This is a genomic window from Facklamia sp. HMSC062C11, from assembly GCF_001810675.1.
Classification (GTDB): Bacteria; Bacillota; Bacilli; order Lactobacillales; family Aerococcaceae; genus Facklamia; species Facklamia hominis.
Map to the genome: position 1 here is coordinate 1 of NZ_KV802403.1, position 57,671 is coordinate 57,671.

59 protein-coding genes and 1 tRNA gene (1 of these 60 running past the window's edge) are annotated in these 57,671 nt (G+C 38.3%); 56 read left to right on the forward strand and 4 right to left on the reverse strand.

All coding sequences use genetic code 11. From position 1 onward, the window contains the following. Positions 1 to 55: 55 nt before the first annotated feature. Positions 56 to 128 (forward strand) — tRNA-Thr (locus HMPREF2758_RS05500). Positions 129 to 518: 390 nt separating this feature from the next. On the opposite strand, the gene HMPREF2758_RS05505 is transcribed toward HMPREF2758_RS05500, so the two are convergent. Next, complete coding sequence (locus tag HMPREF2758_RS05505) at positions 519 to 1,208, reverse strand: YoaK family protein (protein WP_070609551.1); 690 nt, start codon at positions 1,206 to 1,208, stop codon at positions 519 to 521. 171 nt (positions 1,209 to 1,379) lie between these two features. On the opposite strand from HMPREF2758_RS05505, the gene HMPREF2758_RS05510 reads away from it, so the two are divergent. From HMPREF2758_RS05510 to HMPREF2758_RS05710, 41 genes are all read left to right on the forward strand, one after another. Further along, on the forward strand, positions 1,380 to 1,700 hold the full coding sequence (locus HMPREF2758_RS05510) for a PTS sugar transporter subunit IIB (RefSeq protein WP_006908444.1): 321 nt from the start codon (positions 1,380 to 1,382) through the stop codon (positions 1,698 to 1,700). Beyond that, positions 1,693 to 2,028: a PTS lactose/cellobiose transporter subunit IIA gene (locus HMPREF2758_RS05515; RefSeq protein WP_016648670.1), complete on the forward strand. Its 336-nt coding sequence runs from the start codon at positions 1,693 to 1,695 to the stop codon at positions 2,026 to 2,028. The genes HMPREF2758_RS05510 and HMPREF2758_RS05515 overlap by 8 nt, the downstream gene beginning before the upstream one ends. 66 nt (positions 2,029 to 2,094) lie before the next feature. Next, positions 2,095 to 3,267, forward strand: a complete 1,173-nt coding sequence (locus HMPREF2758_RS05520; RefSeq protein WP_070609552.1) for a haloacid dehalogenase-like hydrolase — start codon at positions 2,095 to 2,097, stop codon at positions 3,265 to 3,267. A 68-nt stretch (positions 3,268 to 3,335) separates the two neighbouring features. Continuing rightward, positions 3,336 to 4,184 carry a hypothetical protein gene (locus tag HMPREF2758_RS05525; RefSeq protein ID WP_070609553.1) on the forward strand — a complete coding sequence of 283 codons (849 nt, stop codon included), beginning with the start codon at positions 3,336 to 3,338 and terminating at the stop codon, positions 4,182 to 4,184. A 121-nt stretch (positions 4,185 to 4,305) separates the two neighbouring features. Beyond that, the gene (uvrA, locus tag HMPREF2758_RS05530; RefSeq protein WP_070609554.1) at positions 4,306 to 7,137 is read left to right on the forward strand and encodes an excinuclease ABC subunit UvrA; all 2,832 of its coding nucleotides are present in this window, start codon (positions 4,306 to 4,308) and stop codon (positions 7,135 to 7,137) included. Positions 7,138 to 7,309: 172 nt separating this feature from the next. Then, positions 7,310 to 8,992 (forward strand): DUF4097 family beta strand repeat-containing protein, encoded by a 1,683-nt coding sequence (locus HMPREF2758_RS05535; protein ID WP_070609555.1) that lies wholly within the window; start codon positions 7,310 to 7,312, stop codon positions 8,990 to 8,992. 15 nt (positions 8,993 to 9,007) lie between these two features. Next, entirely contained in the window at positions 9,008 to 9,295 is a 288-nt protein-coding gene (locus tag HMPREF2758_RS05540; RefSeq protein WP_070609556.1) for a PspC domain-containing protein, read from the forward strand. 270 nt (positions 9,296 to 9,565) lie between these two features. Beyond that, on the forward strand, positions 9,566 to 10,498 hold the full coding sequence (hprK, locus tag HMPREF2758_RS05545) for an HPr(Ser) kinase/phosphatase (protein WP_070609557.1): 933 nt from the start codon (positions 9,566 to 9,568) through the stop codon (positions 10,496 to 10,498). A 13-nt stretch (positions 10,499 to 10,511) separates the two neighbouring features. Further along, positions 10,512 to 11,327 (forward strand): prolipoprotein diacylglyceryl transferase, encoded by an 816-nt coding sequence (lgt, locus tag HMPREF2758_RS05550; protein WP_070609558.1) that lies wholly within the window; start codon positions 10,512 to 10,514, stop codon positions 11,325 to 11,327. Between the two features lie 15 nt (positions 11,328 to 11,342). After that, on the forward strand, positions 11,343 to 12,401 hold the full coding sequence (locus HMPREF2758_RS05555) for an NAD(P)H-dependent glycerol-3-phosphate dehydrogenase (RefSeq protein WP_070609559.1): 1,059 nt from the start codon (positions 11,343 to 11,345) through the stop codon (positions 12,399 to 12,401). A gap of 5 nt (positions 12,402 to 12,406) precedes the next feature. Next, positions 12,407 to 13,354, forward strand: a complete 948-nt coding sequence (gene trxB / locus HMPREF2758_RS05560; RefSeq protein WP_070609720.1) for a thioredoxin-disulfide reductase — start codon at positions 12,407 to 12,409, stop codon at positions 13,352 to 13,354. Between the two features lie 30 nt (positions 13,355 to 13,384). Next, a complete protein-coding gene (locus HMPREF2758_RS05565; RefSeq protein ID WP_070609560.1) occupies positions 13,385 to 15,106 on the forward strand; it encodes a phospho-sugar mutase in 1,722 nt (573 codons plus the stop codon). Between the two features lie 50 nt (positions 15,107 to 15,156). Then, positions 15,157 to 16,071 carry an RNase adapter RapZ gene (rapZ, locus tag HMPREF2758_RS05570; protein WP_070609561.1) on the forward strand — a complete coding sequence of 305 codons (915 nt, stop codon included), beginning with the start codon at positions 15,157 to 15,159 and terminating at the stop codon, positions 16,069 to 16,071. After that, entirely contained in the window at positions 16,058 to 17,083 is a 1,026-nt protein-coding gene (gene yvcK, locus HMPREF2758_RS05575; protein ID WP_070609562.1) for a gluconeogenesis factor YvcK family protein, read from the forward strand. Before rapZ ends, yvcK begins: the two co-directional genes overlap by 14 nt. A gap of 30 nt (positions 17,084 to 17,113) precedes the next feature. Further along, positions 17,114 to 18,043, forward strand: coding sequence for a DNA-binding protein WhiA (gene whiA / locus HMPREF2758_RS05580; protein WP_006908458.1), 930 nt, complete (start codon positions 17,114 to 17,116; stop codon positions 18,041 to 18,043). Positions 18,044 to 18,100: 57 nt separating this feature from the next. Next, entirely contained in the window at positions 18,101 to 18,553 is a 453-nt protein-coding gene (locus tag HMPREF2758_RS05585; protein ID WP_006908459.1) for a single-stranded DNA-binding protein, read from the forward strand. Positions 18,554 to 18,698: 145 nt separating this feature from the next. After that, complete coding sequence (locus tag HMPREF2758_RS05590) at positions 18,699 to 19,412, forward strand: response regulator transcription factor (protein WP_070609563.1); 714 nt, start codon at positions 18,699 to 18,701, stop codon at positions 19,410 to 19,412. A gap of 3 nt (positions 19,413 to 19,415) precedes the next feature. Further along, entirely contained in the window at positions 19,416 to 20,861 is a 1,446-nt protein-coding gene (locus tag HMPREF2758_RS05595) for a sensor histidine kinase (RefSeq protein ID WP_070609564.1), read from the forward strand. After that, positions 20,851 to 21,537, forward strand: coding sequence for an NAD(P)H-dependent oxidoreductase (locus HMPREF2758_RS05600; protein ID WP_070609565.1), 687 nt, complete (start codon positions 20,851 to 20,853; stop codon positions 21,535 to 21,537). Before HMPREF2758_RS05595 ends, HMPREF2758_RS05600 begins: the two co-directional genes overlap by 11 nt. Before the next feature lie 6 nt (positions 21,538 to 21,543). Continuing rightward, the gene (locus HMPREF2758_RS05605) at positions 21,544 to 21,723 is read left to right on the forward strand and encodes a hypothetical protein (protein WP_070609566.1); all 180 of its coding nucleotides are present in this window, start codon (positions 21,544 to 21,546) and stop codon (positions 21,721 to 21,723) included. Positions 21,724 to 21,780: 57 nt separating this feature from the next. Next, positions 21,781 to 23,046 carry a tyrosine--tRNA ligase gene (gene tyrS / locus HMPREF2758_RS05610; protein WP_070609567.1) on the forward strand — a complete coding sequence of 422 codons (1,266 nt, stop codon included), beginning with the start codon at positions 21,781 to 21,783 and terminating at the stop codon, positions 23,044 to 23,046. Between the two features lie 225 nt (positions 23,047 to 23,271). Beyond that, positions 23,272 to 24,645, forward strand: a complete 1,374-nt coding sequence (locus HMPREF2758_RS05615) for a C40 family peptidase (RefSeq protein ID WP_070609568.1) — start codon at positions 23,272 to 23,274, stop codon at positions 24,643 to 24,645. A 120-nt stretch (positions 24,646 to 24,765) separates the two neighbouring features. After that, a complete protein-coding gene (gene metG, locus HMPREF2758_RS05620) occupies positions 24,766 to 26,787 on the forward strand; it encodes a methionine--tRNA ligase (protein WP_070609569.1) in 2,022 nt (673 codons plus the stop codon). 15 nt (positions 26,788 to 26,802) lie between these two features. After that, positions 26,803 to 27,594, forward strand: coding sequence for a TatD family hydrolase (locus tag HMPREF2758_RS05625; RefSeq protein ID WP_070609570.1), 792 nt, complete (start codon positions 26,803 to 26,805; stop codon positions 27,592 to 27,594). Continuing rightward, on the forward strand, positions 27,587 to 28,174 hold the full coding sequence (gene rnmV / locus HMPREF2758_RS05630) for a ribonuclease M5 (protein WP_070609571.1): 588 nt from the start codon (positions 27,587 to 27,589) through the stop codon (positions 28,172 to 28,174). Before HMPREF2758_RS05625 ends, rnmV begins: the two co-directional genes overlap by 8 nt. 40 nt (positions 28,175 to 28,214) lie before the next feature. Beyond that, positions 28,215 to 29,069 (forward strand): 16S rRNA (adenine(1518)-N(6)/adenine(1519)-N(6))-dimethyltransferase RsmA, encoded by an 855-nt coding sequence (gene rsmA, locus HMPREF2758_RS05635; protein WP_246823270.1) that lies wholly within the window; start codon positions 28,215 to 28,217, stop codon positions 29,067 to 29,069. Positions 29,070 to 29,259: 190 nt separating this feature from the next. Next, positions 29,260 to 29,487, forward strand: coding sequence for a Veg family protein (locus tag HMPREF2758_RS05640; protein ID WP_070609573.1), 228 nt, complete (start codon positions 29,260 to 29,262; stop codon positions 29,485 to 29,487). A 113-nt stretch (positions 29,488 to 29,600) separates the two neighbouring features. Continuing rightward, a complete protein-coding gene (pth, locus tag HMPREF2758_RS05645) occupies positions 29,601 to 30,167 on the forward strand; it encodes an aminoacyl-tRNA hydrolase (protein WP_070609574.1) in 567 nt (188 codons plus the stop codon). A 41-nt stretch (positions 30,168 to 30,208) separates the two neighbouring features. Continuing rightward, on the forward strand, positions 30,209 to 33,793 hold the full coding sequence (gene mfd, locus HMPREF2758_RS05650; protein ID WP_070609575.1) for a transcription-repair coupling factor: 3,585 nt from the start codon (positions 30,209 to 30,211) through the stop codon (positions 33,791 to 33,793). An 11-nt stretch (positions 33,794 to 33,804) separates the two neighbouring features. Then, positions 33,805 to 34,050: an RNA-binding S4 domain-containing protein gene (locus tag HMPREF2758_RS05655; RefSeq protein ID WP_006908473.1), complete on the forward strand. Its 246-nt coding sequence runs from the start codon at positions 33,805 to 33,807 to the stop codon at positions 34,048 to 34,050. Between the two features lie 76 nt (positions 34,051 to 34,126). After that, on the forward strand, positions 34,127 to 34,528 hold the full coding sequence (locus HMPREF2758_RS05660) for an FtsB family cell division protein (protein WP_246823263.1): 402 nt from the start codon (positions 34,127 to 34,129) through the stop codon (positions 34,526 to 34,528). 32 nt (positions 34,529 to 34,560) lie between these two features. Then, entirely contained in the window at positions 34,561 to 35,064 is a 504-nt protein-coding gene (locus HMPREF2758_RS05665) for a S1 domain-containing RNA-binding protein (protein ID WP_070609577.1), read from the forward strand. 72 nt (positions 35,065 to 35,136) lie between these two features. Then, positions 35,137 to 36,591, forward strand: coding sequence for a tRNA lysidine(34) synthetase TilS (gene tilS, locus HMPREF2758_RS05670; RefSeq protein ID WP_070609578.1), 1,455 nt, complete (start codon positions 35,137 to 35,139; stop codon positions 36,589 to 36,591). A 55-nt stretch (positions 36,592 to 36,646) separates the two neighbouring features. Next, positions 36,647 to 37,189 carry a hypoxanthine phosphoribosyltransferase gene (gene hpt / locus HMPREF2758_RS05675; protein WP_070609579.1) on the forward strand — a complete coding sequence of 181 codons (543 nt, stop codon included), beginning with the start codon at positions 36,647 to 36,649 and terminating at the stop codon, positions 37,187 to 37,189. A 73-nt stretch (positions 37,190 to 37,262) separates the two neighbouring features. Next, on the forward strand, positions 37,263 to 39,320 hold the full coding sequence (gene ftsH / locus HMPREF2758_RS05680; protein WP_070609580.1) for an ATP-dependent zinc metalloprotease FtsH: 2,058 nt from the start codon (positions 37,263 to 37,265) through the stop codon (positions 39,318 to 39,320). A 144-nt stretch (positions 39,321 to 39,464) separates the two neighbouring features. Then, entirely contained in the window at positions 39,465 to 40,970 is a 1,506-nt protein-coding gene (gene lysS, locus HMPREF2758_RS05685; RefSeq protein WP_070609581.1) for a lysine--tRNA ligase, read from the forward strand. Positions 40,971 to 41,180: 210 nt separating this feature from the next. After that, the gene (gene rpsL, locus HMPREF2758_RS05690; RefSeq protein ID WP_070609582.1) at positions 41,181 to 41,594 is read left to right on the forward strand and encodes a 30S ribosomal protein S12; all 414 of its coding nucleotides are present in this window, start codon (positions 41,181 to 41,183) and stop codon (positions 41,592 to 41,594) included. A gap of 34 nt (positions 41,595 to 41,628) precedes the next feature. Then, complete coding sequence (gene rpsG, locus HMPREF2758_RS05695) at positions 41,629 to 42,099, forward strand: 30S ribosomal protein S7 (protein WP_006908481.1); 471 nt, start codon at positions 41,629 to 41,631, stop codon at positions 42,097 to 42,099. Positions 42,100 to 42,172: 73 nt separating this feature from the next. Next, entirely contained in the window at positions 42,173 to 44,260 is a 2,088-nt protein-coding gene (fusA, locus tag HMPREF2758_RS05700; protein WP_070609583.1) for an elongation factor G, read from the forward strand. 139 nt (positions 44,261 to 44,399) lie between these two features. Beyond that, positions 44,400 to 45,593, forward strand: coding sequence for an elongation factor Tu (gene tuf / locus HMPREF2758_RS05705; protein WP_070609584.1), 1,194 nt, complete (start codon positions 44,400 to 44,402; stop codon positions 45,591 to 45,593). A 98-nt stretch (positions 45,594 to 45,691) separates the two neighbouring features. Next, complete coding sequence (locus HMPREF2758_RS05710; RefSeq protein ID WP_070609585.1) at positions 45,692 to 46,918, forward strand: mechanosensitive ion channel; 1,227 nt, start codon at positions 45,692 to 45,694, stop codon at positions 46,916 to 46,918. Positions 46,919 to 46,965: 47 nt separating this feature from the next. Here HMPREF2758_RS05710 and HMPREF2758_RS05715 read toward each other — a convergent pair whose 3' ends face one another. From HMPREF2758_RS05715 to ppdK, 3 genes are read right to left on the reverse strand one after another with little or no spacing between them, the layout of a single operon-like run. Further along, positions 46,966 to 47,790, reverse strand: a complete 825-nt coding sequence (locus HMPREF2758_RS05715) for a pyruvate, water dikinase regulatory protein (protein WP_083304854.1) — start codon at positions 47,788 to 47,790, stop codon at positions 46,966 to 46,968. A 1-nt stretch (position 47,791) separates the two neighbouring features. Next, complete coding sequence (locus HMPREF2758_RS05720) at positions 47,792 to 48,406, reverse strand: helix-turn-helix transcriptional regulator (RefSeq protein WP_016648650.1); 615 nt, start codon at positions 48,404 to 48,406, stop codon at positions 47,792 to 47,794. A 20-nt stretch (positions 48,407 to 48,426) separates the two neighbouring features. Beyond that, a complete protein-coding gene (gene ppdK / locus HMPREF2758_RS05725) occupies positions 48,427 to 51,051 on the reverse strand; it encodes a pyruvate, phosphate dikinase (RefSeq protein WP_070609587.1) in 2,625 nt (874 codons plus the stop codon). Positions 51,052 to 51,649: 598 nt separating this feature from the next. Between ppdK and rpsJ the strand changes: the two genes are divergently transcribed. The 14 genes in view from rpsJ to rplE are tightly spaced (at most 30 nt apart) and all read left to right on the forward strand, a layout consistent with a single transcriptional unit that may run on beyond the window. Beyond that, a complete protein-coding gene (rpsJ, locus tag HMPREF2758_RS05730) occupies positions 51,650 to 51,958 on the forward strand; it encodes a 30S ribosomal protein S10 (protein WP_006908488.1) in 309 nt (102 codons plus the stop codon). A gap of 24 nt (positions 51,959 to 51,982) precedes the next feature. Next, positions 51,983 to 52,618 carry a 50S ribosomal protein L3 gene (rplC, locus tag HMPREF2758_RS05735; RefSeq protein WP_070609588.1) on the forward strand — a complete coding sequence of 212 codons (636 nt, stop codon included), beginning with the start codon at positions 51,983 to 51,985 and terminating at the stop codon, positions 52,616 to 52,618. Between the two features lie 25 nt (positions 52,619 to 52,643). Further along, entirely contained in the window at positions 52,644 to 53,267 is a 624-nt protein-coding gene (gene rplD / locus HMPREF2758_RS05740) for a 50S ribosomal protein L4 (RefSeq protein WP_070609589.1), read from the forward strand. Beyond that, a complete protein-coding gene (locus HMPREF2758_RS05745) occupies positions 53,267 to 53,566 on the forward strand; it encodes a 50S ribosomal protein L23 (protein WP_070609590.1) in 300 nt (99 codons plus the stop codon). Before rplD ends, HMPREF2758_RS05745 begins: the two co-directional genes overlap by 1 nt. Before the next feature lie 23 nt (positions 53,567 to 53,589). Then, positions 53,590 to 54,420, forward strand: coding sequence for a 50S ribosomal protein L2 (gene rplB / locus HMPREF2758_RS05750; protein WP_006908492.1), 831 nt, complete (start codon positions 53,590 to 53,592; stop codon positions 54,418 to 54,420). A gap of 30 nt (positions 54,421 to 54,450) precedes the next feature. Continuing rightward, on the forward strand, positions 54,451 to 54,732 hold the full coding sequence (gene rpsS / locus HMPREF2758_RS05755; protein ID WP_006908493.1) for a 30S ribosomal protein S19: 282 nt from the start codon (positions 54,451 to 54,453) through the stop codon (positions 54,730 to 54,732). A gap of 19 nt (positions 54,733 to 54,751) precedes the next feature. Next, positions 54,752 to 55,108 (forward strand): 50S ribosomal protein L22, encoded by a 357-nt coding sequence (rplV, locus tag HMPREF2758_RS05760; RefSeq protein ID WP_006908494.1) that lies wholly within the window; start codon positions 54,752 to 54,754, stop codon positions 55,106 to 55,108. 3 nt (positions 55,109 to 55,111) lie between these two features. Beyond that, complete coding sequence (rpsC, locus tag HMPREF2758_RS05765) at positions 55,112 to 55,777, forward strand: 30S ribosomal protein S3 (RefSeq protein WP_006908495.1); 666 nt, start codon at positions 55,112 to 55,114, stop codon at positions 55,775 to 55,777. Between the two features lie 3 nt (positions 55,778 to 55,780). Beyond that, a complete protein-coding gene (gene rplP, locus HMPREF2758_RS05770; RefSeq protein ID WP_006908496.1) occupies positions 55,781 to 56,215 on the forward strand; it encodes a 50S ribosomal protein L16 in 435 nt (144 codons plus the stop codon). Continuing rightward, complete coding sequence (gene rpmC / locus HMPREF2758_RS05775) at positions 56,205 to 56,399, forward strand: 50S ribosomal protein L29 (protein ID WP_006908497.1); 195 nt, start codon at positions 56,205 to 56,207, stop codon at positions 56,397 to 56,399. Before rplP ends, rpmC begins: the two co-directional genes overlap by 11 nt. 25 nt (positions 56,400 to 56,424) lie before the next feature. Further along, on the forward strand, positions 56,425 to 56,688 hold the full coding sequence (rpsQ, locus tag HMPREF2758_RS05780; protein WP_006908498.1) for a 30S ribosomal protein S17: 264 nt from the start codon (positions 56,425 to 56,427) through the stop codon (positions 56,686 to 56,688). 28 nt (positions 56,689 to 56,716) lie between these two features. Beyond that, entirely contained in the window at positions 56,717 to 57,085 is a 369-nt protein-coding gene (gene rplN, locus HMPREF2758_RS05785; RefSeq protein WP_070609591.1) for a 50S ribosomal protein L14, read from the forward strand. Between the two features lie 25 nt (positions 57,086 to 57,110). Beyond that, positions 57,111 to 57,416: a 50S ribosomal protein L24 gene (gene rplX / locus HMPREF2758_RS05790; protein ID WP_070609592.1), complete on the forward strand. Its 306-nt coding sequence runs from the start codon at positions 57,111 to 57,113 to the stop codon at positions 57,414 to 57,416. Between the two features lie 16 nt (positions 57,417 to 57,432). Then, positions 57,433 to 57,671 carry the start of a 50S ribosomal protein L5 gene (gene rplE, locus HMPREF2758_RS05795; protein WP_006908501.1) on the forward strand. Its footprint extends 301 nt past the window's final position, so the window shows 239 of its 540 coding nt (coding positions 1-239); its start codon is at positions 57,433 to 57,435; its stop codon lies off the right edge, out of view.

The window sequence follows — 57,671 nt, forward strand, 5'->3', positions numbered from 1 at the left end:
GATGTCGTAGGTTCGAGCCCTACTGGCGGAGTGCTTTTTTTTTATAATAAATTATGCCGCCTTAGCTCAGTAGGTAGAGCGCTTCCATGGTAAGGAAGAGGTCGTCGGTTCAAATCCGACAGGTGGCTTATTTTTTTGCTTAAAGATTTGATTATAGCAAGGTTTCGAAGAGTTTATGCTTTTCAATGACCTTGCTTTTTAATTTGTAAAAAGGGATTGAAAAGGACGAAAAGGGATATAAATTCGGCAACTTTTCAATTTTTTATCGGCAACTTTTTAATGTTAATATATTGATTTTATGACGGGTTAATAAACCGCATGTCTTAGTAGTTTTAATGTTGTTTTTAATTGATTCCGCAGGATCCATATTTTTTGGACTAGGGATAATGGATTATTATATTTTAAGATAGAATTAATCCTCTAATCAAGACTACAAGAAAACACGCGTAACTGAATATATTATAATAAGAAGTAAATATAGGGTTAATGGAAACATCTCTTGTTTCCATTAACCCTATCTATTCGATATTTTTACTATTAATAATTAACCATCCTAGGCTTATTAAATTAAAAATTATACAGATGATAATGGTACGGTGTGTTAAAAAGGGTTGAAATATGGCCATAATAAGGACTCCAATAAAATAGGAAATAATTACCGAAGAAATGTAAATAAAATCTTGTTTGGCTTTTTGCTTACTCTCAATTTGTGGATGAATAAAATAATCAAAGGCATCTTCAGTCATCTTTCTTAAATTACCACTCATCATCATGGGGGTAAATGGTGTTCCATGAATTGTTCGAAACTCTTCATATTGACTAGAGACACATAAAGTTAATAGTGCAATTGGTAGTAAGATAAACCCTTTACCTGTTAATATACCCGAAATGATAATAAGTAAAAGGGCATTTGTTAATACAAAGATATCACGAATAACTTTATTTGATTTAAGAAGCCCAAGATATCTAAGACTTCGTGTTAAGGCGATACCAAGCATAAAGGTTATAATGGAAACAATGAAAGGGGCAAGATCGTTCCATTGTCCGGAACCAATGTGAATACCTAACTTAATAATATTTCCAGTTTGAAATCCGGCAAATACACCGGATAAATTCATGTAAGAAAAACTCGTTAGAGATCCGCCGGTTATAGTTAGTAAACAAGCATAGAGTAAACGTTCGGTTATTTGATTTTTTGTTGAATTCAATGATAAGCCTCCTTAATAGCCTTACTATTATAACAAATCATCAGTGTATTGACATACTTATATTAATGTTGCAGATTGACAAAATATCAATATTTTCTTTCAAACACTTGAAACCGTTTTATCTTTTGGTTATTATATTATTAGGATCTTAACGAATGGAGGAATGCTTATATGGCAAAAAAAACAATTATGTTAGCATGTGGGACAGGAATGTCGACCAGTATGCTTTATTCAAAAATTCATAAAATTGTTGAAAATGAACATTTGGATTTAGAAGTGATTGCGTGTTCAGTTGCTGAAGCAAGACAATTACTAGAAGAAAAGACTGTTGATGTTCTTTTATTGGGCCCTCAAGTGGCGTATTTAGCTAAAAAGATCCAAGAAAAACTGGCTGATAAAAATACGATCGTAGCAGCTATTAATCGAGATGATTATGGCTTAGCTAATGGACGTAAAATATTAGAACAGGCTCAGGCATTACTTAGTGAGTAATATTGATCGGGATATCGAAGGAAAACACGCGCAAGAAATTGCAATGACTCTAATTGCTAATGGAGGAGATGCGCGTTCTAAAGCACTTGAGGCGATTGAAATGGCTAAGGATGGAGAGGTCGAACAGGCAAGCCAGTTGTTGACTTCGGCTCATGAGTCATTATTACAAGCTCATAAGGCACAAACATCTTTGCTCGTCCAAGAGAGTTCAGGCTATAGTATTGAACTATCGCTATTACTCATTCATGCTCAGGATCATTTAATGAATGCAATGACTATGGTTGATGTAGCCCAGTGTTTTATTGACTTATATGAAAAAATTAATTAACCTTATGAGAAGAAGCTACTTAGTGTAAGCTTCTTTTTTTACAGTTTATATTCGGAGGACCACCAGATGAGTGAATTTCAAACATATTTAAAAAAGGAAAATTGGGAACCCAAGCTATATGATCGTTTAAATCAATTAATTGATGATATGCAGTTATCAGGTAGTAAAGAACCATCTAATCAGGCATATATGGTATTTGATTTTGATGAGACGTGTATTATGGGGGATATTGAAGATCATCTAACCTTATATCTAGTGGACCATTTAGCTTTTAGAATGACTCCAAAAGAATTTTATGAAGTGGTTCAACCAGATTTCTTAGATATAAATCAAAAATTAGGACCTGCCAAGATACCTTTGGGAACACTAACTGAATCTTTAAGGAATGATTATTCTTACCTTTATGATCTATATATAAAGGATAAGAAAAAAATAAAACGATTATCATTCGAAAAAGATCCAATATTTCTCTCTTTTAGAGCTAAGTTGATTTATTATTATCAGACAATTCATAGTATATTTAAAATTCAAGAAACAAATTTTTGCCCTACATATTGGTTTCAAGGCTACGATGAAGAGTCCTTTTCTTATTTAGTAAAGGAAATTTGGAATACATATGAGGGCTTAAGACCTCAGCGGCGCTATTATCAAGCGATAATTATTGTAGATGGTTCGAAAGTTCAGCTTGAGTCTTACTTACAGGTGGGTCTTCGATATAATGAAGAAGTGATTCAGTTAATGCGGGTTGCCAATCAGCATGGGATTTTATCTTATGTTGTGTCCGCTAGTCCTTACGCATTAATTCGCAATTCGGTTTCACAAAATCCTTTGGAATTGCCATTACAACAGATTTTTGGTGTTCCACATGTTTTAACTAAGGAAGGAAAGTTGACGGCAGCGATTTCTAAAAATTGGCCGATTCCTATCTCGGTTGGTAAAGTATCATTAATTAATGAGGTATTGTTAGCTAAACATGGAGGAAGGGGACTGATCGCTGTATTTGGTGACAGCATGGGTGATTATCCGATGTTAATGGCTTTTCCAGATACACAAGTAAGTGTCCTGATCAATCGTGTTCTCGATAATCGTACAAAAGATATTATTACTCTATCTGAGTCGAAAGATTTTAATCTTGCAAATCGTTATTTTATTCAGGGAAGGGATGAGAACATAGGAGTTTGGAGACCTTCAACATCTTCGGTTTTATTTGAAAAACAGGCTAGTCAAAAGACGGTTTAATGGAAATAAATGGATTGTTTTATACTGACTTATGTTATAATGAGCTTTAAGAAAAGGAGTGAGCACTCATGCTAGGTAAAGCATTTAAAGAATGGAAAGCGCATTTTGGATTTTATATTTCATTGATTACTATTCAAGTCATTTTAATTCTATTAATCACGATGGTGTCTAGTTGGTTTTCTCCAATGGAAAATATGTTATTAAATACAACAGACACTGCAAACACTGATTATAGTCATATTATTTATCAATTAAATAAAGATTCATCCTGGGTGCCAGTAGTTATCGGATTAATAACGTCATTATTTACATTGATGCTATCTACGCTCACTCAAAGAAGTATTTTTCAAAAGTTAAATTTTCCTGAAATGCGATTAGGTGATGCGGCTTATTTTAATACGGGTTTAACTGACTGGCTAAGATTGCCAATCAAGTTATTTTTATTGACATTGTTTTCAGGCTTAATTCAAGCTGGTGCCTTCTTGCTGCTTTTAGGTCCTGTTTTTTTGGTAAGTGGAAACCAAATGACACCGATGAAGCTAGGTTTCGTTACAGTGTTTGCCTTGATTATTACTCTTATAGTGAGCACTTTATTTATTTCCATCAATTACCTAGTTGCTTATGATGTAGAAAGAAAGTATGGTCTTTGGGCTACTTTTACAAAGAGTATACAGATTGGGCGTAAATATTTTGGACGTCTTTTAGGTATGATTCTGCTGACTGCATTATTATCGTTTGTTTTTGGAGCCCTTCCTTTTATATTGATTGCCTTCTATTATGGAAACTTAGTTAATCCCATACTGATTATCGGTTTAACTGTGTTATTAGTATTTTTGTTAGGTTATTTTGTGATTTACCCTTGGATTATGATTTATATATCCTTAGTGATGAATGAAATTTTTGCCGTTGAGTATTAAGAATTTTTGAAAATCCCCGTGTTCAGGGGATTTTTTATTGACAAATAAAGCGAACAAGTGTTCTTGAATATTGAAATGTGATATAATGATCTTACTATTCTAATAAAGGAGGAGCGTTGCCGTGTCAAAAAATAAAATTGTGATCAAGGGGGCACGCACCCATAATTTAAAAAATATTAATTTAGAAATTCCGCGAGATAAGCTGGTTGTCATTACAGGACTTTCTGGCTCAGGTAAATCATCATTGGCTTTCGATACTTTATATGCTGAAGGGCAAAGACGCTATGTGGAAAGTCTATCCGCCTATGCCCGCCAATTTTTAGGTCAAATGGATAAGCCGGATGTTGATTCGATTGAAGGGTTGAGCCCAGCTATTTCAATTGATCAAAAAACAACTTCTCAAAATCCACGATCGACTGTAGGAACTGCTACAGAAATTAATGATTTTTTGCGGTTGCTTTTTGCCCGAGTAGGGACACCTTATTGTCCACATCACCATGTTCCTATTGAAAAACAATCGGTTGAACAAATGGTAGATCGGATCCTTGAGTTGCCAGAGCGCAGTAAAGTTCAGATTTTATCTCCAAGAATTAGAGATAAAAAAGGGCAACATAAAAAAGAGCTCGAAAATATTGCCAAGGAAGGATATGTTCGAGTTCGTATTGATGGGGTAATCTATGATTTAACAGAAGTTCCTGAGTTGGATAAGAACAAAAAACACACTGTTGACGTTGTGGTAGATCGGATAGTTATTAAAGAGGGGATTCGATCTCGGTTATTTGATTCTGTTGAAACAGCGGTTCGTTATTCGGATGGGTATGTGATTGTTGATGTAATAGGGGATGAACCGCTCTATTTTAATGAACATTATGCTTGTCCATTTTGTGATTTTTCAATTGATGAATTGGAGCCACGACTTTTTTCTTTTAACGCACCTTTTGGGGCTTGCCCAGCTTGTGATGGGATAGGGTCTCGATTAACCCCGGATGAGGAATTGATTATCCCTGATCCAAGTTTAACTCTAAGTCAAGGAGCGTTTGCTCCCTGGGGGAAAAAGGGATCGGGCTATTATGCCTCTATGTTAGAGCAATTTGCAGAAAGTTATGGGATCGACATGGAGATACCTTATCAAGATTTGCCAGCTCAACATCAAGAAGTGTTAAAATATGGTGATCCTGCTCATGTATTTAAATTTTCCTTTACGAGTTATAGGGGAAATCGTAAAAAAACAGCAGATCATATTTTTGAGGGAGTCTTTAATAATATTGAACGCAGGTATCAAGAAACGGCTTCAGAGAGTATGCGCGATGTTTTAAGAAATTATATGCATGAATTAGTATGTCCGACCTGTAAAGGCCAGCGCTTGAATCAAAAAGCACTATCAGTTCAAATTCAGCAGCATAATATCGCACAAGTTGATGAACTTTCGATTGAAAAGGCGATTGCCTTTATTCAAAGTTTAGATTTTTCTGAACATGATCAGCTTATCGCAAAACCCATTGTTAAAGAAATTTCTGATCGTTTAAGTTTTTTGAATGATGTTGGTTTAGAATATTTGACACTTGATCGAATAGCAGGATCCTTGTCCGGCGGGGAAGCTCAGCGGATTCGCTTGGCCACACAAATTGGCTCTCAGTTAAGTGGGGTTCTTTATATTTTGGATGAACCTTCAATCGGCTTACATCAAAGAGATAATGATCGATTGATTCATTCTTTGGTACAAATGCGAGATTTAGGAAATACTTTGATTGTAGTAGAGCATGATGAAGATACAATGCGACAGTCGGACTATCTGATTGATATTGGTCCTGGAGCAGGTGAAAATGGCGGTTATGTCACAGCAGCAGGAACTCCTAAGCAAGTGATGGCCAATAAAAAATCATTAACGGGTAAGTATTTACGAGGAGAGGAAAAAATAGAAGTACCTGAATCACGGCGGAATGAGGATTTGGGGTGGATTCGAATTACCGGGGCGAATGAAAACAATTTAAAAAATCTCACAGTAGATTTTCCGATAGGGCGGTTGACTTGTGTGACGGGTGTTTCGGGATCCGGTAAGTCCAGCTTGGTTAATCGTATATTGAAAATTGCTTTAGCGAAACGTCTAACGTCGACTCAAGAAAGACCGGGTAGTTTCAAAGAAATATCAGGTTATGAAGATTTGGAAAAAGTGATTGATATCGATCAAAGTCCGATTGGACGGACACCTCGATCAAATCCCGCAACTTACACTTCTGTTTTTGATGATATACGTGAGCTTTATGCACAAACTAATGATGCTAAGATGCGTGGTTATGATAAAGGACGTTTTTCTTTTAATGTGAAGGGAGGACGGTGTGAAGCTTGTCAAGGTGGTGGTATCACTAAGATCGAGATGCACTTTTTACCGGATGTATATGTCCCGTGTGAAGTCTGTCAAGGTGCTAGATATAATTCTGAGACCTTAGAGATAAAATACAAGGGTAAAAATATCGCAGAAGTATTAGATATGACGGTAGATGAAGCCCTTAAATTCTTTAGTGTTCACTCTAAAATTGCCAGAAAACTGCAAACACTTCAGGATGTTGGTTTAGGTTATGTTCGATTAGGACAATCGGCAACGACTTTGTCTGGTGGAGAAGCTCAACGGATGAAGTTAGCTTCTGAATTGCATCGAGTTTCTTCAGGTAAGACACTTTATATCCTTGATGAGCCAACAACCGGCCTTCATGCTCATGACATTCGTAAATTATTGTCAGTTTTGGACCGTCTAGTGGAAGCTGGAAATACTGTTGTTGTTATAGAACACAATCTTGATGTCATCAAAACGGCTGATTATTTGATTGACTTGGGACCCGAAGGTGGTGATAAGGGAGGCGAGCTGATCGCTTATGGAACACCAGAGGAAGTGGCTAAAAATAAAAATAGTTATACGGGGCAATATTTAGCCAAAATTTTAAGTGATAGTTATTAAGTTATCAACTGAAATATAGCTATACGATAAAAATCATTGAAACCATCCATTGCTTATTTTATAAGTGGTGGATGGTTTTTATTAAAATCAGCCTGAAGACCTAGGATATGGAAGAAGGATCGTGTCATAATTAGAATCATAAGGAACAAGTATCGGTTGAGGAGGTAGTAAAATGAATGAAAAAGAACGTATCATTGAATTGGTTCGTAATAATATCATTAGTATGGATGAAGCATTACGTCTTTTAGAAGCGGGTGGTTATGAAAAAGAAAGTATTAACACAGAAAGTAAGAAGACAAGCTTGAATCAAATAAGTAAAAGGGACATTAATGAAATAAGTGGCAAGATCGGGACCTTACTTGACAGAGTGGTCCGTACCAGCACTTCACTCGCTGAAGAAGTGGGAGATGTTGGAAGAAAAGCTTTTAAGGATTTAAACCAGTCATTGGATAAAGTTAAAGAAAGGAGTGCTTCATCCTGCACAGAAGAAATAAGGGGAGAAGAACCAGCAACGGCACATGAAGATCCAGTAGATTTTGAGGAATCAGTCGATCAGGTGTCTCATTATCAAGAGATTTTACAAGGTTTAAATAATGATTTGATCGTTGTTCAGCAACGCCTACGAGAGTATGAAGTACTTCAGGAGATTGAGAATCTAACAGAGGATCAATTACAAAATCGGTCTGAGCTTAATGAAAAAGAAGCTAACTTGAACCGACAAATAGAAGCGGTGAAAGCAAAAATCGATTTGGCTCTAGAAGATCAAGCTAATTTTAAAACGGATAAATCAGGCGACAGTCATACTGATGGACGCCCTTTTGCTGAAAAAGTGAAGCAGTCCGCTGATTCTTTTACGGAAAAAGCTATTTTATTCAGTGAGGAAGCTGGTCGAGAGGGCGGACGAATTGGTAAACAGGTGTCTGACTTTGTGAAAGCTAAGTTAAAGGACTTGAAATTTAATAATGAGCCATTAGTGAATTTTTCTTGGTCATCAGCTCAAAAGATTGATCATGAATTTGTGTACGAGTTAGATACAATTAAGTCGATCGACATTGATGTATTAATGGGAGATGTTGATGTATTAAGTTATGAGGGTGATCAAGTTAGGTTGGACAGCCATTTTATTTATCAAGGAGATGTTCAAGATGTTGATCTTAATCAAATATTAGAATTGGCTACGATTGAATTGCAAGATCAAACATTAAAGGTTGCGATTAAGAAACCTCAATTAACAATGGATATGCAGCTATGGCTTCCAAATAAAATGTATGAAGCTATCCAAGTGGTATCTTTGAATGGTGATTTGAATCTTAAAGCGTTCGAATCCCAGGAGGTCCATCTTGTGGCGATGCGTGGGGATATTAGTGCATACGAATTAAATACATCGGATCTGACGATAGAAAGTAAGCTAGGGGATGTAGATATTAAAGGTATCGAAGTCGATAAGTTAGATGTGGATTTACTTAATGGTGACATATTGATTAAGGATTCATTGGTCCAGGATGTAAAAGTTGAAAATGTGAATGGTGATATTAGATTAGATGGTGATGTTCATCAGTTAAACGTTAATTCCGTTAATGGAGATGTCTACTTAACTAAGAGAAATAGGTCGAATGATCCGATTAATATTACGGGTGTTCGCGGAGATGTTAAAATCAGTTTTCCCGAACAACAAGCTTTTCAGGCAAATTTATCAACTACGACCGGCGATATTCATCATCGCTTGAATCAGTTTCAAGTTATTTCTTCGAACCGCAAGCATATGCAAGTGAGTCGGAGACAAGATGACGAGGACGTATTAGAAATTGAAGTGACTTTAACCATGGGTGACATCTATTTAAAAGATAGGGAATAATAAGGAGGAATTTCTGTGGCACATAAAAAGACTTTAACATTATCATCAACAAACAAACGCTTTTTAGGTGTTTGTGGGGGCTTAGGCGAATACTTTAATATTGATCCAATAATTTTTCGCATCCTCTTTATTTTCGCATTCTTTACCGGTGGGAGTGGATTACTGTTGTATTTGATTTTGGCCTTCATCATACCTACAGATTATCAAAATGTTGGACGATATCAATCTCGTCATCGTTTTGATGAATCTAATAGAGAAGATGTTACACCGAAGGACGAGGAAGATATGTGGAGTGATTTTTAAGCCTTACTTTACATTATCTATTTAAGAATAATCAAGGTTGAGACGTATTGTTGATTCATAAAAAAATAGCAAGTATTATTGAGCGTATTGCTCTTAATTTTGCTGAGAATCTTGTCGCTTTAAGGGTTTAGAAAAGACCCATTTTATCATTAAAATGATATAGTTTAGGGAGGCTGAGGTATTAATATCTCAGCCTTCCTTTGTTTATAACTAGTTATTAGATTCGGATTATGATACCATTTAGCCAGGAAATTAATTGGAGGGATCCTTGTGAATAAATATGTAACGGTAGAGGAGCTCGTTGACACCTTGGATGTTAAGTTGGTAGCTGGTGCCGAGTTTATGAATCGACAGATTATTTCCTCTGAAGTATCAAGGCCGGGGTTAATTTTGGCTGGATTTAAGGATTACTATCCGAGCGAGCGTATTCAATTAATCGGACGAACAGAAATTGCTTATCTTCAAGCGCAATCAAGTCAAGAGCGGATTGAAAAATTTCGATTAATTTGTCGTCATGATACGCCTGCGATCGTGATTGCAAGAGGGATCGTTGTCCCTGCTGAATTAGCTTTAGTTTCAAACGAAATGAAGGTTCCTGTCCTATCTGCTCGTTCTAAGACATCACGTGTGTTAGCTAATCTAACTAATTATCTAGAAGGAAGATTGGCGGAACGTTTTTCGAAGCATGGTGTTTTTTTAGAGGTTTTTGGGATGGGTGTATTAATTACCGGAACTTCGGGTGTTGGTAAGTCAGAAACCGCTTTAGAATTGATACAAAGGGGACATCGCTTGATTGCAGATGATCGGGTTGAATTTTATATGATTGATGAACTAACCTTGATCGGAGAAGCTCCAGAAATTTTGCAGAATTTATTAGAGATTCGTGGTCTAGGTATTGTCGATGTGATGAGTCTATATGGTGTTTCAGCGATCGTACGTTCTAAGAGTTTGGAATTGATTATTGAAATGGTGCTAGATGATGGACAGATTGAATATGACCGTTTAGGATCCAAACAAGAATATGAACGTATTTTTGATGTTCAAATACCAAGAATTCGTATTCCTGTAAAAAGCGGGCGAAATTTAGCAGCGATCATTGAAGCAGCGGCGATGAATTTCAGAGCCACTCAGATGGGCTATGATGCAACAGAAAGTTTTAATCAAAAATTAGATGCGCTGATACGAGCAAATCGTGAGGGATAGAAGAGGGTCGATCATGTTTTTTGCAAAAATTGATCCAGTTGCCTTTAGAATTGGAGCTTGGCCAGTTCGTTGGTACGGGTTACTTATTGGACTGGGAATGGCTATTGCTTACAGTCTATTTATGAGGGAAGTTCGTCGTAAGGGAATGGATGAAGACCAAGCTTTTGATTTGATGTTTTGGGCGATTGTTATTGGTTTTATAGGGGCACGTTTGTATTATGTTCTTTTTTCTTGGGAAGCCTATCAGTCAGATCCATTAAGCATTCTTTTTATTTGGCAAGGAGGCTTAGCAATTTATGGGGGTGTGATCGCCGGGGGCATTGTTTTATATTATTTTGCTAGACGTTATCAGCAACCTTTATTTTTATGGTTAGACATGGCGGTTCCTTCATTAATGCTTGCTCAAAGTATTGGCCGTTGGGGTAACTTTATTAATCAAGAAGCTTATGGACGAATTGTTGATCTGACCAGTTTAAAATCTCTTCACTTGCCGCAGTTCATGATTGAGCACTTATGGATTGAAGGAGCTTATCGAGAGCCAACTTTTTTATATGAGTCTTTATGGAACCTATTTGGCGGATTAATCTTACTTTGTTTGCGTCGGATGAATCAGCATTTAAAACTTGGAGAAATGACTTGTTTTTATTTGATCTGGTATGGAATTGGGCGATCATTTATAGAAGGATTGAGAAGTGATAGTTTGTATTTTGCTGGTTTTAGAATTTCTCAAGTTGTCTCCATTTTAATGGTGGTTGGAGGTATAACGCTCGGTATTCTGCGTAGAAAAAATTCGAATATCCCTTATTATTCAGACAGTAATATAATGTAAAAAAGGAATGAGAATATGAAAGTAACAATTTTAGGAACAGGTTCATGGGGAACAGCCTTAGCAAAAGTACTAGCCGACAATCAGGTTAATGTTCAAATGTGGGGGATTGAGCAGGATGTTATTAAAGAAATAAATGACCAACATCAAAATTCTTCCTATTTACCAGGGCTTGAACTTGCCCCCATCATAAAGGCAACGAATGATTTAGAGAAAGCTGTAGCAGCTTGTGAATTGCTTGTGTTTGCAGTGCCAACAAAGGCTATTCGTAAAGTGGCTGAATCAATTGTCCCTATTTTAAGTAGATCTAAAGTATGTCCTATTATTATGCATGTTAGTAAGGGGCTGGAGCAGGGAAGCCATTTAAGAATCTCTCAAGTGATTGAAGCAACGATTCCTCGGGAATTATATCAAGCGATTGTGGTTCTTTCGGGTCCTAGTCATGCTGAGGAAGTGGCGAAAGAAGATATTACCACAATTACAGCAGCGTCCACTTCCTTAGAGGCTGCGCAAAAAATTCAAACTTTGTTTATGAATGATTATTTTAGAGTCTACACGAATACGGATGTGATTGGTGTTGAGATGGGAGCAGCTCTAAAAAATATTATTGCGCTGGCCTCTGGAATTTTACACGGGTTAGATTACGGAGATAATGCGAAAGCGGCATTAATTACACGGGGCTTAGCAGAAATAACCCGTTTAGGGATAAAGATGGGTGCAGATGTTTTAACATTTTCGGGCTTGAGCGGGGTTGGTGATTTAATTGTAACTTGTACCAGCGTTCATTCCAGAAATTGGCAAGCAGGGAATCTGTTAGCTCAGGGTTATAATGTCGAAGAAGTAGAGCAGCGAGTTCATATGGTTGTTGAAGGAATCTTTACAACCAAGGCAGCTTATGAGTTGAGTCAAGAATATCAAGTGGATATGCCAATTACAGCGGGTTTATATCAAATTTTGTATGAAGGGGCCTCACTAAAAACGGTTATCCAAGATTTAATGGGTCGACCTGGAAAACAAGAAGCTTCTTTGGCGTCACACCAAGAAGAATGGGCGAAAAATCAAGTGAAGGGAGAATGATCGTAATGGCAAAGGAATCACTAGTAAAAGAACATGTGGATGTTGTGATCGTTGGAGCAGGACCCGCTGGGTTAACAGCTGCCCTATATGCTTCGAGGGCTAATTTAAAAACAGTCATGATTGAACAAGGTTTACCGGGAGGAGAAGTGAATAATACCGCAGATGTTGAGAATTATTTGGGTTATCCATTAATTTCTGGTCCGGAATTAGCTGAAAAAATGTATCAAAGTGCTATGGTGTTTGGTGTAGACCACGTGATGGGGCAAGTAACCAAAATTGATATTGAGGGAGAGGCTAAGTTGGTGTATACCTCCGATAAGTGTTTTATTAGTAAGGTGCTTATTTTGGCTACTGGTTGCCAACATCGAAAATTAGGACTAGATAGTGAAACGCGACTCAATGGGAAAGGTGTATCTTATTGTGCAGTTTGCGATGGTTTCTTCTTCCGTGATAAAGAGCTAGTTGTTGTAGGCGGTGGCGATTCGGCAGTTGAAGAAGCGACTTATTTAACCCAGTTTGCTTCTAAAGTAACTATTATTCATCGGCGAGATCAATTGCGTGCACAAAAGTTATTGCAAGATCGGGCATTTAATCATCCAAAGATTGATTTTATTTGGGATAGTGTCGTGGAAGAAGTTGTTGGAGATCAAGCGGTTGAAGCGGTTCGCATAAAGTCTTTAAAGGATCAAAAAGAAAGTCTTGTGCCTTGTCAGGGCGTATTTATTTATATAGGGTTGGTTCCGAATACATCACTCGTTACATCATTAGGGATTTGTGATGAAGAGGGTTGGATTATAACCAATGAGCGTATGGAGACTTCGATTCCCGGTGTTTTTGCGGTGGGCGATGTGCGTCAAAACACTTTGCGTCAAATCGCTACAGCTGTAGGTGATGGAAGTCGAGCAGGTCATCAAGCTTATTTATATCTTCAAGATATGGATGCTAACAAATAAGTTAATCGATAATAGAAAGGTGGGATTGCAATGAACTGGCGTATAGAATATCAACGGTGGAAGGAATATGGACAATTAGATGAGCAGCTTAGAGCGAATTTAGAGGGGCTTACCCCTACGCAGGTTGAGGATGCTTTTTCAAGCTATTTATCATTCGGTACTGCAGGAATGCGTGGCATAATGGGGGCTGGCTTGAATCGGATGAACGTATATACTGTTCGTCAGGCAACAGAAGGTTTGGCGCGTTTAATTGAAGAGCAAGGTAAGGAAGCTATGGAACGCGGCGTGGTTATCGCTTATGATTCTCGTCATCAATCCAGTGAATTTGCAATGCAAGCAGCCTTGGTATTAGGGTATCATGGAATTAAAGCCTATTTGTTTGAGTCTTTGCGTCCCACTCCGGTCTTATCTTTTTCGGTACGTCATTTAAAAGCGTATGCAGGTATTATGATTACAGCTAGTCACAATCCATCAGAATATAATGGATATAAGGTTTATGGTGAAGATGGTGGGCAAATGCCTCCTGCTCTAGCGGACCGATTAAGCCAATCGGTAGCTGCCGTTCAAGATATTTTAACCATTCCCTTTGGAGATAAGACAACATTACTGGGTTCGGGTCAAATTGAGATCATTTCTGATCGATTAGATCAGGCTTATTTGGATCAAATGAGGACCGTTACTTTGCAAAAAGAATTGATTAATCAAGTGGGAGATCAAGTAAAAATTGTCTATACACCATTACATGGAGCAGGTTTGTATTTGGGACTGAAGGCTCTACATCAAGCGGGATTTTCACAAGTTCATGTTGTGGAAGACCAGGCGCAAGCTGATGGTGATTTTCCAACCGTGAAGTATCCTAACCCCGAATCTCCGGCGGCCTTTGATATGGCTGAACAGTTAGGACAGGCTATTGATGCGGATGTTATATTGGCGACTGATCCGGATGCAGACCGTTTAGGGGCGATGATTCGTAATGAGACGGGCACATTTCAGTTATTGACAGGGAATCAGATTGCTGTTTTGATGCTGGATTATTTGCTCACGATTAAGTCTCAATCTGGAGATTTACCAAGTGATGGTGTAGTTATAAAATCAATTGTCTCCACGGACTTAGTAGAATGCTTAACGAGGGAGTACCAAGTAGAATTAGTCGAGGTTTTAACCGGCTTTAAGTATATCGGCGAAAAAATTAAGCAGTATGAACAGAATCAGTCGCATTCCTTTTTGATGGGATTTGAAGAAAGCTATGGTTATTTATTAAAAACTTTCGCTAGAGATAAAGATGCTATCCAAGCTTTGGTATTTATTTCAGAATTAACGGCGTATCATAAGCAACAAGGTCACAGTTTATCAGAGGTTTTAGAACAAATCTATCAGCGTTATGGTTATTACTATGAAGAGACCCTTTCGTTTGATTATCCAGGTTTAGGCGGACGTGATCAAATGAAGAAAATGATGACACAATTGAGAGAAATGGCACTTAAAGAATTAGCTGATTTTAAAGTGATTGAAACGATTGATTGTCTAACGGGTATCCGTTCTTGTGAAGATGGGCATCAAATACCATTAGTTTATCCTAAGTCAGATGTTCTTAAGTACCGTTTGACACCTAATGCCTGGTTTGCTTTAAGGCCTAGTGGGACAGAGCCTAAAATAAAGCTTTATTTAGGTGTAGTAGATAAAAATAAAGAAGAGGCAACGATGAAGGCGGAACAGTTAAAAGGAGCAGCACGTACTCTTTTGCAAGTCTAAATTCAAAAGAGGCGTTGTTGAAAGCTAAATGATAGAAATGAGGATCGGTTATGTCAGAAGGTTTAGAGCTAGTAATTATCACCGGGATGAGTGGAGCAGGGAAAACTGTAGCCGTGCAGTCTTTGGAAGATTTGGGTTATTATTGTATTGATAATATGCCACCAAAATTGCTGCCTACTTTTTGGCGTTTGATGCAGGAAACTGGGAAAATTACGAAAATTGCTTTGGTTATTGACTTAAGAACGCGGGAATTCTTTGATGAATTGACTTCGGTGATGTCTCAAATGGATGGAGACCAGGCTGTGACTAGTCAGATTTTATTTTTGGAAGCAGATGATAAAACTCTAGTTGCCCGGTATAAAGAGAGTAGAAGAAGTCACCCCTTATCTCAAGGGACGCACGAGGCTACTTTGGCAGCGATCCAGAAAGAGCGGGCTTTATTAGCGTCAATTCGTGGGCGTTCTCAGTGGATTATCGATACTTCTAAGATGAAGCCACGAGAATTAAGGGCAAAGATTATGTCTCATTTTTCAGCGGAAGACCGGTCCCAATTTGTCGTGAATGTGATTTCTTTTGGCTTTAAATATGGACTGCCGATTGATGCGGATTTGGTGATGGACGTTCGCTTCTTACCAAATCCTTACTATGTTGATGATTTAAAAACATTAACCGGCTTGGATCGTCCGGTCTATGATTATGTGATGAATCAACCCGAGACAGAAACTTTTTATCAAAAATGGATAGATTTGATAAATTATTGCTTGCCTTATTATAAGCGAGAAGGTAAAAGTCAGTTAACGATTGCGGTGGGATGTACGGGAGGACAACACCGATCTGCAGCGATGGCGGAGCGTCTAGGCGAAGATTTAATTCGTCAAAAATATATGGTTAAAGTTTCTCATCGAGATAAGGATCGCAATCAACAACAAGTAATTAAGAAGGTAGAGGCTAATGGATCAAATTAATAAAGGGCGATTTAAAGTAGCTGTTATTGGGGGCGGTACTGGGTTACCAGTTATTCTAAAAGGATTAAAAAAATTAGATGCCCATATTACGGCTATTGTGACGGTCGCTGATGATGGTGGATCCTCAGGGATTATTCGAGATTATGTGAATGTGGTTCCACCGGGAGATATTCGTAATTGTATGGTGGCGTTGTCGCAAATGGATCCGATCTTATTGGAGCTTTTTCAGTATCGCTTTAATACAGATGATGACTTTTTAGCGGGACATGCTATAGGTAATCTACTGATTGCGGCATTGAAAGAGATGTCGGGATCTTTGAGTGAATCCATTGATGTTTTGTCAAAATACATGAAAATCCAAGGGCATATCTATCCTGCGGCTGAGGAGCCTTTGATTTTGAATGCTTTGTTTGAGGATGGATCCATTGCAGTTGGAGAATCTAAAATTGCTCAGCATCGAAAAAAAATAGAAGAAGTTAATGTCACGACCTTAAGTGGTCATCGAGCGATCAAAGCTTCGGATCATGTTGTAGAAGCAATCATGACGGCGGACTTGGTAGTGTTAGGCCCGGGTAGTTTATATACATCGATCTTGCCTAACTTGATGATTGAAGAGATAGGGGAAGCTATTAAAGAAAGTCCCGCTCAGGTTGTCTATATATGCAATATTATGACTCAATTAGGAGAAACAGAAAACTTTACCGACGCAGATCATGTTGCGGTCTTGCATAAGCATTTAAAGGCTAACTTTATTGATACAGTGTTGGTTAATACGACCCCAGTACCTGAAGAATATATTAAAAACCAACCCAATGAAGAGTATTTATTACAAGTTAAGCACGATTTTGAGGCGTTGCGGCAACAAGGTTGTCGGGTCATTTCAAGTGAGTTTTTGAATATGACCCAGGGAGGCGCCTACCATGATACTAATAAAGTTGTTCAGGAATTAAGTTATCTATTAGAAACTAGTAAGTTAAATGCCAAAAATCATTTAACTCGGGCTTCTTATTAATGAGCCAGAGTGAGAATAAGGAGCGATCAAATGACGTTTGCTTCAGATATAAAAAAAGAATGTACCCTGCTTGAAGTGCACCATGAGCATGCTAAAGCAGAATTAGCGGCTTTGATTCGGATGAACGGCTTGCTCAATATACAAAGGCAGCGGCTGATTTTAGATGTGCAGAGCGAAAACGCAGCGATTGCTCGACGGATTTATACTTTGATTAAAGATCAATTTTCCAATGAAGGCGAATTAATTGTTAGACGGAAGATGAAGCTAAAGAAGAATAATGTTTATATCGTACGTTTTCGTCAAGGGGTTTTAGACCTTCTGAATGAATTAGAAATTTGGGATCAAGGAGAAATCCAGACGGATGTTTCATCAAAGTTATTGTTGGATGAACAAAAGAAACGGTCTTATTTAAGAGGAGCATTTTTAGCAGGGGGGTCGGTTAATACGCCCACTGCTAATTCTTATCATCTTGAGATTTACTCCAATTATGAAGATCATAGCGATTCTTTGTGTAAGATGATGAATGATTTTTCTTTGAATGCCAAAATAACAAAACGCCGACGAGGCTATATTGTCTATATTAAAGAAGCGGAAAAGATTGCTGATTTTCTTGCTGTGATTGGTGCTACAAGGGGAATGTTAGCGTTTGAAGATATTCGAATTGTTAGAGATATGCGTAACTCAGTGAATCGACTGGTTAACTGTGAGAATGCTAATCTTAATAAAGTAATTGATGCTTCACAAAAGCAAGTTGAAGCGATTAAGTTGATTCAATCGACCAAAGGGCTTCAGGTATTGCCCGAAAAACTAAGACAAATAGCAGAATTCCGGCTTGAAAATCCTGATTTAAGCTTAAAAGAATTAGGTCATCAAGTGCCAGGAGGACCGATATCTAAATCAGGTGTTAATCACCGCTTAAGGAAGATCATTCAAATTGCAGAGCAAATTCAAAATGAATAGCGCAAATGATGGCTGATAGACTATCTAGTTATTAGTAATGATTTAAGGAGGATATCGATGAACCAGATAGTTTTTGTCGGTCGAATTTGCCGAGATATTGAAATAAAATCCGCTGGTGAAAATTCTAAAGTGGTCAATAATGCGTTAGCTATTCCGAGGACCTATCGTGATCGTAATGGGGAGACTATTACCGATTTTATTCCATTTGTGGCTTGGAATGGCTTAGCGACGATGTTGCATAAGTTTGCTTGTAAGGGGCAACGTATCGCCATTTCTGGCATGATGCAAAGTCGAAAGTATCAGGATAAAGATAATAAGTCGGTTTATGTGATTGAATGTCATGCCCAAGAAATTGAGTTATTGGATCGGCCGTCGGCTAAGAGTAAAGAAGATCAAAGTTTTAAGAATGGTGGCTCAGAGTCAGATGACGAGACCAAGGAAAGTATGCAGATTGCAAGAGAAATGGTCGATCAAGTGATTGATCAATTGAAAGAAGAGTCCACGGTATAAACGGAAAAGTTTAATATACTAATTTGAAGAACTTATGGCGAGAGTGTCATAGGTTCTTTTTTTATGATTGCGATGTGATTTAGGGGGTTTTAAGGTATAATGAGGTTGGAAGGTTTAAGGCTAGCCAAAGAAAGGAATGAGAATAATGAAGATATTGATGATCGAAGATAATAGTTCAGTGTGTGAAATGATGGGAATGTTTTTTGAAAAAGAAGCATTCGAAGCTAGCTTTTATGGAGATGGAAAAGAAGGTTTTGATGCCTATCAAGCGGATCCTGAAATATGGGATCTAGTAATTTTGGATTTAAACTTGCCTTCTATGGATGGGATGACAATTTGTCGAAAAATGCGTGAAATCTCAAAAGAAACACCGATTATTATGTTGACAGCACAAGATTCTGAGTCGGATCAGGTTATTGGTTTAGAGATGGGAGCAGATGATTATGTGACTAAGCCATTTAGTCCGCTAACTTTACTAGCTCGTATGAAGGCACTTCACCGCCGTGCTCATATTTCAATGAAGGATCGCCCAACTCAAGAAGAGGATCAATTTAATATTCAGACCGATACCGTCAAAATTAATACCACAACACGTGAGGCTTATTATAATGAGCAACTTGTTGAAAATTTAACGCCTAAGGAATTTGAGTTATTGGTTATGTTTGCTAAGCATCCAAAGCGTGTCTTTACCCGGGAGCAGCTTTTAAAAAGCATTTGGGAAGACCCTTTTTATGGTGATGAACGGACGGTTGACGCTCATATTAAAAAATTAAGACAAAAACTTGAAAATTATGGGCCTCAGTTAATTCAAACCGTTTGGGGTGTGGGATATAAATTTGACGAGCATGATGGGGAATAAACTATGAAGTTCTTGTGGCAACAGATCATTGTCTTTTTCGTGGTTTTGTTAACAGCCTTATCGATCTCTGCTTACGGGATCTCGCATTATATGGAAAAACATATCTATAATGAACGGGAGAATCAATTACTGCTATATGGTGAAAATATTGTTAATAATGCTTTTTCACGCAATGATCTGGTTATCGCTTCGCAATTGCTAGCAAGTGAGAAGATAATGATCCAAGTGTATCTATCGGATGGGCGGATAATCTATCCTACTTACGATCAACGTTTTTCCTCAAAACTGAGTCAGAGTGACCTGGATCAAATTGCGAATGGTCGAAGTATCGGACTTAGGTTCTCACAACGACTAGTGAATCCATCAACTCAGGAACAAATGGCCACAGTGTATATTCCGTTAGAGGAGAACCAAGTTGCAGGATTTCCTTCGGGCTTTATTTCTTTAGGAGCTCCTTTAGAAGATTTGGAAGTCCAAGTTTCAACCATGCAGCGACAGATTTTTATCTCTTATTTAGTGGCGAGTTTTGTGGGAGTATTAATAAGTATTGTGTATTCTCTTTACCAAACTAAAAAACTGAAGCATTTACAAAAAGCGACACAAGAGATTGCTGCTGGGCACTATCAAGTGGAGGTAAATACGGAAGGAAAAGATGAGTTTGCGGATTTAGCACGCGATTTTCAATTAATGGCTGATTCGTTGGTGGAGTATCAAGCAGAAATTAAGCGGCAGGAAAGTCTAAGACGGCAATTTATGATGGATGCTGCTCATGAAATGCGGACCCCGTTGACTACCATGTCTGGTCTCTTGGAAGGCTTACAGTACGATATGATTCCTGAGAGTCAAAAAGCACGTTCCTTGGAATTGATTCAGTCGGAAACAAAACGTTTGACCCGGCTTGTGAATGAAAATTTGGATTATGAAAAGATACGAAGTCGGCAGATCGTGCTTAAAAAAACAGCCATTAAGGGTAAGACTTTGTTTGAACATTTGAAAACACAAATGCAGACGAAGGCAGATGATAAAAATGATCGCATTGTTATTCAGGCTAGCGATGATCTGATTATATGGGCAGATTATGATCGCCTTTTGCAAATACTCATTAATTTAGTAAATAATGCCATTCAATTTTCTAGTGACAGTGACATTGAAATTATAGGGTCTATGGAGGACGAAGGATCGATGATTCAAGTTAAAGACCATGGGATCGGGATTGAAGCTGAAAAGATTAAATTAATTTGGGAAAGATTTTATAAAGTAGATGTTTCGCGTAAAAGTACCAAGTTTGGCGAATCAGGGATTGGTTTAGCGGTAGTTCAGTCATTAGTCGAAGCTCATGAAGGAAAAATTGAAGTGGAGAGTGAAGAAGGGGAGGGTACGACCTTTACTATTCGCTTGCCACATCAAAATAGCACCAGTGAGGAAAAGGAGTCAAACAATGATGACTAGTTTAGTCTTAATTGCTCATGATCAATTAGCAGAATCAGGTAGTCAACAATTTTTAATCGAGAGCGGTCGTTCTTTGGCAGAAGTTGAGTATGTGGATCTGTATGATCAATGGAAAAATAAAGGAGATTTTGATTCGGATCAAGAAATAGACCGTATCTTATCCTACGACCAACTCTTTTTGCAATTTCCTATTTATTGGTACCAAGCTCCCTTCATCTTAAAGTTATGGTTGGATCAAGTTTTTAGTCAAGATAAGTTAAATCGACGCTTACATCAGCGATTACAAGGACATCCTTTGGGGATCATTATGGTTGCTGGGAGTCAGTCGGATGATTATCAATTTTATGGACGGCAAAAAATTACCCTTTCTTCGATGTTGGCACCTTATTACGCTTGGGCTAATTATTTTGATTTAAAAACATTTTCACCTTTTTCAATCTTTCAATATCATTATTTAACGGAGTCAGAAAGGTTGGAGCTAATGATTGATTATTCGTTGTATCTTAATGAAGGAAAAGTGCATGATTTTAAAGCTCGGCAAGAATATATTATTAAGCTAGTAAATAATTTAAAGTTAGATCTTTCCGATGTTGATCAATGGCTGTTTGACCAATTTTTAGAGAAGCTAAATGAACAAAAAGAAGAGTTGCATTTTTTTGAAGAAATGGAGTGGTAACCAGAAATGGAAAAGTGGGAGTATGAAGAAGCCATGGTACAATGGATTCAAAAGGCTAAGGATTACCCAACGCAAGCCATTCTTAAAAATGCTGGATTGTTATACAAAGAACAGAAAAAAAGATTGGAAGATTATCAACAGCGATTAGATGGGCAAATGTGGCGCGTGAGTGATTGGAAAAAATAATTAAGATTTGCTATAATGTTTTAACTAAAGAAAAATCAAGTATAGAAGGAGAACATAATGTCGATTATTGAAGAGCTAGAATGGCGCGGAGCGGTCAATCAACAAACTGATGCAAAGGGATTAGCGGATTTATTAGCGAAAAAAGCGATTCATTTATACTGTGGCGTAGATCCTACGGGAGATTCAATGCATATTGGACATTTGATTCCATTTATGGTTTTGAAAAGATTTCAGCTTCAAGGGTATCATCCGGTTGTAGTTATTGGTGGAGCCACTGGTTCGATTGGTGACCCTTCTGGTCGAACGAGTGAACGGACGCTTCAAACAATGGATGTTGTTCGTAAAAACGCTGAAAAATTAACACAACAAATGGAAAAATTGTTTCTTAAAGGCGACACGAGTGAGAATTCCTTCCAAATTGTGAATAATAATGATTGGTTAAGTCAATTATCGGCTTTAGATTTTTTAAGGGACTATGGTAAACATTTTAATGTTAATACGATGTTAGCGAAGGACGTTGTCGCTTCGCGGCTGGATAATGGGATCTCTTTTACTGAGTTTGCCTATCAAATCCTTCAATCGATCGACTGTTTACATCTTTATAAAAATAATGAAGTTCAATTGCAAATCGGTGGAAGTGATCAATGGGGGAATATTACAGCTTCAATTGATTTCATTCGACGTGTTGAGGGGCCGGAAGCCGAGGTCTATGGATTAACGATTCCCTTAATGCTTAAAGCTGATGGTACGAAGTTTGGTAAGTCAGCTGGAGGTCAGACAGTATGGTTAGATGCAGAAAAGACAACCCCTTATGAGTTTTATCAGTTCTGGCTTAACCAAGCAGATGAAGATGTTGTAAAGTATTTGAAATATTTTACTTTCTTAACGAAAGAAGAGATTGACCAATTAGCTGCAGAAGTTGAAAGTCAGCCTCATTTAAGACATGCTCAAAAACGATTAGCTGAAGAAATTACTCAGTTTGTTCATGGTAGTGAAGCTTTAGCGGAAGCACAAAAAATTACTGAAGCTTTATTTACTGGTCAGGTTCAAGATTTGACCGCTAAACAAATTCAAGCTGGATTTCAAAATATGCCTCAGGCAAGTATTTCAGGTCAGCCAACTAATATTGCTGTTTGGTTAGTGGATACGGGAATTGTTTCTTCTCGTCGACAAGCGAGGGAGTTTATTGAAAACGGCGCTATATTACTGAACGGTCAAAAAATAACCGATGTGGATTATGAGGTGTCTAAAGAAGATGCGATTGAAGGACGTTATATTTTAGTCCGTCGCGGAAAGAAGAATTATACCTTGGTTGAATTATAGGAAAATTAAGAGTTGAAAAAACCGTTTAAGAACTAGTCTTTAAACGGTTTTTTAATTATTAAAGAATTTCTAAAGAATATTTCTTGAAGATTTCAAAACCTATACGAATTGAAGAAAACGACCACATCAGAACAAGAATGTGTTAAAGTATTGGTTGTGATGATAAAAATGGACTGATTGGATAGTCCAACCATAAATACATTAACGAACAAGGAGACTTTAACAATGAAGAAGGCAATTTCTAAAAAGATGATGAAAACATTGTTGTGTTCTACTTTGCTTGTAACAGCTATTAATCCAATGTTTGTAAAAGCACAAGATTTGGCTGATTCAAAGAATTTAAGTCCAGAACAAACAAGGTTATATGCACAATTAGCCAACGCATATCATTCTGTTGACAGTATTAAGGCTCAAGCAGCTGAATTGCAGGAAGCTATTCAAGCAGATGATGAAAAAATCGCTGTTTTAGGTCAAGAAATCTCTGAATTGGAAGTTTTAATTGAAAAACGTCAACAATTAATTGCTGATCAAGCTGTTGCCATTCAAAAAAATGGGGGCACATCAAATTATCTTAGTGTGCTAGCATCATCAACTTCTATTTCGGATTTTGTTGGTCGGATGGATGTAATTCGTAAGTTAGTATCTTCTAATAAGGATTTACTAGCTCAGCAAAAAGAAGATAAAGAAAGCTTAGAATCAAAAATTTCCGAGACCAAAGTAGCAAAGCAAGCGAAAGTGGACTCGATGGTTAGTTTAGAGGCCTTAAAAGGTGATTTAGAAGCTCAAAGTGCTCTGGTAGAATCGAACTATAATCAATTAGTCACAGAAGGACAATTAGATCAAGCTGAATTACAAGCATTAGAAGCTGAAAAACAAAATTATGAAGCAGACCTAGTTGTTTCTAATCCAGAAGTGAGTCAAGAAACAAGCCAAGTGCTTGATCCTCAAGTAACGAGCGCTGAAACCACTTCAGTTGCTCCAACGGTTAGCTCTCAAGAAGTGCTTGAAACAAGTGAAATAGTAGAAACCAGTCAAGAGTCTGTTCAAGAAGTAACAACAACTTCACAATGGCAAGAGACGACCCAAGAAGTTGTAGAGACAACGCAAGCTCCTGTAAGTACTCAAGAAGTTGTAGAAACAACACAAGCACCACAAACAGTCGTGGAAGAAACCGTTGAAACGACTGCAGCTCCTGTTCAAGAAGTGGTGGAAACAACAACGGCACCGGCCCCTTCTACTGCAAACCTTGGGGATGTGATCTCTAATGCACAGAAATATTTGGGTGTTCCTTATGTGTGGGGTGGCAAATCGCCTTCAGGATTTGATTGTTCAGGTTTCGTTCAATATGTTTATCGTGAGACTTATGGTATGGAAATCGGTGGATGGACTGGTGCTCAACAGAATGCTGGAACACGAATTTCAGTTGCAGAAGCACAACCTGGAGATCTTTATTTCTGGGCAGATGGATCTGGAGGCACTTATCATGTAGCCTTAGCAACAGGTGGAGGTTCTTATATTCATGCTCCTCAACCAGGTCAGTCTGTAAGTTATGGTAGCGTTTCTGGATATGCACCACAATTTGCCGTAAGATTACGTTAATAGAATTTTAAAAGACTAGGGTGTTCCTAGTCTTTTTTTATGGATAGGAATCGCTTCATATTAAGACTAGTATGTTATAATAAGAGGTAATTCTTAGTTTTAAATAGGAGGTAGCGTTTCGTGACCGAAAAACCAACATTTTATATTACAACTCCCATCTATTATCCATCTGGACGATTGCATATAGGAAATTCCTATACTACTTTGGCTTGTGATGCCATGGCTCGTTATAAGCGATTAAAAGGATATGATGTTCATTTTCTAACTGGAACCGATGAGCATGGTCAAAAGATTGAGAAAAAAGCAGCTGAACTTGGGATGGAACCGCAGGCCTATGTGGATAAAATGGCGGATGCTATTCGTGATTTATGGCAACTCTTGGGAATTTCAAATGATCAATTCATCCGTACAACCGATGAAGCTCATGAAAAAGCGGTTCAGGTGATCTTTCAAAGGCTATTAGACCAAGGCGACATTTATCTTGGAGAGTATGAGGGCTGGTACTCTGTCTCCGATGAGGAGTACTTTACTGAAACACAGCTGTCGGAAGTATTTCGTGATGAGTCCGGTAAAGTGATTGGAGGAATTGCGCCTAGTGGGCATGAGGTTGAGTTAGTGAAGGAAGAATCCTATTTCTTCAAATTAGGTAAATATGCTGAGCGTCTGATTGATTATTATCATTCTAGTGAAGATGTTATTATACCAAGCTTTCGTAAGAATGAGATGATTAATAACTTTATTAAACCTGGCTTATCTGACTTAGCTGTATCTAGAACATCTTTTTCATGGGGAGTTTCTGTCAAGTCAGATCCAAAGCATGTCATCTATGTTTGGATTGATGCTTTATCCAATTATATTACCGCTTTAGGTTACCCTGACCAAGAAAATGAGGCGTTTAAGAAGTATTGGCCAGCGGATGTTCATATGATTGGAAAGGATATTTCGCGTTTTCATATGATTTATTGGCCAGCAATTTTAATGGCTTTAGATTTGCCATTGCCTAAACATATTTATGCACATGGTTGGATTGTTATGAAGGATGGAAAGATGTCTAAATCTAAGGGGAATGTTATTTATCCTGAGACATTAATTGAACGTTATGGACTCGATGCAGTACGGTATTATTTATTGCGTGAAATGTCCCAAGGAAATGATACCGTCTTTACTCCGGAGGATTTTATTACGTGTATTAATTCAGAATTGGCTAATGATTTAGGTAATTTATTAAATCGAACAGTTGCCATGATTAACAAATATCAAGCCGGTAGTGTTAAAAATTATTTTGATTGTGTTGAAGAGGACCAGTTTGAACAGAATTTAAAAGCCTTCTTTGATAAGGAATACTCGGCCTATTTAGAGTCTATGGAGAAGATGGCTTTTGATCAAGCTTTGGATCACTTGATGGCGATGGTCAGTCGAGCCAACAAATATATTGATGAAACACAGCCGTGGATATTAGCTAAAGAAGCAGATAATAAGAAATTACCTGTCGTTTTATTCTATTTAGCAGAAAGTTTAAGATTTATTGGTCACTTATTAAGGCCTTTTATGATTAATACCCCAAAAGAAATTTTCCGTCAATTAGGTATTGAGGATGAAGTGTCTACTGATTTAAGTGATTTAGCTTTCGGTCATTTTCCAAAGGCAAGCCAAGTAGTATCTAATGGTGTGCCTATTTTCCCACGACTCGATGTTGAGGAGGAACAGGCTTATATTCTTAAGGAAATGACTGGAAAATCTAACCAGGATCAGTCAAACTCATCACGTAAATTGGATGACCCTGATTGGGATTTAGAATCTTTAAATCTTGATGCCCCTATTGAATTTGATGATTTTATTAAGACTGAATTGAAGGTTGCACAGGTGATGGATGTTGCTCCAGTAAAAGGATCGAATAAATTATTGCGATTTAGATTAGATGCTGGCGAATCAGTAGATCGTCAGATTTTGTCGGGGATTGCTAAGTATTATCCAGATCACGAAGCATTAATAGGACGTAAGCTGATTATTGTATCAAATCTTAAACCACGAAAAATGATGGGTTATTGGAGCCAGGGAATGATTTTATCTGCAGAGTCTGGAAAAGATCTCCACCTAGTCTTCGCTCCGGATGAAAGCCAAAATGGTGCCTTAATTGGATAATTGACAGGAGGATCTATGAAGTTATTTGATACGCATACACATTTAAATGCGGATGAATTTGCTGGTAAAGAGGATATATATATAGAAAACGCTGCTCAAGCTGGCGTTAAAGCGATGGCAGTTGTAGGATTTGATCGTCCGACGATTCAAAAGACCTTGGAATTAAGCCAGAGTTATGCACAGGTGATATCGGTAGTGGGCTGCCACCCTACGGAGTCCCTAACATACGATCAAAACTTTGAAAAGGATCTTCATCATTGGTTAGAATTACCACGCGTATTTATGTTAGGAGAAATCGGTTTGGACTATCATTGGGATACAGCACCGCGCGATGTTCAAATGAAGGTGTTCAGAAGACAAATAGCGATTGCTAAAGAGCATCAAATTCCTATCACTATTCATAATCGCGAAGCGACTGAAGATGTTTATCGAATTTTAAAAGAAGAAGGAGTTCCGGATGCAGGCGGGATTATGCATTCCTTTGGTGAAGGGCCTGAAATGGCTAAACGCTTTTTGGATTTAGGTATGCACCTGTCTTTTTCAGGAGTAGTCACTTTTAAGAAGACGGTTGAAGTTCGTGAAGCCGCAAAGATTGTACCACTTGACCATTTGTTAATAGAAACGGACGCTCCTTATTTAGCACCTGTTCCAAAAAGAGGTAAAATGAATGAGCCGGCATATGTTCGTTATGTCGCAGAGCTCTTGGCTTCATTAAGAGAAATGTCACTTGAAGACTTTGCTACACAAACTTATCAGAATGCTTGCAAATTATTTTCTTGGGCGCCGGAGGAATCCTTAGATGCATGAGTTATCCCACATCCCCGAAGAAGTGATTGTTGTTGAAGGACGCGATGATACAAAGCGCTTGATCGAGACTTATGGAAATCAAGTTAAAACGATTGAAACGAATGGATCGGCGATTGATGCCTCGATTTTGCAACGGATCAAGAGGGCACAAGAACAGTTTGGTGTGATTGTATTTACAGATCCCGATTTTGCCGGGCAAAAAATACGGCGAACGATTATCCGAGCGGTTCCACAAGCTAAAGAGGCTTTTTTGACACAAGAAGAAGCAAATCCTCATCGGCGAAATCATTCTTTGGGTATTGAACATGCGAGCCCAGCAGCAATTCGCCAAGCCATTGATCGGATTAGCCAACGTAAGGCTGATATTCACTCGGAAGAAATTAGCCAAGCGACGTTAATCAAATTAAAGTTAATTGGTCATCCTAAAGCGTCTATGCATCGAAAGAAACTTGCGCAGGTATTTAATCTAGGACATGTAAACGGAAAGCAGTTACGGAAGCAGTTGATGCGTTATGGGATCACAGAAGAACAATTAGTGCGCTATATGAAAGAGGTTGACTTACTTGAAGAAGGAAGCTAGCTATAATTTTATTGCTAAACCCAGCCAGACCGCTGCGATTATGAAAAAATATGGACTAAAAATGAAAAAAAGTCTTGGTCAAAACTTTCTGATTGAACCTCAAATATTGAATAAAATGGTCGATCTTGCTGATATTGATAAAAGTTGTACTGTTATCGAGATTGGACCAGGGATCGGTGCTTTGACACAATTTTTAGCCATGCGTGCTAAAAGGGTGATTGCCTTCGAAATCGATCAGCGGTTTGTAGAAATTTTGTCGGAAACCTTGGTTGATTTTGATAATGTGACTGTGATTGCAGAGGATATTCTAAAGGTTGATTTTTCACAAGAGGTTTATAAAGGCTTATTGGAAGAACCTTTAATGGTAGTGGCTAATTTGCCTTATTATATTACTACACCTATTATTATGCATTTACTACAAAGTGAGTTACCATTTCAATCTTTGGTGATGTTGATGCAGAAGGAAGTAGCTCAAAGGATGACAGCTAGTGTTGGAACGAAAGCTTATAACTCGTTATCGGTTGCTATTCAAATGCAAATGGCTAGTCAATATGCCTTTGTAGTACCTAGAACAGTGTTTATCCCACAGCCAAAAGTAGATTCAGCGGTTTTGAAGTTAACCCGTTTACCGCAAAAGAGAGTGGAAGTGGCTGATGATCGACTTTTTGAACGTTTTGTTCAACAATGTTTTAAACAACGGCGAAAAACTTTGTGGAATAATTTAAAGACTGGTCTGTCCCAAGAGGTTCATATAGATGGGGTTGATTCTTTGGAGCAAGCCTTTAAAACGACGGGAATTGATCCTCAAAGAAGGGCGGAAACATTGACGGTTGAAGAGTTTGCGGCTCTTTTTCGTGCAATACCATTAGGGTGGTTAGAGACTTTGGACGTTTAATTTGAATAGTAAAGGATGTAGGTTTATTACTAGTTGTATCGGGAATGAGTTGGCCATTTATCGGGGTTAGCTATCGGTGTACAAAATAAATGTTTCTAAATAATCTAAAAAAACAATTGCAAGAACATTCAACTTATGCTATATTGATTTATTTATCGGTTTGTGATATAATGGATCGAGAGGTGATGAGATGCCAAAGGATCTGTTAGAAATAAAATCAATGCTTGATGGTAAGTTGGGCGAAGACATTGTAGTCACTGTTCAAATGGGACGGAAGAAAAAAAGAGAACGACGAGGAATTCTTACAGAAACCTATCGATCTATTTTTATTGTTGACTTGAAAGAGAACGATAATGTGGATCGGGTTTCTTTTTCTTACAGAGACGTCTTAACAAATGCAGTTGAAATAGAGTTTTAGAAGGTGCAATTTGACCTGTAGATTAAGTTATTAATCTACGGGTTTTTATTTGCTTAGGCTAATGCTTGGCATATGCTATAATGTTTTAAGATGAGTGAATGAGGAGTTGAAGTATGAAATTAATTGTTGGTTTAGGTAATCCAGGTGAGCAGTATTACAAAACGCGACATAATATTGGTTTTTCAGTGATTGATCAAATATTATCAGATAACCAATTAATGATGGATAAACAAAAGTTTAATGCAGATTATACGATTTGGCGATTAGCCGAGGATAAAGTCTTTTTAGTTAAGCCTTATACCTATATGAATAATTCAGGTGAAGCAGTCTTGCCGTTAATGTCTTATTTTAATGTGTCGGCTGATGACCTATGTGTTGTTTATGATGATATGGATTTAGCGTTGGGACGTCTAAGATTGAGGACCAAAGGATCTGCAGGTGGACATAATGGAATGAAAAGCATGATCAATCTTTTGGGAACTTCTGAATTTAAGCGAATTCGCATTGGAATTGGACATCCTGAAGGTCCTTATAAGGTGGTAGACCATGTTTTATCAGCTTTTACACCGAGTGAGCAATTATTAGTTGATCAGTCTGTAGATAAAGCGGTTCAAGCAATTGATGATTGGGTACAAGGGGCTTCTTTTGAGGAAGTTATGAAGGAATATAACCAAAAGTAGCTATCATTATTTTCAAAGAGTAGAAAGGTAAGGAAGAGGATATGCTCGAAAAATTACAGACAAGGCCATTTGATCAGACGATTGACAGTATGCTTCAAGCGCCTGCTGATAAACAAGGCACATACCATCATTTAATCACGGGCCTTGATGGATCCGCAAAATCTATTTTTATTGCGGAATTGTATAAAAAAAATCCAAGACAGTTACTCATAATCGAGCCTAATCGAAATCGTCGTCAAGCGCTTTATGATGATTTAAATGCCTTACTACCTCAAAACCAAGTATTAAGTTTTCCTTGTGAAGAGAATGTCGCTTTAGAATATTCAACGGCGTCCTATGATGGGATCGCTCAACGAGTAGAGACCCTTCAGACCTTAATTTCAGGCGAAAAGGTCATTGTTGTTGCCGGAGTCAATGCGCTTAGAAAGCGCCTAATGCCGATTGCGGATTGGAAAGATAATCAATTAATTTTAAGTATAGGCTGTGAAATAACACGTGACGACCTGGAGCGTAAATTGTTTAATTTGGCTTATCAACGAGTAGATATGGTGCAATCTCCTGGGGAATATTCGATTCGAGGAAGTATTATTGATTATTATCCCTTAAATAGTGAACACCCGATTCGCTTGGATTTTTTTGATACTGAATTAGATTCGATTCGTTACTTTGATGCACAGACTCAAACCTCCTTAGAAAATATTAATGAAGTTATGCTTGAACCGGTTAAAGACATCTTATTTAATCAAGAAAAACAATTAGCCGTGAGTGAGTCTATTAAAACGGCAGTTTCTAAACAAGTGAATCATTTGAAAGACGCTGAACTTGTCAAAACGCTTAGTCAGCGAATGAATGATCAATTAGAAGATCTAGAAAAAGGAGGAAGTTTAGTACTCCCTGAAGCCTTTCTTTCTTTTTATGATACGGTAGGGACATCTCTATTGGATTATATGGAAGAAGACGCGTGTTTGCTTGTGAGTGAATTTGATAGAGTCCATCAAGAAGAGTTACATTTGATCGAAAGTGATCAGTTTTGGATCGAAGATCAAATTAATCAAGGAAACTTGTTGCCGGGTCAGAAGCTCCATTTGTCTGCTTTTGATCAAATTAAAGGTTGTCAAAAGAGGACGGTTTACTTATCCCTTATTCAAAAAGGGCTTGGAAAAATGAAGTTTTCGAGTCTTCATTCATTTCAATATCGCTCAATGACTCCTTTCTTTAATCAGATGGCTTTAGTTAAACCTGAAATAGATCACTGGTTGAAAGAAGGCCAGGTTATTCAAGTGGTGGTTGATAATAAAGAAAGGGCTAAAAAGCTTGAACAAATTTTTAATGAGTATCAAATTCAGCCGATTTATCATCAACAGGATGAGAAGATTTATCAAGGAGCCATTAATGTTTTAGAAGGACACTTGACCAACGGTTTTGAACTGCCGCTTGATAAATGGGTAGTTATCACCGAAAAGGAACTTTTTAATCGAATAAAAAAACATCAAGCGAAGCGTCAAAAGTTATCTAATGCGGAACGGATCAAGTCGTATAATGAGTTAGAAGTAGGCGATTATGTGGTTCATGTAAACCACGGAATTGGTCGCTATATTGGAATGGAAACGATGGAAATCTCAGGTGTTCATCGTGATTTAATAGCCATTGAATATCAACAAAATGCGAAAGTTATGATTCCAGTTGATCAGATTCACTTGATTCAAAAATATGTGTCATCTGGCGAAGCGAAGACACCCAAATTACATAAGCTGGGTGGTAGCGAGTGGGTTAAGACGAAGCAAAAAGTTTCCAGTAAAATTGAGGATATTGCAGATGAACTCATTGAGTTATATGCCAAGCGTGAACAAGAAAAAGGTTATGCTTTTAGTATGGATACACCAGAACAGCTAGAATTTGAAAAAGCCTTTCCTTATATTGAAACACCAGACCAATTGCAAACATCTTCTGAAATTAAAAAGGACATGGAAAAAGATCGCCCGATGGATCGTTTGTTAGTAGGGGATGTCGGTTACGGTAAAACAGAGGTTGCGATGCGAGCGATTTTTAAGGCAGTTATGGATGGTAAGCAAGTCGCTTTTTTGGTTCCAACCACGATCTTAGCGCAACAACACTATCAGTCTCTTTTGGAACGTTTTGCAGATTATCCTTTTGAGATTAGAATGTTAAGTCGTTTTGCGAGTCAAAAGGAGCAAAAGGAGACGATTAAAGGACTAAAAACTGGTGCCTGTCAGGTTGTGGTAGGGACACATCGTTTATTATCTAAAGATGTGACCTTTCTTGATTTAGGCTTGATGGTAGTCGATGAAGAGCAGCGTTTTGGTGTTAAACATAAAGAACGACTTAAGCAGTTAAAATCACAAGTAGATGTGTTGACTTTAACGGCAACGCCGATACCACGAACGCTTCATATGGCGATGGTAGGGGTAAGAGATTTATCGGTGATTGAAACTCCACCCTCTAATCGTTATCCGGTCCAAACCTATGTTATGGAACAAAATGAAGCCGCTATTAAATTTGCTATCGAACGAGAAATTGATCGTGGCGGTCAATGCTTTTATCTTTATAATCGAGTGGCTTCGATCTATCATCGAGCAGATCAATTGAGCCAATTAGTACCTGAAGCGAGAGTGGCAGTTGCTCATGGGCAGATGTCTGAAGTAGAATTAGAGAATGTCTTGTATGAGTTTATTCAAGGAAATTATGATGTCTTGGTGACAACCACTATCATTGAAACAGGAGTAGATATTCCAAATGTTAATACTCTCTTTATCGAAAAAGCGGATCGGATGGGACTATCAACGCTTTACCAATTAAGAGGAAGGGTAGGACGAACTAACCGTCTAGCATATGCTTATTTGATGTATGATCCTATGAAGCAGTTGAGTGAAATTTCTGAAAAGCGACTCAATGCGATTCGTGAGTTTACGGAATTAGGATCAGGTTTCAAAATTGCTATGCGTGATCTAAGCATTCGAGGAGCTGGAAACCTTTTAGGTTCTCAACAGTCAGGATTTATCGATTCAGTCGGCTTTGATCTATACTCACAAATGTTACGAGAAGCGATTGATCGACGCCAAGGTAAGCAAAATATGCTTGAAAACTTGAATCAGTCTGTTGTTGAAATCGATCTAAGTATTGATGCCTATATTCCAGATAGCTATATTTCGGATGAAAGGCAGAAAATCGCCGCCTACAAGATGCTACAAAAAATGGATGGTATGGAGGAATATCGTGAAATTCAGGATCAATGGATCGATCGCTATGGTGAATTTCCAGATGAAGTGGCTAATTTACTGGATATTGCTTTACTACGTTATTATGCAAGCCGGGCAGGTGTGCTAAAATTAACGCGTAACCATCAATCGATTGTGGTAATGTTCAACGCGATTGCGAGCCAGTATTTCTATGGTCCTAAGGTTTATGAAGCTTTAGAAAATGTTAAAGCTCGAGAAAAAGTCATTTTGAATAAGGACCAACTCCAGGTAAAATTATTAGTTCAGGGCAAGGAAGCGGATCAAATTTTAAGTTTGTTGATTAAATTTATGAGCCAAGCGAGCGACTTATTACAAAACCACAAAGAACAAGAGCAAAAGATGCAGGAGACATTTAAGATCGAAAATTAAAGGAGATAAAAATGCGATTAGATAAATTTTTGAAGGTATCTCGAATTATTAAACGGCGAACCGTTGCCAAAGAAGTTGCGGATCAAGGTCGTGTTCAGATTAATGGTCAAGTGGCTAAATCAAGTAGTACGGTTAAAGTAGGGGATTTAATTCAAATCGAATTTGGAAATCGCCTGTTAAAAATTCGAGTAAAAGCGATTAAAGAGACGAGTAAGAAAGATGAGGCTCAGGAGCTCTACGAAGAAGTCAATGATTAATTACTCAATTTTAATATTTGATCGTGCATTCTAAGACAAAGACTGATATACTCTAGATGAGAAAGCGGTGATACTTATGTCAGAAATCGTTAAAAATCAAAAAATTCTAAATTTTGAAAAGCCAAAAGCAAGTCAAGTTTCTAATAAAATGCAGATGAAAAAAGCAAAGCGAAGCTATATGAGTTTCTTTATACATTTTGCAGCTATTATTTGTTTGGCTTTTGCTTTAATTTCTTGTGTGCGTGCACATAAGGCACTTTCTCAAAGCCAAGCTCAGTTAACGGAAGCGCAAACCGCTTTTAAACAGACTCAAAACAAGTATCAAGCTGTTCAGCTTGAGTATCAGCGTTCTCAAGATCCTGAATATCTTGCCAAATTAGCTCGAAGGGATTATTTTTATTCTAAAGAGGGCGAGATTATCTTTGATATTGAGTCAGATAAGATGGATGATTATCAAATATTTTCAAATACTAAATAATATTTAATAATAGCAGGAGGAATTTCATAATTATGTCGGTTGAAGTAGGACAAAAATTAAAAGGGAAAGTAACGGGAATCAAAAATTTTGGTGCATTTGTTGCTTTAGAAAATAAGCAATCCGGTCTTGTGCATATTAGCGAAGTTTCGGAGGATTATGTACAAGATATCAATGATCTATTAAGTCTCGGTGATGAAGTGACGGTGAAAGTTATTTCGGTCGCAGACGATGGTAAAATCGGATTGTCCATCCGACAAGCTAAGGATAAACCTGCAGTTGATAAATCGAAAATAAAGAAGTTCGATGCTCAAGAAGTAAAGCCAGCACGGGTATCAAAATCAAACTTTGTTAAAGATGACCAGAATAAAAAAGAAAACTTTCCAAATCAAAATGTTACTGGAAAGTATGCTCAAAAAAGTAATGATGATTTTGACCGATTAATGAGTAATTTTTTGAAAGATTCAGAAGATCGTTTAGCTTCGCTAAGGCGTAATACAGAAGGCAAACGAGGCGGACGGGGCGGACGACGTAGTTAATAATTTATTCCTAAAAGAACTGCAAGAACGCGATATTATTCTGCAGTTCTTATTTATTTTAGGAGGGATGGAATGGAGCCGATTTTAAGACAATTCAAAACACAATTAGAAACTTGGCCAGAATGGCAAACGGCCCAAAAAATTGTACTGGCAGTCTCTGGTGGGGTTGATTCGATGGTCTTAATGCGGTTAATGTTGGAATTGTGTCACTTACAGGAATATAAGGACCGCCACTTAGTGATAGCTCACTTTAACCATTGCTTACGATCAAAAGAAATCCATGATTTTGAACGAGATATGGTCATTAAATCAGCTAAAGAAATGAATTTGACCTATTTTGTTTCAAAATGGGAAAATCCCAGTGAAAGTAATATTGAAGCGAATGCTCGATATGCCAGATATCGGTTCTTGGCGGATGTCGTTGATGCAACGCAGGCAGATTGCCTAATGACGGCCCATCACTTAGACGATGCAGTCGAAACTGTCTTTATGCGTTTAATTCGAGGGGCTTCCATCAGAGGGTTGATGGGGATGCCCAGTCATTATCAACGTCTATTAGAAACTTCCAAGGAAAAACATGTTAGTGTATCGATTTTACGCCCCTTAATTGGCTTTCGTAAGGAACAATTATATGATTATGCGCATAAAAATAATTTAGCTTACAATGAAGATGACAGCAATCACCAACCAAATCATCTAAGAAATCGTATTAGAAATGATTATCTACCGCTTTTTGAGAGTGAGAATCCTCAATTTTTTCAAAATCTAGTTTCAATGCAGAAGCAGCTTCAGCTGGCTTACCAGGCTTTATACTCAATGTATATACGCAAAGAGCCCTTGTTAGTGGGGGTTATTAAAGAAGGCGTTTGGGTGTTAGATGTGAAAGCTTGGTGTGATCTTGAAGCAGAAATTCGACGAACTTTTTTGACGATTTTTTTTGAAGAGCGTTTCTTGCCTGAAGTCGGGCAATATGATAAGGATATTATTCAAGGTATAGAAGATCAGATGCTTAATGCAGTTAATCCTAATCACACTTTAAATTTATCCAAAGGGTGGATTGCACGTAGAGAGTATGATTTTATTTATATTGAGTCTCAGTTAATGCGTCCGATAGTCAAAGATAAAAAAGTAGAACTTAATCAGCTTGATAAGTGGTATAGTCTTGATAATGGTTTATGGATTGGACTTTTTAATGCTAACTATGTGAATAACCAGATGCGCCAGTCAGTTGACCAATATGTGACCTTGGATCTTAGTTCGTTGGACCACCCTATTCACTTTTCCGTTCGTCATCGTCAAGCGGGTGACGTGATGGAGTTAGCTTCAAAAGAAGGTCTATATCATAAAAAAGTGTCACGGATTATGATTGATGAAAAAGTACCGCCTGCTTTAAGAGAACAAATGTGGTTGGTTGTTAATGATCAAGAAGCGGTTATTTGGTTAATTGGCCAACAAATTTCAGCGACCTATCAACCAAAAAATCCACAAAATGTGACCCATTATTTACTGTTGCAGAAGATGTATTAGCTAGTCTGAATATAAAACACTTAAGTGTAATTATAGATTGATAGGGGGAGAAGAAATGTTAGAAAAAGATATCGAACGTGTTTTAGTGACTGAAGAGGAATTGGCAGAGGCCGTCAAACGTTTAGGAGAAGCGATTACTCGAGATTACCAGGGCAAAGAGATATTGGTCGTTGGTATTCTAAGAGGTGCTTCGCTCTTTATGGCAGATGTGATTCGTCAAATTGACTGTTATCTAGAGATTGATTTTATGGATGTTTCATCATACGGAACAGCTACAGAATCCTCTGGAGAAGTGAAAATTATTAAGGATTTAGATGCGAGTGTGGAAGGTAAGCACGTTTTAATTGTGGAAGATATTATTGATACAGGTCGAACTTTGCAGTATTTGATAAATCTTTTAAAAGTCCGCAAAGCTGCCTCGATTAAGATTTGTAGCTTGCTTGACAAGCCTTCGCGCCGAATTATGACCGATGTTATCGTGGATTGTGTTGGTGTCAAAGTGCCTAATGAATTTGTTGTGGGTTATGGCTTGGATTATGAACAGAAGTATCGTAATCTTCCTTATATTGGTGTCTTAAAAGAATCGATATATTCTTAAAGCAATTAGTGGTAGTTTTATCGATAGTCTGCTAACATAGTGTTATTATAAAAATTAAGGAGCAATGTCGTCAATGCAAAAACCAAATCGAAATCGTAATCCGTTTCGTAACACTTTGACCTATCTAATATTAGGATTAGCCCTATTAGGTCTTTTTAGTGCTATGACAGGCGGAGGTTCCTTGCTAGGGAACATGAAAGAAATTACATCGAGTGAATTTATGACTCAACTTGAAGCCGGTAAAATCGAGGAATTTGAAGTTCAGATTGGCTCGGGTGTGTATCATATAAAAGGAAAATATGTCAAAGACTCTGGGCAGAAAAAGGAAGAAAATGAACAATATGTTCAAATTTTTCAAGGTTCACCGAATGAACGAACGTTTTCGACAGATATTCTAGGTAATGATGCTACACTGGATCACGTTTCTCAAGTTGCAAAGGAGCAGGGAACTAAATTTAAAGCTCTTCCTGAATCTTCAGTGGGATTATGGCTGAATTTTTTACCGGTTTTACTAATGGTTGTTCCGGTCTTCTTTTTAATGTATACCATGATGCAATCGAGTGGCAATGGCCGAGGGATGATGAACTTTGGCAAAAGCAAATCAAAAGATATCTCAAAACAAAAAGTAAAAGTGAAATTTACCGATGTGGCGGGGGCAGAAGAAGAAAAGCAAGAATTAGTTGAAATTGTTGAGTTTTTAAAAGATCCTAAGCGCTTTACAAAACTAGGAGCACGGATCCCCGCGGGCGTTTTACTAGAAGGCCCCCCAGGGACCGGGAAAACCTTGCTAGCTAAGGCGGTAGCCGGTGAAGCAGGCGTTCCTTTCTTTTCAATCTCTGGTTCCGAATTTGTTGAAATGTTTGTCGGTGTAGGAGCATCGCGAGTTCGTGACTTATTTGAAAATGCTAAGAAAAATGCGCCATCGATTATTTTTATTGATGAAATTGATGCTGTTGGACGTCAAAGAGGTGCTGGCCTAGGAGGCGGTCATGACGAGCGAGAACAAACCTTGAATCAATTGTTAGTTGAAATGGATGGGTTTGAGGGGAATGAAGGTGTTATTGTCATTGCTGCAACCAACCGTTCAGATGTCTTGGACCCTGCTTTATTAAGACCAGGTCGTTTTGATCGTCAGATCTTAGTAGGAAACCCTGATGTTAAAGGGCGCGAGGCTATTCTTAGGGTTCACGCTCGAAACAAGAAATTGGCAAAAGATGTCGATTTAAAAGTGATTGCTCAGCAAACACCTGGATTTTCGGGAGCGGACTTAGAGAACCTATTAAACGAAGCAGCTCTTTTGGCTGCACGATTTAATCGAACCATGATTTATGCTCAGGATATCGATGAAGCTCATGACCGAGTGATTGCGGGCCCTGCCAAAAAGGATAAAGTAATATCTGAGGAACAACGACGCATTGTGGCCTTCCACGAGGCGGGACATACGGTTATAGGAATGGTATTAAGTAAGGCTCGAACTGTTCATAAAGTAACCATTGTACCAAGAGGTCGTGCTGGGGGCTATGCTATTATGCTACCTAAAGAAGATCAATACATTGTGACCTATGAGGAACTTTTTGAACAAGTAGTAGGTCTTTTAGGCGGTAGATCGGCAGAAGAAATCGTCTTTAATCATCAATCGACAGGAGCTAGCGACGACTTCCGACAAGCGACTGCTATTGTGAGAAGCATGGTCATGAAATATGGTATGTCTGAAAAAATTGGAACAGTTCAGTATGAGAGTGATAGTAAACCTTTTGCAGGTCGTCAGTATGGTTCAGGAAATCATCCCGATTATTCTCAAGAAGTTGCGTATGAAATGGATAAGGAAATTCATCGAATAATGGGTGAAGCGCATGAGGAAGCTTTAAAAATTATCAACGAGCATCGTGAGCAGCTTAATACGATTGCTGAAAAATTATTGGAATTAGAAACGCTAGATGCTCGTCAAATCAAGTCGTTATTTGAAACAGGTGAAATGCCTCAAGCTATTGAAAAGGATGAACAGAAAGAATCAAACTCATTGACTTTGGATGATCCAGTAGATAGTTCGACTAAGAAGGAAGAATCGACTTCGAATGTTTCGGATCATGCTGCTGATAGTTCTGGAGAGGATTCATCAGACGAAGATTAAAAACTTATTGATTTAAAAGAGTTATAACCAGTTGGTTGTAGCTCTTTTTTGTTGAGAGATCATGTATTTCTTAACGAGTTTTCATGACAAAGTGTTATTAATCATGTAGAATGGAAGGGTATATGAGGATTTGGAGGGATAAAAATGTCAGAACAGGAAAAACATACCCTGGAATTAAATGATCAAATTTTGGTCAGAAGAGACAAAATGAAAGCAATGGCTCAAGCTGGTGTTAATCCTTTTGCAGCTGGTTTTGAAAAAGAAGACTATTCGCAAGATTTAATTGAAAAGTATCAAGATAAATCAAAAGAATCTTTTGAAGAAGAAGCACAGATTATAGCTTCAGTAGCAGGACGAATCGTTTCTAAGCGTGGAAAAGGGAAAGCTGGTTTTGCCCATATTCAGGATCTTAAAGGAAAGATTCAGATTTATGTTCGTCAAGATAAAGTTGGTGAAGATGCTTTTGCATGGTGGAAAGCTGCGGACTTAGGAGATATTGTCGGTGTTAAAGGGGAAGTATTTAAGACAAACACAGGTGAACTATCCATTAAGGCCCATGAATTTATTCCCTTAACCAAGGCGCTTCGTCCTCTGCCTGATAAATTCCATGGCTTAACCAATATTGAGCAAAGATATCGTCAACGTTACTTGGATTTAATTTCTAACGAAGACAGCTATCAACGATTTATTAAGCGGTCAGAAATAATTCGAGAAGTCCGTCATTATTTAGATGAACGCGGTTATTTGGAAGTTGAAACACCGGTTTTACATAATTTGGCGGGTGGAGCGAATGCTAGACCTTTTATTACTCACCACAATGCTTTAGATATGGAGTTATATTTAAGAATTGCCCTTGAGCTCCATTTAAAACGATTGGTCATCGGTGGAATGGAACGCGTTTATGAGATCGGGCGTGTTTTTAGAAATGAAGGGATCGATACGACACATAACCCTGAATTTACCATGATCGAAGTCTATACGGCTTATTCGGTTTATACGGATGTTATGGATTTAACTGAGGGATTAATTCGCAGTGTAGCTCAACGGGTTTTAGGAGATGCTAAAGTATCCTATGAGGACCAGATTATTGATTTGGAGTCTCCTTGGGCAAGACGTCATATGGTAGATATGATCAAAGAAGCCACTGGTGTTGATTTCTGGCAAGAGATGACTTTTGATCAAGCTAAAGACTTGGCAAAGGAACACGGGGTGCCCGTTTTAGATCATGATCTAACGGTTGGTCACATTATCAATAATTTCTTTGAAGAAAAAGTAGAAGAAACGATTGTTCAACCTACTTTTGTTTATGGTCATCCGACGGAGATTTCACCGCTTGCCCGTAAAAATGAAAAAGACCCTCGCTTTACAGATCGTTTTGAGTTGTTTATTGCGGGTCATGAGTATGCGAACGCCTTCACTGAGTTAACAGACCCTATCGATCAAAGGGAACGGTTTGAAGCACAGATGGCAGAAAAAAATGCGGGTAATGATGAGGCTCAGCCGGTGGATGAAGACTTTTTAGAAGCATTAGAGTATGGTATGCCACCAACAGGTGGATTGGGAATTGGGATCGATCGTCTAGTCATGCTATTAACAGATGCTAGTTCAATTAGAGATGTTTTACTTTTCCCAACATTAAGAAATCACTAATAATAAAAAAAACAATTGACGCCTCCATTAGTTCGTGTTAGTATAATGGAGGTGTTTTTATTGACAGATTCCTGATTTTCAGTCGTGCTGACTGCTGTAAAACCACTCGAAATGCAGCGCTAGGTACTTAACCAGAGGCTGCAAAAAAATAGACCTAATTATGACACACTTGGATGTGTTGACAAAGAATATACGGAAGGAGGACTTTTGATGCCTACAATTAACCAATTAGTTAATAAACCACGTAAGTCAAAAGTAACTAAATCTAAATCACCTGCATTGAACGTCGGTTATAACTCTTATAAACGTTCAAGTACTACAACGATGTCTCCTCAAAAACGTGGAGTATGTACTCGTGTAGGAACGATGACCCCTAAGAAACCGAACTCTGCTTTACGGAAATATGCACGTGTTCGCTTAACCAACTTGATGGAAGTGACCGCCTATATCCCAGGTGAAGGCCATAACTTGCAAGAACACAGTGTGGTCCTTATTCGTGGTGGACGGGTTAAGGACTTACCAGGGGTTCGTTATCATATTGTTCGGGGCGCTTTAGACACTGCAGGTGTCAATGAACGTAAACAAAGTCGCTCTAAATATGGTACAAAGAGACCTAAAAAATAATTATTAACAAATTAATCGTAAAGGAGGAAGTTGAATGACTCGTAAAGGAAATATTCCTAAACGTGAAGTGTTGCCAGATCCAATTTATAATTCTAAGTTAGTAACACGTACAATCAATCGTTTAATGTTAGATGGTAAACGTGGTAAGGCTTCAGCAATTTTATATAGTGCTTTTGATATTGTTCGTGAACAAAGTGGACAAGATCCAATGGAAGTATTTGAACAAGCAATTGAAAATATTATGCCATTATTAGAAGTTAAAGCGCGTCGGGTTGGGGGATCTAACTATCAAGTACCAGTTGAGGTGCGTCCAGAACGTCGTTATACTTTAGCGATTCGTTGGTTAGTTTCATATTCTCGTTTAAGAGGTGAAAAAACCATGGAAACGCGTCTAGCACGCGAAATTATGGATGCTGCAAACAACACCGGAGCATCTGTTAAGAAACGTGAAGACGTTCATAAGATGGCAGAAGCTAACAAAGCATTTGCTCATTATCGTTGGTAAGATTGTTTGTTATTTATTGGCTAAGCAAGAGCTTAGTGCACAATGAAAGAAAATAAAAGAGGAGGTATAAAGAATGGCGAAAAGAGAATTTACTCTTGAAAAAACGCGTAATATCGGTATCATGGCTCACATTGACGCCGGGAAAACGACGACCACAGAGCGTATCTTGTACTACACAGGTAAGATCCATAAGATTGGTGAAACCCATGATGGTGGGGCTCAAATGGACTGGATGGAACAAGAACAAGAACGTGGAATCACCATTACGTCAGCTGCAACAACAGCACAATGGAAAGGTTACCGAGTAAACATCATTGATACCCCAGGACACGTGGACTTCACGGTTGAGGTTGAACGGTCATTACGGGTGTTAGATGGGGCGGTTGCCCTACTCGATGCACAATCAGGGGTTGAGCCTCAAACAGAAACTGTTTGGCGCCAAGCTTCAACTTATGGAGTTCCTCGGATTGTATTTGTCAATAAGATGGATAAATTAGGGGCAGATTTTGAATATTCATTATCGACCCTTCACGAACGTCTTCAAGCTAATGCGGTAGCAATGCAAGTTCCAATTGGTTCTGAAGAAAACTTCCGCGGAATCGTTGACATTGTTCATAAAAAAGCTTATCTATATCAAAATGACTTAGGAACTGAAATTGAAGAAATCGATATTCCTGAAGAGTATCAAGATAAAGCCGACCAATATTATGAAACATTGGTTGAAAGCTTAGCGGATGTTGATGAAAGCATCATGGAAGCTTACCTTGAAGGTGAAGAAATTCCAGAAGATAAGTTAAAAGCAGCGATTCGTAAAGCAACAGTTGAAGTTAAAATGTTCCCAGTTTTCTGTGGTACAGCCTTTAAGAATAAAGGGGTTCAACTTCTATTAGATGGTGTTATTGATTACTTACCAAGTCCATTAGAAGTACCACCAATTATTGGGGTAGAGCCTGGAACTGACACTGAAATCGAACACCATGCAGATGACAATGAAAAATTCGCAGCTTTAGCCTTTAAAGTAATGACAGACCCATTCGTTGGTCGTTTGACTTTCTTCCGTGTTTATTCTGGGACTTTGGAATCAGGTTCTTATGTTCTAAATGCAACGAAAGACAAGCGTGAGCGGGTTGGACGTATCTTACAAATGCATGCCAACCACCGTCAAGAAATTGAAGAAGTCTTCTCAGGAGACATTGCTGCAGCTGTTGGATTGAAAGATACTGGAACAGGAGATACCTTATGTGATCCTGACCAACCGGTTATTCTTGAATCAATGGAATTCCCAGATCCAGTTATTGAAGTAGCGATTGAACCAGATTCAAAAGCTGACCAAGATAAGATGAGTTTAGCTTTGGCTAAATTGGCTGAAGAAGATCCTACTTTCCGTGCTTCAACAAACCATGAAACAGGACAAACAATCATTGCCGGTATGGGTGAGTTGCACTTGGATATTATCGTGGATCGTTTGAAACGTGAATTCAAGGTAAATGCTACTGTTGGTGCACCTCAAGTATCCTATCGCGAAACTTTCCGTTCTAGCTGTCAAGCAGAAGGTAAGTTCGTCCGTCAATCAGGTGGTAAAGGACAATACGGACACGTATGGATTGAATTCTCTCCAAATGAAGAAGGAGCAGGATTCGAATTCGAAAATGCAATTGTCGGTGGGGTTGTCCCTCGTGAGTACATTCCCGCAGTTGAAGCTGGATTGAAAGACGCTATGGAAAATGGTGTATTAGCCGGATTCCCATTAGTAGATATCAAAGCTAAGTTATATGATGGTTCATATCACGATGTTGACTCGAGTGAAACAGCTTTTAAAGTGGCTGCCTCTATGGCATTGAAAGCTGCTGCCAAGAAGGCAGACCCTACTATTTTAGAGCCAATGATGGCGGTTGAAATTACAGTTCCTGAAGAATATCTAGGAGATGTTATGGGACATGTAAATTCTCGTCGTGGACGTATTGAAGGAACAACTTCAAGAGCAAATGCTCAAATTATTAAGTCCTTTATTCCATTGTCAGAAATGTTTGGTTATGCAACAACCTTACGTTCTTCGACTCAAGGACGTGGAACATTTACAATGCAATTTGATCACTATGAAGATGTTCCAAAATCAATTGCTGCAGATATTATTAAGAAATATGGTGGATCTGAAGCATAAGCATTAAAAATATGATGATGCAACAAATATAAGATACTGAATTTACGGCAATTGATTGAATTTTTGTAGTAAAGTCGGTATAATGACCATGATAGGTACATTATCTATACACTTTTAAATTATTAGGAGGATTCATTAAATGGCAAAAGAAAAATACGAACGTACTAAACCCCATGTTAATATAGGTACTTTAGGACACGTTGACCACGGTAAAACTACTTTAACTGCGGCAATCTCAACAGTACTTGCAAAACATGGAGACAATAAAGAAGCAGCTAAAGACTACGCTTCAATCGATAACGCTCCAGAAGAAAGAGAACGTGGAATCACAATTAACACGTCTCACATTGAGTATGAAACAGCTACTCGTCACTATGCTCACATTGACGCCCCAGGACACGCGGACTACGTTAAGAACATGATCACTGGTGCCGCTCAAATGGACGGTGCGATCTTAGTAGTATCTGCTGCTGACGGTCCAATGCCTCAAACTCGTGAACATATCCTTTTAGCTCACCAAGTAGGTGTTCCTTACTTCGTAGTCTTCTTAAACAAAGTTGACCAAGTTGATGACCCTGAGTTATTAGAATTAGTTGAAATGGAAGTTCGTGACTTATTAACTGAATATGGTTACCCAGGTGATGAAGTTCCTGTAGTTGCAGGTTCTGCATTGTTAGCCTTACAAGGTGACGAAGAACAAGAAAAGAATGTTCTTAAGTTAATGGAAGAAGTTGACGCTTATATTCCAGAACCAGAACGTGAAACTGACAAACCATTCATGATGCCAGTTGAAGACGTGTTCTCAATTACTGGTCGTGGTACAGTTGCAACTGGACGTGTTGAACGTGGACAAATCAAAGTTGGTGACGAAGTTGAAATCGTTGGTATCCACGAAGAAACTAAGAAGACAACTGTTACTGGTGTAGAAATGTTCCGTAAGATGTTAGATTATGCTGAAGCAGGAGATAACATCGGTGCCTTATTACGTGGTATCACTCGTGAAGATATCCAACGTGGACAAGTTTTAGCAGCTCCTGGAACAATTACACCACATACGAAGTTCGAAGCTTCTGTATACGTATTGTCTAAAGAAGAAGGTGGACGTCATACTCCATTCTTTACTAACTACCGTCCTCAATTCTACTTCCGTACAACAGACGTAACAGGTGTTGTTGAATTACCAGAAGGTACTGAAATGGTTATGCCTGGTGATAACGTAGAAATGACTGTAGAATTAATTCACCCAATCGCGATTGAAGAAGGAACTCGCTTCTCAATTCGTGAAGGTGGACGTACCGTTGGTGCTGGTACAGTTACATCAATCCTTAACTAATCTTAATGATTTTGAAGCCCCACTTCGGTGGGGTTTTTTGATGTTTATCAGCTCGTTTTAACATGCTATAATGGTTTTATGAGGAAAGGAGCGCTAAAATGAATTTTCAAATGATGATGAATGATTATTTAAGTGTTGTTCCAGGGATTTTAATTGCGGTTGTATTATTGATCGTAGCTTCAATGTTGGCTCACTATGGTCGTAAATATTTGATTGAGTTTTTAGTAAAAACAAACTTCGATGATAAGCTGAAAGCGTGGGGTCTAGCTCGAAATGATGAAGAATCTAAAGCTTTTTTAGATACTTTGGGGACACTTGCTTATTTTGTGATATTTTTGTTATTTGTTCCTTTCATTTTGAACCGTTTAGGTTTAGTTGGGGTAGTTGATCCAATCTATAACATGATCTTGAAGATATTTAATTATATTCCTAATGTTATTGCTGCAGCATTGATTATATTTGTCGGTAATTTTTTCTGTTCATTTGTCAGACAAATTGTAGAAAATGTTTTAGTAGGATTTAATGTTGATCGTTGGTATAACAAGTTAACCCACCAAAACAACTCATCTGAAAATAGTCGTCAAGTGGCCGAAGTTCTCGCAGGAGGGGTCTATGTATTAATATTTATCCCAATATTAACGGTGGCTTTAGAGACATTAAGAATTCCGACCATATCACAGCCGATTGTAGAGGTGCTGAATAGTGTTATGTCAGCAGTTCCAAATATTTTTGTGGCCGTAGTTCTCGTGCTAGTCGGTAGTTTTATTGCTAAGTTGTTGAGTGAACTACTCAAAAGTTTACTGAAAACATCTGGTATTGATCAATATTCGAAATATCTAAATTTTAAGGGAGAAAGTCAAATAGAAATTTCAACAGTTTCTGCTCAAATAACACGTGGAATGCTATTGATTTTCTTTATTGTAGAAGCTATTTCTGTTTTAAATTTAGAGGTGTTGAATACAATTGGACAATCGATTATCGCTTATATTCCCGATGTCATCTCTGCCGCTTTGATTTTAGCTGCGGGAATTATTGGATCTAATATTTTGGCAGCTTTCTTGAAAGAAGTCTCAGGATCCTTTATTTTTGGAGAAATTATTCGTTATGCTATCATAGTATTAGCCTCATTTATGACTTTAGATCAATTACAATTTGCACCAACCATTGTTAATGCGGCTTTTGTTATAATTCTTGGAGCCATTGCCTTTGCCTTCACGTTAGCGGTAGGTCTAGGGGGTAAGGAATTCGCTGCAAAACAATTAGAAAAGCTCGAGGCAAGTTTTAATGAATCGAATAAAAATTCGGATTCTAATAATAAGAAATAACCAAAATAAAGAAGGGAAGATACCGTGTGGTTCTTCCCTTCTTTTTGTTAAGAATACATATTGTAATTATATTGAGTGATGATCTGTTCGGAGAGTTCTTCAATGGATTGATTTTCGATATAGATAACATTAGCTTTTAAGCGATAGAATAAATCATCGGCAAACATGAGCTCATGTTTAACGCGTTCCATTGAAGTATAAGATGAATCCTCACTCATTCCCATCATTTTTACGCGTTTTTTTCGAATTTGTTGAATGTATAGCGGCGAAGCGGTCAGTCCAAAAATACGTCTAGGATCGACCTGAAAGATTTCTTCTGGAATATGGACTTCCGGAAAAATAGGAAGATTCGCTACTTTATAAGATTTATTCGCTAAGTACATGGATAAAGGGGTTTTTGATGATCGAGAAACTCCTAAAAGCACGATATCAGCAAGTTTAAATCCTTTGCGATTCTTTCCGTCGTCGTATTTAACAGCAAATTCAATCGCTTGAATTCGATCAAAATAGTGGTCATCAAGTCGATGTAAACTGCCTGCTTGTTCACTGGCGGTCAGGTGTGTCTCTTGATGGATAATATTCATGATCGGTCGAACGACATTATGGTAGGGAATGTTATGATTTTGAGTAAATTCTTCAGCAAATTGGTTAAGTTCATCGTTAACGAGTGTGGTAATGATTATTGCTTGAACTTTTTTTGCTTCTTCAAGAATCGGACTTAATTCGGTTAAAGAATTAATAAATGGGTATCGTTTGAGTCTCGCATTCGTCAATTGAGGGTATTGTGCCAAGGCGGCATTAGTCGCTCGTAGAGCAGTTTCCCCAACTGAGTCTGAAATGATATAAAAAATAGGATTGCTTTGTTGTGTCATGTTATTCCTCCGCATAGCACAGATCAACCAGTAGGTTAACGATGTGTGTTTTGGATATTTTACCTAGAATTTCATGGTTCGCAGTTACCACAGGTAATGAATCAACCTGATGTTGAGCGATTAAACGGGCAGCTTCTAAGACGGACTGGTCGGGTTGGATCACAATGATATTGGGCATACGAGTCATAATAACACCAAGCGGTGTGTCAGCTGGCTGGCCAATTGAAGAACGAAGCAAATCTTTTCTAGAGACCAGACCTTGGAGGGTCTGGTCATTAGGATCGATGATATATAAGGAACCAGCATCATACATAAAGAGCTGAGTTATGGCTTCATTAACACTTGTTTTTGCGTAAGTCGTTAAGGCTTCAATCATAATATCTTTAACTTGATACTCTGCAAAAGCGTCCGTTAGTAAGGAGTCCTCGCTACGTCCAGAATAGATATAGCCTATTTTTTGACGGGCTTCCAGAACACCGGTCATGGTCAGTACCGCAAAATCACTTCGCAGTGTTGATTTTGTGAGTCCTAATTTCTTGGCAATTTCATCGCCAGAAATGGGCTCGTTGTGTTTGACGATTTCTACAATTTCTTTTTGACGTGGAGAAAACTTCATGGTGTCCTCCTTTTGGTTAGTTATTTCTCTTGGTGACGGATACTGCTTTGAGCAACCGCTAATTGTGCAATAGGGACACGGTAAGGGGAACAGGAAACATAGGATAGGCCAATTTCATGGAAACTTTCGATGGACTTAGGATCTCCACCTAATTCTCCACATACACCAACTTTTAATTGATTCTTAATAGACCGCCCTTTTTGAGTGGCAAGAGCGATTAATTCTTTTACCGCGCTAGTGTCAATGGTTTGGAAAGGGTCATGTTCTAGGATGCCTTGGTCTATATATTGGTTAAGGAATTTGCCAGCATCGTCTCGCGAATAGCCGAAGCTTAGCTGAGTTAAATCGTTAGTTCCAAAAGAGAAGAAACAAGCATCCTCTGCGAGTTTATCGGCGATAAAGCAAGCGCGAGGGGTTTCGATCATCACGCCAATCATATAGTCAACGGAGACCTTTTCTTGATTCAGAATTTGATCAAGATGTGCTTTGATTTTTTCTTTTAGCGATTTGAGTTCGCCTTGTGTTGAGACCAATGGGATCATAATTTCTGCTTTAACTTCATGACCAGCTTGGGCAGTTTTAATTGCAGCTCGAATGATTGCTTCACTTTGTGCAATATAAAGTCCTGGGTGAGTCATGCCCATCCGACAGCCGCGATGTCCCATCATTGGATTGACTTCTTTCATGGCTTGAACGCGATCGAATAACTCGTCAGCATCCAAGTGCAGGTCTTGAGCCACTTGTTGAATTTCATGATGGCTATGAGGTAAGAATTCGTGAAGCGGTGCATCGAGTAAGCGAATTACGACCGCTTTATCCTCCATTAAATCGAAAATATTGGAGAAATCTTCAGTTTGGAAATGGCGAATCGTTTCAAGCGCTGTTTGACGGGCTGGCTCATCTTTAGCCAAAAGGAATTGACGAATCGCAATGAGACGTTGAGCTTCGAAGAACATGTGCTCTGTCCGAACGAGCCCGATTCCGTTTGCTTTAAATTGTAGTCCTGTTTTGATGTCGTTAACGGTTTCGGCATTCATGCGAACTTCCATGTCTGCATATTGACGAGCCCATTCCATAACTTGGTCAAAATAGTCATTTTTTCCAGTGGCGATTGTTTTAATTTCTCCTAAGTAAAGTTTACCGGTGCTACCATCAGCCGAAATAATATCCCCTTCATTTAATTGGCCACCAGGGTAGGTGAGGGTCTTTTTATCTTCGTTAATTTCTAACTCACTACAGCCAGCAACGCAACATTTACCCATTCCTCGCGCTACCACAGCAGCGTGGGAGGTCATTCCTCCTTGGCTTGTTACAATAGCTTTTGATGAATGCATTCCCACAATATCCTCGGGTGAGGTTTCGTGGCGGACTAAAATGACGGAATGGCCTTGGTCTGCCAATTCTTTAGCGCGATCGGCTGTAAAGACGATTTCACCGGTAGCTGCACCTGGAGAGGCAGGAAGACCCATTGATGAGATGAGTGATGCTTGCTCTAAGGAGCTTGGATCAAAAGCGGGGTGTAAAAGGGTGTTTAGTGATTGGCAATCGATCGTTAATAGGGCTTGTTTCGGTGTTAAAATGCCTTCTTGAACTAGGTCAACAGCAATTTTGACTGCAGCTTGGGCTGTTCGTTTGCCGTTACGTGTTTGTAGAATAAATAGTTTACCATTTTCGATAGTAAATTCCATATCTTGCATATCATGGTAGTGTTTTTCTAGTTTCTGAGTATATTGTAGTATCTCTTGGTAAATATTTGGGAAGTGGTCTTTTAATCGATTGATAGAAGCGGGTGTACGAATCCCAGCAACGACATCTTCTCCTTGAGCGTTGGTTAGATATTCCCCATATAGATTAGCTTCACCATTAGCGGGGTTTCTCGTGAAGAGAACTCCTGTACCTGAGTTTTCACTCATATTTCCAAAGACCATTTCTTGAATATTAACGGCTGTTCCTAAGTCGTCAGGGATATGATTGAGTTTTCGGTAAACAATTGCTCGGTGGTTGTTCCACGATTTGAAGACGGCTTTAACGGCTTCATGAATTTGATCAAAGACGTTTTGAGGGAATTCAAATCCTAATTCTTGTTGGTAGACATTTTTATAATCAATAATGATTGATTGAAGGTCGTCTGCGGACAGGTCATAGTCGTATTGGATATGTTTTTCTTTTTTCTTTTGCTCTAAAATCCGGTCAAAATGTTTCATGTCAATTTCATAGACGACATTAGCGAACATTTGTAGTAGGCGTCGATAGCAGTCATAGGCAAAACGTTGATTGTTGGTAAGTTTGGCGAGCTTTTCGACGTTTTGGTCATTAAGACCCAAGTTAAGGATTGTATCCATCATTCCAGGCATTGAGAATTTAGCACCTGAACGAACTGATACAAGTAAAAGATTTTCAGCATCATTAAATCTCTTTCCGGTTTTATCTTCTAATTGGGCAACTGCTAAAGAAATCTCATCTTTGAGTTCATCGAGCAGGGTGTTATTTGATTCTAAAAACTCTAAGCAAGCTTGAGTAGTAATTGTGAATCCTTGTGGGACTGGCAATCCTAGGTGGGTCATCTCGGCAAGGTTTGCTCCTTTCCCTCCCAGTAGCGCCTTCATATCTGCGTGGCCTTCATTAAAAGCATAGATGCGTTTCATTAATCTTCCTCCTAAAATAAACTGCGTTTAAAAATAGTATAAAGTGCGCAATATATAAAGTCAACGAATAATATAATGCACAACAATAATGTAAATCATTTGATTTTTACTTACAATTTTAAGCGGTAAGATTAACAGTTATTCTAAGGTTTGAAAGATTTGTAAATAATTTTCATTTTTCAGACAGAAAAAGAAAACCATTTGAAGTGAGGTTCGTATCAATTGGTAATTTACTATTAAAGATAAAAAATATTAGAGGAGGAACAATGCAAGTGATTATAGGGCAAGTATCTGGCGTGAAAAAACTTAAAATATTATAGATAATCGAAAATTATTTTGACTTTGATTTTCTCGCAGATTCGAAAGTCGATTTTTTAAATAAAAGTGAAAGAAACCCTTGCTTTATATGGATTTGTTGGTTATAATATTCCTTGTGCCAATCGCTAGGCTACTAGCGAAAAAGGTTACAAAGCCGATAAGAAAGGCGTTAGCGATGAAACGAGAGGTTGTGATACGCCAGGGCGAGTTGCCTATACCTGGTGTTCAGAAATTCTTGTTGAGCTAGTCTACATTCAAATGAGACGAAGGAGGAAAAAATATGGCAAAACAAAAAATTCGTATTCGCTTAAAAGCATATGAGCATCGCGCGCTCGATGTTTCAGCAGCGAAGATCGTTGAATCAGCACACAGAACAGGGGCTAAGACTTCAGGTCCAATCCCACTTCCAACAGATCGATCTGTTTATACAGTCATTCGTGCAACGCATAAATATAAAGATTCGCGTGAGCAATTCGAAATGCGTACACATAAACGTTTGATCGACATTATTGAACCAACTGCTAAAACGGTTGATGCTTTAATGAAGTTGGATTTACCATCCGGTGTTGATGTAGAAATTAAATTATAATAAAAAGAAAATGGAGGTGTACTCATGACCAAAGGAATCTTAGGAACAAAAGTCGGTATGACACAATTCTTTACGGAAAACGGCGAGTTAATTCCCGTAACAGTAGTCCAAGCTCCAGCTAACGTTGTTTTACAAGTAAAAACAATGGAAAATGATGGCTATGAAGCTGTTCAAGTTGGATATCAAGACCTTCGTGAAGTGTTATCAAATAAACCGCATAAGGGTCATGTAGCAAAAGCAAACGCTACTCCTAAGCGCTTCGTTCGCGAATTTCGTGATGTTGAGCTGGGAGAATATGAAGTAGGGCAAGAAATCACAGTCGAAACATTCGCAGTAGGTGACATCGTTGATGTAACGGGTACATCCAAGGGTAAAGGATTCCAAGGTGCTATTAAACGCCATGGACAATCAAGAGGCCCTATGGCTCACGGTTCTCGTTATCACCGTCGCCCAGGTTCGATGGGTATGGCGTCTGATGCGTCTAAAGTATTTAAAGGTAAAAACCTACCTGGACAAACTGGTGGCGAACGCGTGACAATTCAAAATCTTGAAGTTGTATCAGTTGACCCAGAGAACAATGTAATCCTTATTAAAGGAAACGTTCCTGGAGCTAAAAAATCACTCGTTGAAATTAAACAAGCTATTAAAACAGTTAAATAATTAATAAGGAAGGAGGAACGAGTAAATGCCAAAAGTTACATTATTTAAACAAGATGGAACACAAGCTGGAGAAGTGACTTTAAACGAAGCGATCTTCGGTGTTGAACCTAATGAAGCGGTCATTTTTGAAGCGGTTGTTATGCAAAGAGCTTCCTTGAGACAAGGAACTCATGCTGTCAAGAATCGCTCAGCAGTTAGCGGTGGTGGACGTAAACCATGGAGACAAAAGGGTACCGGACGTGCTCGCCAAGGTTCTATTCGCTCGCCACAATGGGTAGGCGGCGGTGTGGTATTTGGGCCAACCCCTCGTTCATATAGTTATAAATTGCCTAAAAAAGTACGTCGATTAGCACTTAACTCTGTGTTATCTCAAAAGGTACTTGACCAAAAATTTGTTGTGGTAGATGAGTTGGTATTTGAAGCGCCAAGAACTAAAGAGTTCAAACAAGTGTTGGCTAACTTAAATATTAACAGCAAAACCTTACTAGTATTAGAAGGCGATAATGAAGCGGCATATTTATCAGCACGTAACATTCCAAACGTTAAAGTGATCGATGATGAAAATGTTAATGTGTTAGATGTGATTAACGCCGATCAAGTTCTTATTACTAAAGCAGCACTTTCTACAGTAGAGGAGGCATTAGCATAATGCACTTATCAGAAGTTATTTTAAGACCTGTTGTGACTGAACAATCCATGTTAGCAATTGATGACAACAAATATACTTTTGAAGTAGATCGTCGCGCTAATAAGACACATATCAAACAAGCGGTTGAAGCGATGTTTGAGGGAGTTAAAGTTGCAAAAGTAAACACAATTAATGTTGATGGTAAAGCTAAACGCATGGGACGTTACCAAGGCTTTACTCGTAAATACAAGAAAGCAGTGGTCACTTTAACAGCCGATTCGAAACGGATCGAATTGTTTGGTGAAGATGACGCTGAGTAAGAATACGATAGGAGGGTAATAGAGTGGCAATAAAACACTATAAAGCGACAACAAATGGTCGCCGTAATATGACAGGTTACGATTTTTCTGAAATCACCACTAAAACACCTGAAAAGACATTGTTAAGATCTCAAAAGCAAAAAGCCGGACGTAATGGTCAAGGAAAAATGACAGTACGCCACCAAGGTGGAGGTAATAAGAGAGCTTACCGCGTAATCGACTTTAAACGAAATAAAGACGGTGTAGTCGGAACAGTAGCTACGATTGAATATGATCCAAACCGTTCTGCCAACATTGCTTTAATCCATTATGAAGATGGTGTTAAAACATACATCTTAGCACCTAAAGGTTTAAAAGTTGGACAAAAAGTTGAGTCAGGCGAAAATGCTGACGTTAAAGTTGGAAACACATTGATTTTATCAAACATTCCTGTAGGTACTGTAATTCATAATATTGAATTAAAACCTGGTAAGGGTGGCCAATTAGTTCGTTCAGCGGGAACTTCTGCTCAGGTTTTAGGGCAAGAAGGAAAGTACACACTGGTTCGTTTGAATTCAGGCGAAGTCCGTATGATTTTGGCTAGTTGCCGTGCAACTATCGGAACAGTAGGAAATGAACAACATGAATTGATAAATGTTGGTAAAGCTGGACGTAACCGTTGGAAATCAATTCGTCCAACTGTTCGTGGATCTGTAATGAACCCTAATGATCACCCACACGGTGGTGGTGAAGGTCGCGCTCCAATCGGACGTCCATCGCCAATGACACCATGGGGCAAGAAAGCAATGGGTGTTAAAACACGTAACGCTAAAAAGAAATCTAGCAAGTTAATTATTCGTGGTCGTAAGAAGTAATAATCCATAATTTGGAAGGGAGGCTACAGTGTGGCTCGTAGTTTAAAAAAAGGACCTTTTATTGATGAACATTTAATGAAAAAGGTTGAAGCTCAACAAGAAGCAAGTAAAAAACAAGTGATTAAGACTTGGTCTCGTCGTTCAACAATCTTCCCTAACTTTATTGGGTTAACGATTGCGGTTTATGACGGACGCAAGCATGTCCCAGTTTATATTCAAGAAGATATGGTTGGACATAAATTAGGTGAATTCGTCCCAACGCGTACTTATAAAGGACACGTAGACGAAGATAAGTCAACCAGAAAACGCTAATTAAGAGGAGGGTATATAGATGTCAGAACAAGTAACATCTGCTAAAGCAATGGCAAGAACCGTTCGTATTGCACCTCGTAAAGCTCGATTAGTCGTTGATCTTATTAGAGGCAAGCAAGTTGGAGAAGCAATGGCGATTTTAAAGTTCACTCCAAAAGCGGGATCTCCCATTATTGAAAAAGTATTAAAATCAGCAATCGCAAATGCTGAACATAACTTTGACTTAGATTTAGAGTCTTTATATGTTAGTGAAGCCTATGTTAACGAAGGACCTACTATGAAACGTTTCCGTCCTCGTGCTAAAGGATCTGCTTCACAAATTCTAAAACGCACTAGCCATATCACAATCGTGGTGGCAGAAAAAGAGGAGGTTTAATTCATGGGTCAAAAAGTACATCCAATTGGAATGCGTGTAGGAATCATCCGCGACTGGGATGCTAAATGGTACGCAGACAAACAATTTGCTGATTACTTACACGAAGATTTAAAAATCCGTGAGTACTTATACAAGAAGTTAGCAGACGCCTCAATTTCAACCATCCAAATTGAAAGAGCGGCTAATCGTGTTGTGGTTTCAATTCATACTGCTAAACCAGGAATGGTTATTGGTAAAGGTGGTTCAGAAGTTGAAGTGCTACGTAACGGATTGAACAAATTAACTGGAAAGCAAGTACACATTAATATTGTTGAGATTAAAGATCCTTCATTGGACGCAAAACTTGTTGCAGAAGATATCGCTCAACAATTAGAAAACCGGATTGCTTTCCGCCGTGCACAAAAACAAGCCATTCAACGTGTGATGAAAGCTGGCGCTAAAGGCGTTAAAACACAGGTTTCAGGCCGTTTAAACGGAGCAGATATGGCTCGGGTTGAACATTATACAGAAGGAACAGTTCCATTGCATACATTACGCTCAGATATTGACTATGCATGGGAAGAAGCCGACACACAATATGGTAAAATCGGCGTTAAAGTTTGGATTTGTAGAGGTGAAATTTTACCTACTAAAAATTCAAATGAAGAATCTCAGAGAGGAGGGAACTAATCAATGTTAGTACCTAAACGTGTAAAACACCGTCGTGAATTCCGCGGTAAAATGCGTGGAGAAGCTAAAGGCGGAAAAAATGTTGACTTTGGTTCTTATGGTTTACGAGCAACTGAATCAGGTTGGATCTCCAACAGACAAATTGAAGCAGCTCGTATCGCAATGACGCGTTATATGAAGCGTGGTGGGAAAGTTTGGATTAAGATTTTCCCTCATAAATCCTATACATCGAAAGCTATCGGCGTTCGTATGGGTAAAGGTAAAGGGGCACCTGAAGGATGGGTTGCACCAACAAAACGTGGTAAAATTTTATTTGAAATTGATGGTGTAAGTGAAGAAATTGCTAGAGAAGCATTCCGCTTAGCCTCACATAAGTTACCAATTAAAACTAAATTCGTAAAACGTGAAGAATATGGTGGTGAATCGAATGAAAATTAATGAAATTAGAGAATTATCCACTGCTGAAATGTTGGAAAAAGAAAAAGAATTCAAGCAAGAATTATTCAACCTTCGATTCCAATTGGCAACTGGACAATTAACCAACACTGCCCGTTTACGTCATGTACGTAAATCGATTGCTCGCATCAAAACAGTCTTGCGTGAGCAAGAATTGTCTAAGTAAAAACGACAAAGGAGGCAATTAATCAATGACTGAACGTAATCAACGTAAAGTTTACCAAGGGAGAGTTGTATCCGATAAAATGGATAAAACAATCACTGTTCAAGTGGATACGCGTAAAACTCATCCAAAGTATGGTAAGCGAGTTAAATACTCTAAAAAATACAAAGCTCATGATGAATTAAATCAAGCTAAAGAAGGCGATATCGTACGTATTATGGAAACTCGTCCATTATCTGCTACGAAACGCTTCCGGTTAATAGAAATTGTAGAAGAAGCAGTAATCATTTAGTAACTACCAATCGGAAGGAGGATAAAAAATGATTCAACAAGAAAGTCGATTAAAAGTTGCTGATAATTCAGGAGCTCGTGAAGTTTTAACAATCAAAGTCTTGGGCGGATCTGGACGTAAGACAGCTAACATTGGAGACGTCATTGTCGCAACGGTAAAAAACGCAACGCCCGGCGGCGTTGTTAAGAAGGGCGATGTTGTCAAAGCAGTTATCGTACGTACTAAGTCTGGTTCACGTCGCAAGGACGGATCTTACATCAAGTTTGACGAAAACGCGTGTGTTATCATTCGTGACGATAAGAGCCCACGTGGAACACGTATCTTTGGTCCTGTTGCGCGTGAATTACGTGACCATAACTTTATGAAGATTGTTTCACTAGCTCCAGAAGTTTTATAAACAAGAATAAAGGAGGAGACAATTCATGCGTATTAAAGCAGGCGATAAAGTTTTAGTCATTACAGGTAAAGATAAAGGCAAAGAAGGAACAGTACTTAAAAGTTTGCCAAAATCAAATAAAGTAGTTGTTGAAGGAATCAACATTGCAAAGAAACATCGTAAAGCAAGCCAAGGCCAAACAGGTGGAATCGAAGAGTTTCCAGCGCCAATCCATGTTTCAAATGTAAAATTAATTGATCCAGAATCTGGTAAACCCACTCGCGTAGGATATCGCTTTGAAGATGGTAAAAAAGTACGCTACGCTAAAGTATCAGATAAGACAATCAACTAAGAGGGGAGGCTAAAAGATGAACCGTTTAAAAGAAAAATATATTAACGAAGTAACACCTAAGTTAGTGGAACAATTCAATTACACGTCAATCATGCAAGTTCCAAAAATTGATAAAATTGTAATCAATATGGGTGTTGGTGATGCAACAGGAAATGCTAAAAATTTAGATAAAGCTGTTGAAGAATTAACCCTTGTTTCTGGTCAAAAGCCAGTGATTACAAAAGCAAAGAAATCAATCGCTGGATTCCGTTTGCG

What these genes read in the sequence shown, in the direction of transcription:
- HMPREF2758_RS05510 (WP_006908444.1), top strand. Translation starts at nt 1,380, where the DNA reads ATGGCAAAAAAAACAATTATGTTAGCATGTGGGACAGGAATGTCGACC.
- HMPREF2758_RS05520 (WP_070609552.1), top strand. Translation starts at nt 2,095, where the DNA reads ATGAGTGAATTTCAAACATATTTAAAAAAGGAAAATTGGGAACCCAAG.
- HMPREF2758_RS05525 (WP_070609553.1), top strand. Translation starts at nt 3,336, where the DNA reads ATGCTAGGTAAAGCATTTAAAGAATGGAAAGCGCATTTTGGATTTTAT.
- HMPREF2758_RS05535 (WP_070609555.1), top strand. Translation starts at nt 7,310, where the DNA reads ATGAATGAAAAAGAACGTATCATTGAATTGGTTCGTAATAATATCATT.
- lgt (WP_070609558.1), top strand. Translation starts at nt 10,512, where the DNA reads ATGTTTTTTGCAAAAATTGATCCAGTTGCCTTTAGAATTGGAGCTTGG.
- HMPREF2758_RS05555 (WP_070609559.1), top strand. Translation starts at nt 11,343, where the DNA reads ATGAAAGTAACAATTTTAGGAACAGGTTCATGGGGAACAGCCTTAGCA.
- trxB (WP_070609720.1), top strand. Translation starts at nt 12,407, where the DNA reads ATGGCAAAGGAATCACTAGTAAAAGAACATGTGGATGTTGTGATCGTT.
- HMPREF2758_RS05565 (WP_070609560.1), top strand. Translation starts at nt 13,385, where the DNA reads ATGAACTGGCGTATAGAATATCAACGGTGGAAGGAATATGGACAATTA.
- rapZ (WP_070609561.1), top strand. Translation starts at nt 15,157, where the DNA reads ATGTCAGAAGGTTTAGAGCTAGTAATTATCACCGGGATGAGTGGAGCA.
- yvcK (WP_070609562.1), top strand. Translation starts at nt 16,058, where the DNA reads ATGGATCAAATTAATAAAGGGCGATTTAAAGTAGCTGTTATTGGGGGC.
- whiA (WP_006908458.1), top strand. Translation starts at nt 17,114, where the DNA reads ATGACGTTTGCTTCAGATATAAAAAAAGAATGTACCCTGCTTGAAGTG.
- HMPREF2758_RS05585 (WP_006908459.1), top strand. Translation starts at nt 18,101, where the DNA reads ATGAACCAGATAGTTTTTGTCGGTCGAATTTGCCGAGATATTGAAATA.
- HMPREF2758_RS05590 (WP_070609563.1), top strand. Translation starts at nt 18,699, where the DNA reads ATGAAGATATTGATGATCGAAGATAATAGTTCAGTGTGTGAAATGATG.
- HMPREF2758_RS05595 (WP_070609564.1), top strand. Translation starts at nt 19,416, where the DNA reads ATGAAGTTCTTGTGGCAACAGATCATTGTCTTTTTCGTGGTTTTGTTA.
- HMPREF2758_RS05600 (WP_070609565.1), top strand. Translation starts at nt 20,851, where the DNA reads ATGATGACTAGTTTAGTCTTAATTGCTCATGATCAATTAGCAGAATCA.
- HMPREF2758_RS05605 (WP_070609566.1), top strand. Translation starts at nt 21,544, where the DNA reads ATGGAAAAGTGGGAGTATGAAGAAGCCATGGTACAATGGATTCAAAAG.
- tyrS (WP_070609567.1), top strand. Translation starts at nt 21,781, where the DNA reads ATGTCGATTATTGAAGAGCTAGAATGGCGCGGAGCGGTCAATCAACAA.
- HMPREF2758_RS05615 (WP_070609568.1), top strand. Translation starts at nt 23,272, where the DNA reads ATGAAGAAGGCAATTTCTAAAAAGATGATGAAAACATTGTTGTGTTCT.
- HMPREF2758_RS05625 (WP_070609570.1), top strand. Translation starts at nt 26,803, where the DNA reads ATGAAGTTATTTGATACGCATACACATTTAAATGCGGATGAATTTGCT.
- rnmV (WP_070609571.1), top strand. Translation starts at nt 27,587, where the DNA reads ATGCATGAGTTATCCCACATCCCCGAAGAAGTGATTGTTGTTGAAGGA.
- rsmA (WP_246823270.1), top strand. Translation starts at nt 28,215, where the DNA reads ATGAAAAAATATGGACTAAAAATGAAAAAAAGTCTTGGTCAAAACTTT.
- HMPREF2758_RS05640 (WP_070609573.1), top strand. Translation starts at nt 29,260, where the DNA reads ATGCCAAAGGATCTGTTAGAAATAAAATCAATGCTTGATGGTAAGTTG.
- pth (WP_070609574.1), top strand. Translation starts at nt 29,601, where the DNA reads ATGAAATTAATTGTTGGTTTAGGTAATCCAGGTGAGCAGTATTACAAA.
- mfd (WP_070609575.1), top strand. Translation starts at nt 30,209, where the DNA reads ATGCTCGAAAAATTACAGACAAGGCCATTTGATCAGACGATTGACAGT.
- HMPREF2758_RS05655 (WP_006908473.1), top strand. Translation starts at nt 33,805, where the DNA reads ATGCGATTAGATAAATTTTTGAAGGTATCTCGAATTATTAAACGGCGA.
- HMPREF2758_RS05660 (WP_246823263.1), top strand. Translation starts at nt 34,127, where the DNA reads ATGTCAGAAATCGTTAAAAATCAAAAAATTCTAAATTTTGAAAAGCCA.
- HMPREF2758_RS05665 (WP_070609577.1), top strand. Translation starts at nt 34,561, where the DNA reads ATGTCGGTTGAAGTAGGACAAAAATTAAAAGGGAAAGTAACGGGAATC.
- tilS (WP_070609578.1), top strand. Translation starts at nt 35,137, where the DNA reads ATGGAGCCGATTTTAAGACAATTCAAAACACAATTAGAAACTTGGCCA.
- hpt (WP_070609579.1), top strand. Translation starts at nt 36,647, where the DNA reads ATGTTAGAAAAAGATATCGAACGTGTTTTAGTGACTGAAGAGGAATTG.
- ftsH (WP_070609580.1), top strand. Translation starts at nt 37,263, where the DNA reads ATGCAAAAACCAAATCGAAATCGTAATCCGTTTCGTAACACTTTGACC.
- lysS (WP_070609581.1), top strand. Translation starts at nt 39,465, where the DNA reads ATGTCAGAACAGGAAAAACATACCCTGGAATTAAATGATCAAATTTTG.
- rpsL (WP_070609582.1), top strand. Translation starts at nt 41,181, where the DNA reads ATGCCTACAATTAACCAATTAGTTAATAAACCACGTAAGTCAAAAGTA.
- rpsG (WP_006908481.1), top strand. Translation starts at nt 41,629, where the DNA reads ATGACTCGTAAAGGAAATATTCCTAAACGTGAAGTGTTGCCAGATCCA.
- fusA (WP_070609583.1), top strand. Translation starts at nt 42,173, where the DNA reads ATGGCGAAAAGAGAATTTACTCTTGAAAAAACGCGTAATATCGGTATC.
- tuf (WP_070609584.1), top strand. Translation starts at nt 44,400, where the DNA reads ATGGCAAAAGAAAAATACGAACGTACTAAACCCCATGTTAATATAGGT.
- HMPREF2758_RS05710 (WP_070609585.1), top strand. Translation starts at nt 45,692, where the DNA reads ATGAATTTTCAAATGATGATGAATGATTATTTAAGTGTTGTTCCAGGG.
- HMPREF2758_RS05715 (WP_083304854.1), bottom strand. Translation starts at nt 47,790, where the DNA reads ATGACACAACAAAGCAATCCTATTTTTTATATCATTTCAGACTCAGTT.
- HMPREF2758_RS05720 (WP_016648650.1), bottom strand. Translation starts at nt 48,406, where the DNA reads ATGAAGTTTTCTCCACGTCAAAAAGAAATTGTAGAAATCGTCAAACAC.
- ppdK (WP_070609587.1), bottom strand. Translation starts at nt 51,051, where the DNA reads ATGAAACGCATCTATGCTTTTAATGAAGGCCACGCAGATATGAAGGCG.
- rpsJ (WP_006908488.1), top strand. Translation starts at nt 51,650, where the DNA reads ATGGCAAAACAAAAAATTCGTATTCGCTTAAAAGCATATGAGCATCGC.
- rplC (WP_070609588.1), top strand. Translation starts at nt 51,983, where the DNA reads ATGACCAAAGGAATCTTAGGAACAAAAGTCGGTATGACACAATTCTTT.
- rplD (WP_070609589.1), top strand. Translation starts at nt 52,644, where the DNA reads ATGCCAAAAGTTACATTATTTAAACAAGATGGAACACAAGCTGGAGAA.
- HMPREF2758_RS05745 (WP_070609590.1), top strand. Translation starts at nt 53,267, where the DNA reads ATGCACTTATCAGAAGTTATTTTAAGACCTGTTGTGACTGAACAATCC.
- rplV (WP_006908494.1), top strand. Translation starts at nt 54,752, where the DNA reads ATGTCAGAACAAGTAACATCTGCTAAAGCAATGGCAAGAACCGTTCGT.
- rpsC (WP_006908495.1), top strand. Translation starts at nt 55,112, where the DNA reads ATGGGTCAAAAAGTACATCCAATTGGAATGCGTGTAGGAATCATCCGC.
- rplP (WP_006908496.1), top strand. Translation starts at nt 55,781, where the DNA reads ATGTTAGTACCTAAACGTGTAAAACACCGTCGTGAATTCCGCGGTAAA.
- rpmC (WP_006908497.1), top strand. Translation starts at nt 56,205, where the DNA reads ATGAAAATTAATGAAATTAGAGAATTATCCACTGCTGAAATGTTGGAA.
- rpsQ (WP_006908498.1), top strand. Translation starts at nt 56,425, where the DNA reads ATGACTGAACGTAATCAACGTAAAGTTTACCAAGGGAGAGTTGTATCC.
- rplN (WP_070609591.1), top strand. Translation starts at nt 56,717, where the DNA reads ATGATTCAACAAGAAAGTCGATTAAAAGTTGCTGATAATTCAGGAGCT.
- rplX (WP_070609592.1), top strand. Translation starts at nt 57,111, where the DNA reads ATGCGTATTAAAGCAGGCGATAAAGTTTTAGTCATTACAGGTAAAGAT.